The 57671-nt window shown below is 37.9% G+C and carries 56 protein-coding genes and 1 riboswitch (1 of these 57 cut by a window edge); of the genes, 25 read left to right on the top strand and 31 right to left on the bottom strand.

Going from position 1 to position 57671, the window contains the following annotated elements:
* A protein-coding gene (locus tag NSQ61_RS18610) for a YhgE/Pip domain-containing protein (RefSeq protein ID WP_340807864.1) crosses the window boundary here: on the top strand, window positions 1–2334 show its 3' portion. The gene continues 42 nt to the left of window position 1, outside the view; only the last 2334 of its 2376 coding nucleotides appear in the window; the start codon falls outside the window, past its left edge; its stop codon occupies window positions 2332–2334.
* A gap of 174 nt (window positions 2335–2508) precedes the next feature.
* On the opposite strand, the gene NSQ61_RS18605 is transcribed toward NSQ61_RS18610, so the two are convergent.
* On the bottom strand, window positions 2509–3099 hold the full coding sequence (locus NSQ61_RS18605) for a nitroreductase family protein (RefSeq protein WP_063386768.1): 591 nt from the start codon (window positions 3097–3099) through the stop codon (window positions 2509–2511).
* Between the two features lie 90 nt (window positions 3100–3189).
* Entirely contained in the window at window positions 3190–3576 is a 387-nt protein-coding gene (locus tag NSQ61_RS18600; protein ID WP_063386769.1) for an OsmC family protein, read from the bottom strand.
* A 181-nt stretch (window positions 3577–3757) separates the two neighbouring features.
* Here NSQ61_RS18600 and NSQ61_RS18595 point away from each other — a divergent pair, with 181 nt between their 5' ends.
* Window positions 3758–3907, top strand: coding sequence for a BH0509 family protein (locus NSQ61_RS18595; RefSeq protein ID WP_375338764.1), 150 nt, complete (start codon window positions 3758–3760; stop codon window positions 3905–3907).
* Between the two features lie 424 nt (window positions 3908–4331).
* On the opposite strand, the gene NSQ61_RS18590 is transcribed toward NSQ61_RS18595, so the two are convergent.
* The 3 genes from NSQ61_RS18590 to NSQ61_RS18580 are packed head-to-tail and all read right to left on the bottom strand — an operon-like array spanning window position 4332 to window position 6002.
* On the bottom strand, window positions 4332–5159 hold the full coding sequence (locus NSQ61_RS18590; RefSeq protein ID WP_063386771.1) for a YihY/virulence factor BrkB family protein: 828 nt from the start codon (window positions 5157–5159) through the stop codon (window positions 4332–4334).
* A gap of 29 nt (window positions 5160–5188) precedes the next feature.
* On the bottom strand, window positions 5189–5512 hold the full coding sequence (locus tag NSQ61_RS18585) for a YtxH domain-containing protein (protein ID WP_311066515.1): 324 nt from the start codon (window positions 5510–5512) through the stop codon (window positions 5189–5191).
* A 16-nt stretch (window positions 5513–5528) separates the two neighbouring features.
* Entirely contained in the window at window positions 5529–6002 is a 474-nt protein-coding gene (locus NSQ61_RS18580; protein ID WP_130156865.1) for a low molecular weight protein-tyrosine-phosphatase, read from the bottom strand.
* Between the two features lie 150 nt (window positions 6003–6152).
* On the opposite strand from NSQ61_RS18580, the gene NSQ61_RS18575 reads away from it, so the two are divergent.
* A complete protein-coding gene (locus NSQ61_RS18575; RefSeq protein ID WP_063386774.1) occupies window positions 6153–6383 on the top strand; it encodes a DUF1128 domain-containing protein in 231 nt (76 codons plus the stop codon).
* A gap of 509 nt (window positions 6384–6892) precedes the next feature.
* Entirely contained in the window at window positions 6893–7075 is a 183-nt protein-coding gene (locus tag NSQ61_RS18570) for a hypothetical protein (RefSeq protein WP_063386775.1), read from the top strand.
* Window positions 7076–7116: 41 nt separating this feature from the next.
* On the opposite strand, the gene NSQ61_RS18565 is transcribed toward NSQ61_RS18570, so the two are convergent.
* The 3 genes from NSQ61_RS18565 to NSQ61_RS18555 all read right to left on the bottom strand — a co-directional run bounded on the left by NSQ61_RS18565 (window position 7117) and on the right by NSQ61_RS18555 (window position 9394).
* Entirely contained in the window at window positions 7117–7488 is a 372-nt protein-coding gene (locus NSQ61_RS18565; protein ID WP_063386776.1) for a DnaJ family domain-containing protein, read from the bottom strand.
* Window positions 7489–7509: 21 nt separating this feature from the next.
* The gene (locus NSQ61_RS18560) at window positions 7510–8055 is read right to left on the bottom strand and encodes a DUF2179 domain-containing protein (protein ID WP_063386777.1); all 546 of its coding nucleotides are present in this window, start codon (window positions 8053–8055) and stop codon (window positions 7510–7512) included.
* Between the two features lie 103 nt (window positions 8056–8158).
* Window positions 8159–9394 (bottom strand): DUF418 domain-containing protein, encoded by a 1236-nt coding sequence (locus tag NSQ61_RS18555; protein ID WP_340807858.1) that lies wholly within the window; start codon window positions 9392–9394, stop codon window positions 8159–8161.
* Window positions 9395–9566: 172 nt separating this feature from the next.
* A riboswitch (TPP riboswitch) is annotated at window positions 9567–9670 on the top strand.
* A gap of 68 nt (window positions 9671–9738) precedes the next feature.
* Between NSQ61_RS18555 and thiT the strand changes: the two genes are divergently transcribed.
* On the top strand, window positions 9739–10299 hold the full coding sequence (gene thiT / locus NSQ61_RS18550; RefSeq protein WP_094244462.1) for an energy-coupled thiamine transporter ThiT: 561 nt from the start codon (window positions 9739–9741) through the stop codon (window positions 10297–10299).
* A gap of 41 nt (window positions 10300–10340) precedes the next feature.
* On the opposite strand, the gene menC is transcribed toward thiT, so the two are convergent.
* Both menC and NSQ61_RS18540 read right to left on the bottom strand, forming a co-directional pair.
* A complete protein-coding gene (menC, locus tag NSQ61_RS18545) occupies window positions 10341–11450 on the bottom strand; it encodes an o-succinylbenzoate synthase (RefSeq protein ID WP_339211647.1) in 1110 nt (369 codons plus the stop codon).
* Window positions 11451–11713: 263 nt separating this feature from the next.
* A complete protein-coding gene (locus tag NSQ61_RS18540; protein WP_340807856.1) occupies window positions 11714–12670 on the bottom strand; it encodes a carbon-nitrogen hydrolase family protein in 957 nt (318 codons plus the stop codon).
* 856 nt (window positions 12671–13526) lie between these two features.
* On the opposite strand from NSQ61_RS18540, the gene pdxR reads away from it, so the two are divergent.
* The 4 genes from pdxR to NSQ61_RS18520 all read left to right on the top strand — a co-directional run bounded on the left by pdxR (window position 13527) and on the right by NSQ61_RS18520 (window position 16555).
* Window positions 13527–14966 carry a MocR-like pyridoxine biosynthesis transcription factor PdxR gene (gene pdxR / locus NSQ61_RS18535; RefSeq protein WP_063386781.1) on the top strand — a complete coding sequence of 480 codons (1440 nt, stop codon included), beginning with the start codon at window positions 13527–13529 and terminating at the stop codon, window positions 14964–14966.
* A gap of 65 nt (window positions 14967–15031) precedes the next feature.
* Window positions 15032–15280 carry a hypothetical protein gene (locus tag NSQ61_RS18530; protein ID WP_339197505.1) on the top strand — a complete coding sequence of 83 codons (249 nt, stop codon included), beginning with the start codon at window positions 15032–15034 and terminating at the stop codon, window positions 15278–15280.
* A 249-nt stretch (window positions 15281–15529) separates the two neighbouring features.
* On the top strand, window positions 15530–16372 hold the full coding sequence (locus NSQ61_RS18525; protein ID WP_339197507.1) for an SPFH domain-containing protein: 843 nt from the start codon (window positions 15530–15532) through the stop codon (window positions 16370–16372).
* 15 nt (window positions 16373–16387) lie between these two features.
* A complete protein-coding gene (locus NSQ61_RS18520) occupies window positions 16388–16555 on the top strand; it encodes an Arc family DNA-binding protein (protein WP_065095528.1) in 168 nt (55 codons plus the stop codon).
* 169 nt (window positions 16556–16724) lie between these two features.
* On the opposite strand, the gene NSQ61_RS18515 is transcribed toward NSQ61_RS18520, so the two are convergent.
* Both NSQ61_RS18515 and NSQ61_RS18510 read right to left on the bottom strand, forming a co-directional pair.
* On the bottom strand, window positions 16725–17780 hold the full coding sequence (locus NSQ61_RS18515; RefSeq protein ID WP_311066519.1) for an acyl-CoA dehydrogenase family protein: 1056 nt from the start codon (window positions 17778–17780) through the stop codon (window positions 16725–16727).
* A 384-nt stretch (window positions 17781–18164) separates the two neighbouring features.
* Window positions 18165–18698: a DUF4242 domain-containing protein gene (locus NSQ61_RS18510; protein WP_063386785.1), complete on the bottom strand. Its 534-nt coding sequence runs from the start codon at window positions 18696–18698 to the stop codon at window positions 18165–18167.
* A 126-nt stretch (window positions 18699–18824) separates the two neighbouring features.
* Here NSQ61_RS18510 and NSQ61_RS18505 point away from each other — a divergent pair, with 126 nt between their 5' ends.
* From NSQ61_RS18505 to NSQ61_RS18455, 11 genes are all read left to right on the top strand, one after another.
* Window positions 18825–19271, top strand: coding sequence for a winged helix-turn-helix transcriptional regulator (locus tag NSQ61_RS18505; protein ID WP_066247718.1), 447 nt, complete (start codon window positions 18825–18827; stop codon window positions 19269–19271).
* Window positions 19272–19906: 635 nt separating this feature from the next.
* Entirely contained in the window at window positions 19907–20698 is a 792-nt protein-coding gene (locus NSQ61_RS18500) for an ABC transporter ATP-binding protein (protein ID WP_130156861.1), read from the top strand.
* Between the two features lie 59 nt (window positions 20699–20757).
* Window positions 20758–21738, top strand: a complete 981-nt coding sequence (locus tag NSQ61_RS18495; protein WP_340807853.1) for an ABC transporter substrate-binding protein — start codon at window positions 20758–20760, stop codon at window positions 21736–21738.
* 188 nt (window positions 21739–21926) lie between these two features.
* On the top strand, window positions 21927–22685 hold the full coding sequence (locus NSQ61_RS18490; RefSeq protein ID WP_063386789.1) for an ABC transporter permease: 759 nt from the start codon (window positions 21927–21929) through the stop codon (window positions 22683–22685).
* A 504-nt stretch (window positions 22686–23189) separates the two neighbouring features.
* A complete protein-coding gene (locus tag NSQ61_RS18485) occupies window positions 23190–23792 on the top strand; it encodes a glycerol-3-phosphate responsive antiterminator (RefSeq protein WP_232515598.1) in 603 nt (200 codons plus the stop codon).
* Window positions 23793–24261: 469 nt separating this feature from the next.
* On the top strand, window positions 24262–25575 hold the full coding sequence (locus tag NSQ61_RS18480; protein WP_066247712.1) for an ABC transporter substrate-binding protein: 1314 nt from the start codon (window positions 24262–24264) through the stop codon (window positions 25573–25575).
* 115 nt (window positions 25576–25690) lie between these two features.
* A complete protein-coding gene (locus NSQ61_RS18475) occupies window positions 25691–26590 on the top strand; it encodes a carbohydrate ABC transporter permease (RefSeq protein WP_327848576.1) in 900 nt (299 codons plus the stop codon).
* Window positions 26580–27404: a carbohydrate ABC transporter permease gene (locus NSQ61_RS18470; RefSeq protein WP_003252244.1), complete on the top strand. Its 825-nt coding sequence runs from the start codon at window positions 26580–26582 to the stop codon at window positions 27402–27404. Before NSQ61_RS18475 ends, NSQ61_RS18470 begins: the two co-directional genes overlap by 11 nt.
* Before the next feature lie 14 nt (window positions 27405–27418).
* Window positions 27419–28564, top strand: coding sequence for an ABC transporter ATP-binding protein (locus NSQ61_RS18465; protein WP_063386792.1), 1146 nt, complete (start codon window positions 27419–27421; stop codon window positions 28562–28564).
* An 11-nt stretch (window positions 28565–28575) separates the two neighbouring features.
* Window positions 28576–29376 (top strand): sugar phosphate isomerase/epimerase family protein, encoded by an 801-nt coding sequence (locus NSQ61_RS18460; RefSeq protein WP_063386793.1) that lies wholly within the window; start codon window positions 28576–28578, stop codon window positions 29374–29376.
* A gap of 15 nt (window positions 29377–29391) precedes the next feature.
* The gene (locus NSQ61_RS18455) at window positions 29392–30180 is read left to right on the top strand and encodes an HAD-IIA family hydrolase (protein WP_340807851.1); all 789 of its coding nucleotides are present in this window, start codon (window positions 29392–29394) and stop codon (window positions 30178–30180) included.
* Between the two features lie 133 nt (window positions 30181–30313).
* Here NSQ61_RS18455 and NSQ61_RS18450 read toward each other — a convergent pair whose 3' ends face one another.
* Window positions 30314–31114 carry a uroporphyrinogen-III synthase gene (locus NSQ61_RS18450; RefSeq protein WP_144598391.1) on the bottom strand — a complete coding sequence of 267 codons (801 nt, stop codon included), beginning with the start codon at window positions 31112–31114 and terminating at the stop codon, window positions 30314–30316.
* A gap of 417 nt (window positions 31115–31531) precedes the next feature.
* Between NSQ61_RS18450 and NSQ61_RS18445 the strand changes: the two genes are divergently transcribed.
* The gene (locus tag NSQ61_RS18445; protein WP_340807847.1) at window positions 31532–32173 is read left to right on the top strand and encodes a YiiX/YebB-like N1pC/P60 family cysteine hydrolase; all 642 of its coding nucleotides are present in this window, start codon (window positions 31532–31534) and stop codon (window positions 32171–32173) included.
* A 3-nt stretch (window positions 32174–32176) separates the two neighbouring features.
* A complete protein-coding gene (locus NSQ61_RS18440; protein ID WP_340807845.1) occupies window positions 32177–32530 on the top strand; it encodes a hypothetical protein in 354 nt (117 codons plus the stop codon).
* Here NSQ61_RS18440 and NSQ61_RS18435 read toward each other — a convergent pair.
* On the bottom strand, window positions 32500–33861 hold the full coding sequence (locus tag NSQ61_RS18435; RefSeq protein WP_094245809.1) for an IS4 family transposase: 1362 nt from the start codon (window positions 33859–33861) through the stop codon (window positions 32500–32502). The two genes, NSQ61_RS18440 and NSQ61_RS18435, sit on opposite strands and share 31 nt — an antisense overlap.
* Window positions 33862–34053: 192 nt before the next feature.
* Between NSQ61_RS18435 and NSQ61_RS18430 the strand changes: the two genes are divergently transcribed.
* Window positions 34054–34788, top strand: coding sequence for a hypothetical protein (locus NSQ61_RS18430; protein WP_340807843.1), 735 nt, complete (start codon window positions 34054–34056; stop codon window positions 34786–34788).
* Between the two features lie 493 nt (window positions 34789–35281).
* Here NSQ61_RS18430 and NSQ61_RS18425 read toward each other — a convergent pair whose 3' ends face one another.
* The 4 genes from NSQ61_RS18425 to NSQ61_RS18410 all read right to left on the bottom strand — a co-directional run bounded on the left by NSQ61_RS18425 (window position 35282) and on the right by NSQ61_RS18410 (window position 39049).
* The gene (locus tag NSQ61_RS18425) at window positions 35282–36238 is read right to left on the bottom strand and encodes a siderophore ABC transporter substrate-binding protein (protein ID WP_066249994.1); all 957 of its coding nucleotides are present in this window, start codon (window positions 36236–36238) and stop codon (window positions 35282–35284) included.
* A 165-nt stretch (window positions 36239–36403) separates the two neighbouring features.
* The gene (locus NSQ61_RS18420; RefSeq protein WP_063386798.1) at window positions 36404–37162 is read right to left on the bottom strand and encodes an iron ABC transporter ATP-binding protein; all 759 of its coding nucleotides are present in this window, start codon (window positions 37160–37162) and stop codon (window positions 36404–36406) included.
* Window positions 37156–38106 (bottom strand): iron chelate uptake ABC transporter family permease subunit, encoded by a 951-nt coding sequence (locus NSQ61_RS18415; RefSeq protein WP_066249998.1) that lies wholly within the window; start codon window positions 38104–38106, stop codon window positions 37156–37158. The genes NSQ61_RS18420 and NSQ61_RS18415 overlap by 7 nt, the downstream gene beginning before the upstream one ends.
* A complete protein-coding gene (locus NSQ61_RS18410) occupies window positions 38096–39049 on the bottom strand; it encodes an ABC transporter permease (RefSeq protein ID WP_063386800.1) in 954 nt (317 codons plus the stop codon). The genes NSQ61_RS18415 and NSQ61_RS18410 overlap by 11 nt, the downstream gene beginning before the upstream one ends.
* Before the next feature lie 384 nt (window positions 39050–39433).
* Here NSQ61_RS18410 and NSQ61_RS18405 point away from each other — a divergent pair, with 384 nt between their 5' ends.
* Window positions 39434–39910 (top strand): N-acetyltransferase, encoded by a 477-nt coding sequence (locus tag NSQ61_RS18405; protein ID WP_063386801.1) that lies wholly within the window; start codon window positions 39434–39436, stop codon window positions 39908–39910.
* A 220-nt stretch (window positions 39911–40130) separates the two neighbouring features.
* Here NSQ61_RS18405 and NSQ61_RS18400 read toward each other — a convergent pair whose 3' ends face one another.
* The 5 genes from NSQ61_RS18400 to NSQ61_RS18380 form a co-directional block, all read right to left on the bottom strand.
* Window positions 40131–40985, bottom strand: a complete 855-nt coding sequence (locus NSQ61_RS18400; protein ID WP_311066527.1) for a Cof-type HAD-IIB family hydrolase — start codon at window positions 40983–40985, stop codon at window positions 40131–40133.
* A gap of 39 nt (window positions 40986–41024) precedes the next feature.
* Window positions 41025–42887: an ABC transporter ATP-binding protein gene (locus NSQ61_RS18395; protein ID WP_339230049.1), complete on the bottom strand. Its 1863-nt coding sequence runs from the start codon at window positions 42885–42887 to the stop codon at window positions 41025–41027.
* A complete protein-coding gene (locus NSQ61_RS18390; protein ID WP_340807838.1) occupies window positions 42868–44601 on the bottom strand; it encodes an ABC transporter ATP-binding protein in 1734 nt (577 codons plus the stop codon). The genes NSQ61_RS18395 and NSQ61_RS18390 overlap by 20 nt, the downstream gene beginning before the upstream one ends.
* Before the next feature lie 276 nt (window positions 44602–44877).
* Window positions 44878–46341 carry a catalase KatA gene (gene katA, locus NSQ61_RS18385; protein ID WP_117017086.1) on the bottom strand — a complete coding sequence of 488 codons (1464 nt, stop codon included), beginning with the start codon at window positions 46339–46341 and terminating at the stop codon, window positions 44878–44880.
* Between the two features lie 450 nt (window positions 46342–46791).
* Window positions 46792–47994, bottom strand: coding sequence for an MFS transporter (locus tag NSQ61_RS18380; protein ID WP_066250011.1), 1203 nt, complete (start codon window positions 47992–47994; stop codon window positions 46792–46794).
* A gap of 159 nt (window positions 47995–48153) precedes the next feature.
* On the opposite strand from NSQ61_RS18380, the gene NSQ61_RS18375 reads away from it, so the two are divergent.
* Complete coding sequence (locus tag NSQ61_RS18375) at window positions 48154–49122, top strand: hypothetical protein (protein ID WP_340807836.1); 969 nt, start codon at window positions 48154–48156, stop codon at window positions 49120–49122.
* A 292-nt stretch (window positions 49123–49414) separates the two neighbouring features.
* Here the strand turns inward: NSQ61_RS18375 and NSQ61_RS18370 are convergent, their stop codons facing one another.
* The 8 genes from NSQ61_RS18370 to NSQ61_RS18335 all read right to left on the bottom strand — a co-directional run bounded on the left by NSQ61_RS18370 (window position 49415) and on the right by NSQ61_RS18335 (window position 57215).
* Window positions 49415–50470 carry an ABC transporter substrate-binding protein gene (locus NSQ61_RS18370; protein ID WP_395994391.1) on the bottom strand — a complete coding sequence of 352 codons (1056 nt, stop codon included), beginning with the start codon at window positions 50468–50470 and terminating at the stop codon, window positions 49415–49417.
* Window positions 50471–50484: 14 nt separating this feature from the next.
* Complete coding sequence (locus NSQ61_RS18365; RefSeq protein ID WP_066250016.1) at window positions 50485–51288, bottom strand: ABC transporter permease; 804 nt, start codon at window positions 51286–51288, stop codon at window positions 50485–50487.
* A gap of 10 nt (window positions 51289–51298) precedes the next feature.
* Entirely contained in the window at window positions 51299–52090 is a 792-nt protein-coding gene (locus NSQ61_RS18360; RefSeq protein WP_066250018.1) for an ABC transporter permease, read from the bottom strand.
* Window positions 52080–53159 carry an ABC transporter ATP-binding protein gene (locus tag NSQ61_RS18355; RefSeq protein WP_066250021.1) on the bottom strand — a complete coding sequence of 360 codons (1080 nt, stop codon included), beginning with the start codon at window positions 53157–53159 and terminating at the stop codon, window positions 52080–52082. Before NSQ61_RS18355 ends, NSQ61_RS18360 begins: the two co-directional genes overlap by 11 nt.
* 26 nt (window positions 53160–53185) lie before the next feature.
* Entirely contained in the window at window positions 53186–53728 is a 543-nt protein-coding gene (locus tag NSQ61_RS18350; protein WP_066250024.1) for a helix-turn-helix domain-containing protein, read from the bottom strand.
* Window positions 53729–54546: 818 nt separating this feature from the next.
* Complete coding sequence (locus tag NSQ61_RS18345) at window positions 54547–55533, bottom strand: HD domain-containing phosphohydrolase (protein WP_063386813.1); 987 nt, start codon at window positions 55531–55533, stop codon at window positions 54547–54549.
* 63 nt (window positions 55534–55596) lie between these two features.
* A complete protein-coding gene (locus tag NSQ61_RS18340; RefSeq protein ID WP_130157446.1) occupies window positions 55597–56160 on the bottom strand; it encodes a shikimate kinase in 564 nt (187 codons plus the stop codon).
* Window positions 56161–56198: 38 nt separating this feature from the next.
* The gene (locus tag NSQ61_RS18335; protein WP_066250028.1) at window positions 56199–57215 is read right to left on the bottom strand and encodes a LacI family DNA-binding transcriptional regulator; all 1017 of its coding nucleotides are present in this window, start codon (window positions 57213–57215) and stop codon (window positions 56199–56201) included.
* Window positions 57216–57671 lie beyond the last annotated feature (456 nt).

Raw genomic sequence — 57671 nt, 5'->3', positions numbered from 1 at the left:
GTAGCGAATCGGAAAATTTTGATTCCTGTTATCGCTATTTTATTTATCCCCATTATGTATAGCGGAATGTTTATATGGGGATTTGGAGATCCGTATGGCCACTTAGAGAGATTGCCGGTCGCTGTAGTCAATCAAGACAAAGGGGCAACATTGAATGGGGAAAAGTTAAAGATCGGCGACGATCTAGTGGAAAATCTAAAAAAGAAAAAGCAGCTTTCTTGGGAATTTGTTGACGAGAAAGAAGCGGAAAACGGATTAAAAAACCGGAAATATTATCTAGTTATCAAAATTCCAGAAAACTTTTCAAAGCATGCAACTACGATAAAGGACGAACACCCTCAAAAAATGGAGCTCATTTATATGCCGAATGAGAGCATGAACTTTTTCGCAGCACAAATCGGGGATAAAACCATTGAAAAACTGAAAGAAGAAGTTGGTGATACATTAACGGAAACATATGCCGAAACGATGTTCCAAAATATTAAGAAGCTGGCAGAAGGGCTCGAATCGGCAAGCGAAGGAGCAAAGAAACTGCATGATGGCATTGATTCAGCAAAACAAGGAGCAATAAAGCTGAAGGACGGGGTTGATTCGGCCAAAGATGGTTCACAAGAGCTGTACAACGGCGCGCTCTCTGCGGAACAAGGAGTTCAAGAAATATATGGACATTTAAAAACGATGGCTGAAAAATCATTGATATTTAAAAATGGGCTGCAATCCGCTAGTTCCGGAGCCGAGCGTCTGAACAGCGGAATGAACCGTTTTAATTCCGGTCTTGACCAATTGATTGCAGCCCAAGAGAAATTGCTCGATGGTGCAGAAAAGGCAAGAAATGGTTCTCAGCAGCTGGCGGATGGATTAAAGCAATCACTTCATGGAATGAAACAAATAAATGAAAAAGCTCCTCAGCTCGCAAACGGAGCCGAGCAAGTACGAAGCGGAGCCAGCAATCTGTCGTCATCACTCGGACAATGGGCTAAGGGAGCAGAACAAACGAAAACGGGAGCGGCACAGGTGAGTGCCGGACTGGAACAGCTGACAGCACGGCTTGATGCTATGATCGCTCAAACATCTGATCCGCAGCAAAAAACGGCACTCAAAGAACTGCGTGCAAGTATAGGGCAGCTGGCGGATGGAAGCAAACAAGTAACAAGCGGTATCAGTCAGCTTTCCGAAAATGCTGCAGCATTGAAAGATGGAGCTGATCAGCTTTCTTCTGGATCAGCGCAATTGCATAGCGGAACAGTCGCTTTAAGCGACGGTCTCAAACGACTAGTAGCAGGGCAAGAGCAGCTCGCCGCAGGTGCCGAATCATTAGCTGGCGGACAGAAGGATCTCTCCCAAGGATTATCGACATTCGGTGAAAAAATGAATGAAGCGAAAAGCGGAATAACCCAGCTGATGGAAGGAAGCGGACAATTATCAGCCGGCTTGCATGATCTCGCTTCCGGTTCTGATCAACTGCAAGATGGCACTAATCAGCTTGCTGCTGGTTCCGGCGAATTAGCAAACGGAATGGAAAAACTCACAAATGGGTTAGGAAACTTTTCACACGGAATCGAGCAGCTCTCTAACGGGTCTGGTCAATTGACGGAAGGAATGACGACGCTGGATAAAGGTTCTAATGAATTGGCAGAAAAATTGCATGATGGAGCCAAAGATGCCAGCAACGTCAAAGCGGACAAAGAAATATACGATATGTTTGCAAAACCTATTAAAATTAAAAACGAAAAATTAAACGAAGTTCCTAACTATGGAACGGGGATTGCTCCGTACTTCTTATCGCTGGGATTGTTTGTCGGCGCATTGCTCGTAACAATTGTGTACCCTCTTCGTGAACCAGCAACTACACCTAAAACGGGAATGAGTTGGTTTTTTAGCAAGTTTGGTGTTCTCGTTATGATCAGCGTCATGCAATCGTTGATAGCCGATACAATTTTACTAGCAGGAGTAGGCATTGAAGTGCAAAGTATTGCGAGATTTATCGTATTTACGATCATCACAAGCTTAACGTTCATGACGTTAATTCAGCTGCTTGTCACAACGTTAAGTGATCCGGGAAGATTTTTAGCAATCATTATCTTAATCTTACAATTAACTACAAGCGCCGGTACCTTCCCGTTAGAGTTAATCCCAACAGCGTTGCAGCCGCTCCACAACTGGCTGCCAATGACATATTCCGTAGCCGGCTTCCGTTCAGTCATTTCGAGCGGCGATTATGCGTTTATGTGGCAAAATGCATTTATTTTGCTCACTTTTATGATCGTGTTTGTTCTCGCAACGATCACCTACTTTACAATCCAACATAAACGCCGTTTTAGCGAGGCCGTATAACTATTTGTTTTTGAATTTGCCGGACGAACTTTTACACCTTCGACTCTAGCGTAATAACTGAAAGGAAATTTTTCAGAACTAAATGTGGTAAATCGGCAATGCCACAATTCCTCTTCATAAAAATGAAATAGAAGCAGATCTCTATCATCTGCTTCTATTTTTTTGTTGAAACTTTTATTCATTCAGCGATTCGCCAAAAAGGCCTTCAAAAATGGATTCTTTTATAGGACGACGAGGGGTTGGTGCCTCTCTTTCCTGCAGGCTTTCCGGCAGAGCTTCTTTTTCCCCTTGATAGCCAATTGCAATGAGCGCATTGATTGCATACTCTTCAGGGATGTTTAAAACTTGACGTGCTTTTTCAAAGTCTATGCCTGTCATCGGATGCGTAATCAAGCCTTTTCTTGTTGCTTCTAATGATAAATAGCCCCAAGCTGCACCTGCATCAAAGGCGTGGGAGCCGATTTCCCCCCGCTCGCTAGTCTTTTTAGAAATAATCAAGGCAAAAACCGGGACGTTTTTGCACCAAATTTGATTAAACTCGCCAATGAATGACATAAATCTTTTGCGGTCTTCCTCTGTGCGAGCGATAATAAAACGCCATGGCTGGAAATTGAAAGCAGAAGGCGCCCAGCGTGCTGCTTCAAAAAGGCTTAGTAACACATCCTCCGGGACCTCTTTAGTTAAAAACGAACGCGGAGACCAGCGTTTTAAATAAATAGAATCAATTTCATATTCGGCCTGGCGGGCAAGCTTCGTTTGTGTCATCACATTACCTCCTAGAAATCAGATCGGAATTATACACATTTATTGTATTACATTTTTTTCTAAAAACAATTTTTTTGCTCATAAAAGCTTTTATTTTAGTTCAAATGTTTCCGTAATGTTGATGCTGCCTTCTACTGATTGAACCATTGGACAATTTTTGTGCGCCAGCTCCAAGCATTTTTGAATTTGCTCACGGTCCAAATCCTCGCTGGAACTTGAAATGATGAAATGAAGATGAATTTTTTCAATTCTGTTCGCTTTTTCTTCGTTCCGTTCAACTTCAGCTTGAATCGTAATATCGTCATAAACGATTCTTTTTTTATCTAAAATTTTTCTGAAAACACTTCCGCTGCAGCCAGCAATGGCGGAAACCATCAATTGAAATGGACGGAATCCGTATGTAACATCACCTGCCACATGCAGTTCTCCGTATTCAAAAGTTGTTTTATATCCAATTTCCTTCATTTGAAATTCCATGCTGTATCATCTCCTCCATTAATATCTACAATTTTATTGTAATTGATTAATTTTTTTATTTGCAATTAATACAAATTGCGGGAAAAAAATTAAAAAATAAGTTGAACATCTACTCCATCTGTTATATAATAGTTTCAAAATAAAAAAACTGTATCATAACATTATAGAGGAGAGGGGAAAAATGATGAAACGGCAGGAAAGAAAAAATATGATTGATTTTATTGAAAAAATAGGAAATATTGATCGGGAAACGCTTATGTACATGACGGATGCGGACATTGAACACATTTATGCTTCTATTTATGATCGATATTTAGAAATGGCTGAGTAGAAAACGCAAAAGAAGCCTTCCGCCGCCGGAGGTCCGATGCGAACATTCCCGCAAAAAAAAGAAGCTTCAACACGCAGACACTCACCTCTTGCCGAACTTTATTTAATATAAAATTAAAGCTCTGAACTCATGGCAAACATAGCTAAATTCTTGCTGAATACAAAAACCCGGGCTGTCGAAAAAGTCGACAGCCCGAGGAATGCGCTTGATAATATCTCTTTTAATGGTAGCCGTTTTGGCCGTTCGCACTTCCGCTTGTTTTATGCTTCGGCTTGGATTTTGAGTTTTGCTTGTTGTGTTGACCGCCTTTTTTTGATTGCTTTGCCACTCGTATGTCCTCCTGTTTACGTCAATTTTTTCAGCCTCATTTTTAATATGACCATGTGAAATGAAAAAAAGTCTTCGAAATAAATGGCGGCCTTTATTAATTATTGGAATTTTTTGATAAAATTGCATTGATCTCCCCGCCTAATATAATAATAACCGCGGAAAGATAAAACCAAATTAGAAGAATGATCACCCCGCCGAGGCTTCCATATGTCACGCTGAAATTCCCAAAATTTCCGACATAGTAAGAAAAAAGAAGAGAAACAACAATCCAGCCAACGGTAGCAAATAAAGCGCCTGGATATGCTTCAGAAATTTTCATCCGTTTATTTGGCGCAATAAAATACAGTCCTGTAAAAACGATGCACAAAATAACAGCACTTAATAACCATCTTATCGTATTCCATATCGTTAAAAACACTTCTGTAAATCCGAACGCCCGAAATATAAACAAGCCTATCTCTCTGCCAAACACCGGAAGCAGCAGTGCAACTAAAATGACTAAAATCATGGCAAAAGTCAACAAAATAGACATCAAGCGAGCTACAAGGAAATGACGGTTTTCTTCCACTTGATATGCTTTATTAAAAGCTCTGACAATCGCATTAATCCCATTTGAGGCAGACCAAATTGTTCCAATGACTCCGAACGACAAAAGGGTCACATTTTGAGTTTCAATAATATGCCTCACATTGTTTTCGATCAATTTCATTGTATTTCCCGGTGCATATTGTGCGACAAAATCAAGAACAACATCTGAAGAGAGGGGCAAATATGCAAGGAGATTCATTAAAAAAATAAGGAATGGAAAAAGAGACAAAAGAAAGAAGTAGGCTAACTCCGCAGCTAAACTTGATATTTCATCTTCTTTAAACCGTTTAAAAAGCTCTTTAGCGATTTGAAGAAGGTTGATGTGGTCATCCATCTTGGCACCTCATTTCAAACTAGTTTCTGTCAAAGGCGCTCCTTCCATTTCTCTTTTGCTTCTTTCATTATTTCCATTACTTTCGGTGTCGTTTCTTTTAATTCTTTCACTTTTTCAGAAACAAATTCAATATCTTCGATTGTTTGCTCGATTGTTCTTTTGACAGAGTTCATTTTTTCCTTTGTTTTATCAGCAATCTCCATCGGATTTTCTGCGCACTGCTTGATTTTGCTAAAAGCTGATCTGCTTTTGCTGATTACATTGTCCCTTGTTTTTTTATCCAATAAAGAAAGCGCTGCGCCTGCGATCGCTCCGATGAACAGCCCTTTTAACAATTTATTTTGCGATTTCATTTGACTTTCACCTCTTCTACGAAAGATGGTGTTCTTCTTTGATCTTCTGGAGCAGCCCTTTGCAGCCTTTGACAACCATGTCATAAACCTCTTCAAAGTTCCCAGTATAATACGGATCAGGGACGTCCAAAATATCAGCATCTGGTACGAAATCCATTAAACGACTGATTTCACCCGTATTGTTATATCCTGCCATCCGGCGCAAATTTCCTAAGTTTTCTCCATCCATGGCAATAATATAATCAAAATCTGATAAATCATTCTTATGAATTTGACGTGCTTTTAAACCTTCATAAGAAATTTGGTAACGGTCTAATATTTCTCGAGTCCCTCTATGCGGCGGGCTTCCTACATGCCAGCCTCCCGTTCCCGCTGAATCGACAAAAATTTTATCTTCCAGACCTTCCCGTTTAACTAAATCACGAAAAACCGCCTCAGCCATTGGCGAACGGCATATATTTCCTAAACAAACAAAAAGTACTTTTATCATTGCTGAAACCTCCTGAAACCATTGCTTCAATCGTTTTTTCATAAGCTGCAAAGAATAGTTTGGAAAGATCAATTTTTTTGATCATAATATTCAATCTTTCATAATACATGATACAATGAAACAAATAAAAAAACGAGAGGATGAAATCAATTGAATTTATGTGAAAAATCAGCAGAAAATATGGAATACATGATTAAAAAAATTACAGAAAAATTGAATATGATCAACATCAGTGCAGTTCAACCAACACATTTTAATGTAAATATGTATGAAGACCTAAAAGAAATTTATGACCATGTAATGAAAAAAAATACTTTCAGCCCCAGCGAAATGCAAGCAATTGCAGAGGAATTGGGGAACCTACGAAAGAGCACTCTTTAAGTGAATTGAGCTTTCTGCTGCTCGTTGCGAATGGGCTTGTGCAAATGACGGCAATTAGTGTTTAACTTAGCGATGTTGAAGTGTTGTGAAAACTCGCAGCTGCTGTCCTCATCAGCTTGCTTCAGTTGATTTGTTATATGTGGTTCTATACGCTTCTCAAAACGATGTTCGAGTCACATTAGGAACCGCCCAATCTGCCATCCATCAGAGGTTTAGCTTGGATTCTAAAGCAGGCGAATCGTGTACGCGCTCCATTTTCATCATTCTCTTTTTTCTTTTGCAGGAGAAAAATAAAGATAGACCTCCTTGTTGTTTAGATGCCAGATTTCAGAAGAAATCGTTTTTACTTTAAAGCAGCTTTATAAATTCAGTATAAGCTGCTTTTTGTATAATAACTTTTTGTCAAAACGGTGTCTATTTTTTGAACAAAATGTGAATTTTTTGTTTCGTTTTTGTGACAAATGATTTATAATAAAAGAAAACGTTTTCTTTGTTTGGGGGTCAAAAAAATGGTCGTGACACTTATGAAATATTTTTATTTATTCGTTGCTCTCTTCTGTTTATTGTCTGGAATTTTGGTCGGTTTTGCAAAGGAGCTTCCGCTTTCGGTGATAGTCATTTTCTTAGGCTTTTTCAATCTTGCTTTATATTATGTCTTCCATAGAGAAGCCTTGAAAAAACAGCAAATTTAAAAGAATGGCGAAAATAAAGGCACCATTCTTTTTCGAAAACGTCAAATAAGCTTTTTATAAACTTTATCTTTATAAAATTGAGATGCAGATGTGTTGAATATATTCCTTTTCTTCACGATTCGTTCCAATGCTAATTGTTTTTCCGACAGCTTTTGTTGTAATTTTTTCCTTTCTGCTTCATCTTCACAGCATTTTAGTAAATCTTGAATAGTTAATAGTTCCTTTTTCAAGTCATTTTCTTGATCGACCATACCGGCGTTTCTCAAAAGACGATAAGCCATTCGGAGTTCTTCCGGAATATCAGACAAATCGTCATGCGGGAGAGGCTTCCCCATCCCGGGAAGTTCTTTAAACTCTCCCTCTTCATATGCCTTTTTGATCCGATCCTCAGCAATTTGTGCAAATATATCCACGCTTCATCCTCCCTTCGACCGTTATGTTCGTTCTTTTTCTAAACGCTTTACCCGCTTTTTCATCGCTTTTGTTAAATATCCGCCTTTAAAAGAACGAATTTCATATGAGCTTAAAAACGCTTTTGGTTCTATTTCATTGACAAGTTTTAAAAATTCTTCCTCCCGAGACCGTTTGGCAACAACTTCCAAACGATACCTAATCGAATTCATTCCTTCTCCTTGAAAGACCGTAACCCCAAAACCAGCCTCCCTCAATTTTTTTACTAATCCGGAATTTTTATCCATTAAATTCACATTGTATGTTACATATCCAAAAGCCAGCTTTTTCTCCAGTTCACCGCCCAACAACAGCCCTGCACCAAAACCGATAATATATGCACTAATATTGTAAATATTAGATAAATCTTGAAAAACTATTCCTAAAGCGACAATATAAATCGCTGCTTCTAGCAAACCTATACCAGCAGCAGCCTTTGTTTGATTTTTCACTAACAAAATAGTTCGGATCGTCAATACTGGTACATACAATAATTGCAGCAAAAAAATAAAAATTGCTTGTAGAAACATGTTGCCTAGACACTCCTTTGTTCCATCATACTATAAATTATTTTCAAAAAGAAAGAGCTATCATAAACTCAAAATCTGAGATTTGAAACTACATTTTTACAATTCATCTTGATCTGTTATTATGCTTCGAAACTTCCTTTTTCATGCGAATAGGCTGGCGCTTGAAATACATCGCTGTTCTCCATACCCACTCCAACGGCCCTAATTGAAAATATTTAAACCAAATATGGCTGATGATAAGCTGCACGGCAAAAATTGCGAGTGCAAGCCAAAAACCGGCGAAGGGGTATACTTTACCGTACAATCCCAATCCGTAATGATAAAAAAGATATGTACAAATAACAGATTGCATGATGTAATTTGTCAATGACATGCGTCCAACAGGCGCAATCTTCTTAACAATTTGCCGACAGATTGGGTGAAAATATAAAAATATGAGAGAGATCACATAAAACAACATGAGAAATGGTGCACCGAACACCATGTAAAAACTATTTTCAGCGGTGACCGCAAAAATATTTAACGGAAGCCCAATGATAAGCCCGAAAAACCAGATGGCTGTTAATAACCTTCGATGCTTCTCCGGTTCTTGAAAAAGCTTTTGTTTCGCAAATATCATGCCAACTAAAAACATGCTGATATATGGGAGCATGTTTATTATATAGACAAGCGGTTGAAAAGGCCACATGCCAGACATAGACATGTAAAAAAGCCGATCATGAATACGCTGATGGAAAATATCAGTAAAACTTCCGTTTTGATATGAATGGATTGCGTTTCTTGCCTCCTCTTCCAGTAAGGCAGCCTGCTCTCTTTTTTGGACTAAAGCATCCTCACCATTGGATACAGCCGTCATCAAACCAATAAGGAGCAAATATAAACTAAATAAACATACAGTCCATACCAAAAGGGTTTTCCAGGAACACTTCCGGAAAAAAAGGAGAAGAAACCCCAGCACAGCATAATCCATTAAAATGTCTCCATCCCAAATGAAAAATGAATGAATTAGTCCAAATACAAAAAGCACCACCAGTCTGCGTATATATATAGAAACAAAGTTCCTGCCGTTTCCTAAAGCCCGTTCCTCCATGATGATGATTCCAAATCCGAACAATAATGAGAACATTGTAATAAACTTCATTTGTACAAATATTTCCAAAATATTTTTCGTTAGAAAATCCCATGTTCTCCATGTTTCAGTAAAAAAATTTTCGCTGCCTATTTGGTATAAATATACATCTGGATAGCTGAAATGCGCCATATTCACAAGTAAAATGCCAAATATCGCAGCCCCCCGCACCACATCCACTACTTCATAACGCTCACGTTTAAGATTCAAACCAAAACCCCCATTCTGAAAAAAGTTCTTATTGTTAACGCCCTTTTTTCATTACTTTTTGTCCAAAGGCTGCATTTCAGCTTTATCATGTTTAAATTTATTTGAATATAGCGAAAAAAGAATGACAATTTTCTTATAGTCTATTATGATAGACATAAGATTCGAATATCAACAGATCCACAAGGGGAGCTATATGCTGAGAGTGGACGGATATTTCGTCCAGACCCTTTGAACCTGTTAGTTAATGCTAGCGTAGGGATGTGGAAGTATACTGATCCATGATACAGCCTTTTCCCCCTTATGGATATTTGTTGATAGCAAATAATATACAGGGGGTTTTATTTTTGGAAAAAAATCGCTTATTACTATTAATAGAAGCAGCAATCTTTGCAGCATTGGCAGTTATACTTGATCTTCTCCCTTCCATTCAATTATCATCAGCCATTTCTATATCCATTGCCATGGTGCCTGTACTCATATTATCGTTTCGATCCGGTGCAAAGATTGGCTTCATTTCCGGCTTTTTATGGGGATTATTGCAAATTGTATTAGGTGATGCATACATCCTGATGCCTGTTCAAGGCTTCATCGACTATTTTCTAGCTTTTTCCTTTATCGGTTTAGCCGGTCTTTTCTGCAAAACTATCCAAAATAAGCTGAAAGATGGAAAGAAAAGCTCTGCTCTTGTTTTCATCATCTTTGGCGTCTTCATCGGAGCTTTTGCACGTTATTTTTGGCATTTTATCAGCGGTGTCTTTTTCTTCGGAGAATATGCACCAGAAGGAATGTCAGCGGTCGTTTATTCTTTGATCGTAAACGGCATTACGATGATAGGAGCGTTTGTATTATGCGCTGTCGTTACTGTTATTCTCATTATGGCAGCGCCAAGATTGGTTGTAAAATAAACAAAATCATCCTCTGCAAAACATGCAGAGGATAATTTTGTTTATAGGGTAAATACTTTCGTTTCAACAGTGTATTTTTTTAATTTTTCACGGCTTACATGAAAACCGATCCCCGGGTTATCAGGCAAGGCAATTTTTCCATTATAAACCGATATTTCCGGTTCAATAATATCTTCTTCCCAATACTTAGATGAACTGGATATATCTCCTGGCAGTGTGAATTGTTCAAGTGTCGCTAAGGCTATATTATGGGCCCGTCCAATCCCTGATTCAAGCATCCCTCCGCACCAAACTGGAACATTTTGCTCTTTGCAAAAATCATGGATTTTTTTTGCTTCTGTCAAACCGCCAACACGGCCGATTTTTATATTCATAATTTTGCAGCTTCGAAGTTCAACAGCCTTTCGAGCATCTTCGAAGGAACAAATACTTTCATCTAAACAGATCGGTGTGTCCAATTCTTTTTGAAGTTTGCTATGATCCACAATATCATCGTGCGCAAGAGGCTGCTCAATCATCATTAATTGAAACTCATCCAATTGTTTTAGATGATTTATATCTTTTAATGTATAGGCACTGTTCGCATCAGCCATTAAATCCAAGTTCGGAAAATGCTTCCGTATTTCCTTAACTACTTCAATATCCCAACCTGGTTTAATCTTTATTTTTACTCTCTTGTATCCTTCCTCCTGATATTGTTCAATAAGACTGATTAAATCTTTTATTGTTGGCTGAATACCGATGCTCACCCCAGCTTCAACTTCTTTTTTCATTCCCCCGAGAGCTTGTGAAAGAGGTATATTTTGCTGTTTTGCATATAGATCCCACACGGCACCTTCCAAAGCCGCTTTTGCCATATAATTTCTGCGAATAAAACGAAACGATTCAGCCAACTCACGAGGATGATGAAACGTCGTCTTTGATAAAATCGGAATGAGGAAATCTTCGATCATGTGCACAGTTGTTTTCACGGTTTCTTCTGTATACCATGGAGTGGAAAAAGCAACCCCTTCTCCAAAACCGGCTGCACCATCATCATCCTTTACTTCTACGATCAACAATTCGCGATCGTGAATGTCTCCATAGCTAGTAGAAAATGGGGCTTTCAAACGCATCTGTAATATATGCAAAACAATTTTCTTAATTTTTATCAATTAAGAGCATCTCCTTTTTTAGCCAAGCTCTCAGCTAAGTTCGACAAAATCATTCCCATTCGCCAGAGGGCTCGATATTTCCCGGAAAATATTTCTTAAAATAGCGAATCCACTCGAACGTTTGTTTTACACTAATTATAAAATAAACGCTTTCTTAATGTAAAGGAGCAAGGGATTTCTTTATTTCCCTTATTGTTTATTGAACTGCGAAGCCTCAAATAAATAATGAGATCATCGTAGAAACGAGTCTCATCATGAGATTAATTTTTCCACTCAATAGTTGTCTTCTTCTCTTTGTTGACTAGCAATTTAAAAACATCAGGTCTTGCATAATGCCCAACAGGATCAAAATCAAACTGGCTATAGGCGATTTGTTTCATATCCAGTTCTGCAATGATGATGTCTTCCTTACCAAATACGGGCTTTGCCACATATTCACCCAACGGTCCAACAATCGCGCTACCTCCTCTGCTCATTACTTCAGGTGAAGAAGTAAGTTCATCATAACAAGCCAAATCTTTCGGATACATATCTTTTGTCACATATTGATTGGCAGACAAAACAAAGCATCTCCCCTCCAAAGCAATGTGACGGATTGTTGACTGCCAAGTTTCCCTTGCATCAGCCGTTGGGGCAATATAAATTTGAATTCCTAGTGCGTACATCGCAGCCCTTGCTAACGGCATATAATTTTCCCAGCAGATTAGCGCCCCTATTCTTCCATAAGGGGTGTCAAACACTGGTAATGTGCTTCCATCCCCTTCCCCCCAAACAATCCGTTCTGCTGCAGTCGGTTTTAATTTGCGGTGTTTTCCTAACAACTGTCCGTCAGAATCGAAAAATAAAACAGAACAGTAAAGAGTCCCGCCGCTAAATTCATTATCCCTTTCTGTTACACCTATCACAAGGTAGACACCTGCTTTTCGAGCCGCTTCACCAAGTTGTTCCGTCGTTTCGTCTGGAACAGCTACAGAATTGCTCCAGTATCTATACCAATCCTTCCTCCCTTCAGCCGAACGGCTCCCAATCGTTGTACCAAAAGATAAGCCTCTAGGATAAGCGGGAATAAAAGCTTCAGGAAATACAACAATCTTTGCTCCTTTTTCAGCAGCTTGATGTATGAGGCTAACCGCCTTTTTTGTCGTGGCGTCCCGGTCCATAATAACAGATGAGGCTTGTATAACAGCAACTTTAACCTTTTGTGCTCTGTTCGACATATTTTTCCCCTCCACCAAATCAAAAAATCTAAAGCAATCTTAAATGCCGAAGCTCATGAACCTTCAAAGTCATAACCTTCGGAAGTTGCACCCTATTCATCTTCCATAAAAAAATCTGCACAGGAAGGAAAACACTTTGAATAATCCTCTTTTTAAGCATAGAAGGGCCGGTCCATGAATTTGAGTTCAAAATAATTGGATTATGTTTTTCCATGAGAGCTTTTCATGTGATATCTCATCTGAAGTAATTTAATGATAATTTCTTAGCATGCTCCTTTGTACAATACAGCTGTGGTTGAGTGTCGAACTAACTATCAACACTTAATTCTATAAAGCATTAAGCGTAAAATATGAGAAACGGTTTGAATTGGAGTATATTATTCATAATAAAAATGTTCAAAAATTTTTGGACCATCCAATCAAAGACTTTGTCAATCATCCAATTTCAATACTGCAACAGCCATTTATCCAAGACGAACCATAAAGTGAAATAAATTTGCCGAAAATCGCACATCTATTTTAAGGGTTTTCAACTTCAAGTAAAGAAAAAATCGGGCAGGACAGCTTTAAACATTGCGTCCATGTTACAAAAGCTAACGATTTTTCAGCAGCGTTCAAATCATGTGCTAAAAACTCCAAGTTAAAATAAAAGTGGATGGGTAAAATGTTACTGAATTGGATGGGCATTATTCTTTCATCTAGCGTTATAATTAATGTTTGAACAGGTTCAAATTTTGATGAATATAACAACATTTTCGATTATGTTCAATAGGAACATTCTATAGATAAATAACAAAGAACCTGATTAACTTGCCATATTGCAGGAAGTGCCAAGCAGATCAAAAGGGTGAAGCATATGGACTGGAAACCGGATCGAAATGCAAAAAAGCCTATATATAAACAGCTGGCCGAATATATTGAAAATGGAATTGCGGATGGCACATTTCCCCCTGATAAACCGCTGCCTTCTGAACGGTTTTTGGCCAATAAGCTGCAAATAAACAGAAGCACAGTTGTGGCTGCATATGACGAATTAGAATCAAACGGACTTATCGAGAGAAAGAGAGGAAGCGGAACAACAATCAGCAAAGATATATGGGGCATGACAAAGAAGCGTGTACCAAGCTGGAATCGGTATATTGAGGCAGGATCGTTCTTGCCGAATTTACCTGTGACCCAGAGAATACGCAAAGAGATGGAAGAGCATAAACTAATCAATTTAGCTAGCGGTGAATTGTCGGAAGATCTTTTTCCAATCGACTCCTTGCGAGAAATCATTTCGACAAGGTCATTTATCGGAAGCCTAGGATATGATCATCCTCAAGGGAATGAGATATTAAGAAAAACTATCACAAAGCATGTGAAACGATATCGGAGAATTGAGACAAATCCGTCTTCCATTCTCATCACATCAGGAGCGCAGCAAGCTTTATATTTAATCGTCCAATGCTTATTAAAGCCGGGTGATGCGATAGCATTAGAAGAGCCTTCGTATTATTACAGTCTCCCGGTCTTTAAATCAACCGGAATTAGACCTTTCTATTTACCAGTTGACAAAGACGGTATAAACCCGGATGATTTGCTTCTATTGCATAAAAAACATCGAATCAGGATGATCTTTTTAAATCCTGCTTTCCAAAATCCATCAGGCGCTTTCCTTCATAAAAACCGGCGGGAAAAAATATTGGAAATATCGTCTGAGTATGGAATACCGATTGTTGAAGACGATCCTTACAGTTTAACGTCCTTTAATGGGGAAGAGACCTACCCGCTAAAATCAATGGATGAGCATGGAAATGTCTTATATATCAGCTCATTGTCGAAAATTGTTGCTTCTGGTTTGCGAATTGGTTGGGTTATTGGACCAAAGCCTGTGATTGAAAGATTGTCTGATGCCAAACAGCAAGTGGATTTCGGTCATGCCAGCTTTACTCAATGGATTGCCAATGATTTTCTGGAATCTGACGACTTCGATGCCCATATCAACTGCTTAGTCAAACGGCTCGAAAACAGAAGGGATCAAATTGTCAAAAGCCTTCGATTCTACTTAAAAGACGATGTTGATTTTTATATCCCGCAAGGAGGCATTCATTTATGGTGCAAAATAAAGAAAGACTTTAATGAGATCCAGCTGCTAGAAGAGTCGATCAAGCGCGGGGTTATTTATGTTCCGGGCTCAACGCTTGGATCAAGTACAAAATATGTCCGTTTTACCTTCGCAAGAGAAAATGAAGAAAATATAAATGAAGGAATAAAAAGATTTGCTGATGCATTTTATAATATTCAGCATAAATAAATTCCTATTTTCAGGTGATTATCAAAATTCTCTACCACAATGTAAAGAGACAGGGAGATGGTTTTATGTATAGTATGTTATTGACCGTAGGCATTATTATTTGTGTACTTGCACTCATTTTAACTGCGTTTATCGGAAAAGAAGTAGGAAAAAAAATAGAAACATATAAAGCGATCGGGAACAGTCCCCATGATGAACTTACAAGGTCAAGGGAATATGAAACAAGCTCCTTTCGCAATGTTCGCTCGTTGACATGGATTTATACCTTATTGTTCATTGTCATCCTCATTGTATGTCTTATTTTTCTGTTTTAATGCTAAAGAAACGAACCTATGCAAACAATAATGAACTAAATATATTTAAACCTAAATCCTCGACTAACCCTTGCTAACGAAATGACGTTTAGCATGGTTGTTAGTTGAGGTTTTTTATTTTGGTTTTCATTGAATTTTCATAGCTCCAAAAACGTTTTTCGCCAAAATTTTTTGACAATATATATTTACATTTATTTCAAAAAGTGATATCATTTTAATATAAAAATAATATGAGAGGGGCAATGAAAGTTGAAAGAAAAAAAGGCATGGTTTATTGACGGGTTTATTGGAATTGTATTAATCGTTGCACTTTTGCTCGGAGCAGCTTTTACATTTATCCAGGAGTTTATTGTTCTTGCAATTGTATTGGTTGTTCTTGCCGTACTTCTTGGAAGCGGTCTTACCATTGTACAGCCGAATCAAGCAAACGTTGTCATTTTCTTCGGACGTTATTTAGGAAGCATTCGGAAAAGTGGCCTTGCTTTAACGGTTCCATTAACTATTAGACAAAAGGTGTCCCTTCGCGTTCGAAATTTTAACAGCAAAAAGCTAAAAGTAAACGATGTGGAAGGGAATCCGATTGAAATTGCTTCGGTCATCGTCTTTAAAGTAATCGATTCCGCAAAAGCAACTTTTGATGTGGATGATTATGAAGAATTCGTGGAAATCCAAAGCGAGGCTGCCATTCGTCATGTAGCAACGAAATATCCTTACGATACGTTTGATGACCACAATATTACATTAAGAGGCAACGCCGATGTTGTTTCAAAAGAGCTGGCAGATGAATTGCAAGAACGGTTGAACGTCGCTGGAGTTGAAGTAATAGAAGCTAGACTGACTCATTTAGCTTACTCGACTGAAATTGCCAGCGCCATGCTTCAGCGCCAGCAGGCAGCCGCCGTTTTATCTGCGAGAAAAAAGATTGTCGAAGGAGCCGTCAGTATGGCCCAAATGGCTGTCGAGCAGCTGGCTAGCGACGGAACGATTGAGCTTGATGAAGAAAGAAAGGTTAACATGGTGAATAATTTAATGGTTGCGATCATCTCCGATCGCGGCACCCAGCCGGTCATAAATACCGGAAGTCTATATTAATGGTTGTGTCGCACCATGGCAAAAAAGAAAAATTTCCCTTTAAGAATCGATCCTGAATTGTATGCCGTTATTGAACGTTGGGCGCAAGAGGAATTCCGCAGCGTCAATTCCCATATTGAATTTTTATTGCGGGACGCTGCTCGACGCGAAGGAAGGTTAAAGAAAAAAAAGGAGAAAGAATAAAACATCGATCATCTTTTCCGCAAGTCGAAAATTGGCTGCTGACTTCCTTCAGATCTTGGCGCCCTAGACACCCTTGTCTTAAACAAAATACTGCTGCTTTAAAGCTTGGCGAATGTACAGATGCCCAGCACATACAAAAAATCCCTTATGGAGAACCATGAGGGATTTTTTATGAGTGAAGAACTTTTTCTAAATGTTTCACTGTTGGTGTTAAATTAGCAAAGAAATACGCTTCGCGGAGTCTGCGGGAAGGTGCACTATGCATGAGATATCCGGCACTTCCGTGATGAAGCATGTTTGCCTGTACAGCTTCAAGGGTTAAATAAGCAGCTTCCAAACGTATCTTTGCAATTTCTTTCCAGTCGAGTCTTTGATCGCTGAACAATGCATGAATGTCATCTTGAATTTTGCGCTCTTGTGTTTTCAATTGACCCGGCTGTATTTTCAAAAAGCTGTTGCAGCCATTTTGTTTATTAATAACCTTTTCAATGGAGGCGATGGAAGATCGTATAACACCTAAACCAAGAGGTATTTGATATAAAATGAAAACCGGGCGGATTTTCTCCACAAAAAGATCCGCATCGTCAGATAAAACCCACTGATTCGGGACAAAAACATCTTGAAAAGTACAAGAATATGTTGCGCTTCCATTTAAACCTAGAAAATCATTTTTTTCCTTTAATATTAATCCTTCTGCATTGCTCGGAATGAAGCACATGATTCGTTTGTGTTCATCCACCTCAGCAATCACACCGAACCAATGATTGTCACCTAGATTGGATACATTCGGCAAAACACCTGAAAGTATATAACCATCTTCTTTAGGTTTTGCCTTTAAGTGCAATTTTTCAAGTCCTGCATAATATTTCATCGGATTCGATAAGCCTGTTGCACCTAAAATTTTTCCACTCTCCAACAAAGGGAGCAATTTATTTTTTAATGAAAGATTATTGGAATTTCGCACATAAGTTAAAGCGGCCAGATGGCACCATAGGCAAAATGCAGTCGTCATACACCATTTTGCTGTTTCTTCTACTACTTTCATTTCTTGTAAAATATATTCCTTTTGCGACTTATGATTCGTAGAGAAAAATCCAGCTTTCCCTAGCTCCCGCAAATATTGCTCCTGATAAAAACCTTCCGCATCAATTTTTTTTACATATGGTTTCAATTCTTTTTCAATTAACTGCTCCAACGTTTCAACTTTTTCGTCCAAACTATTCATTTCAATCATCACCCGCGTTCATAATGTCCGAAATCAGGCATTCCAATTATTATTAAATAAATAATTCCTACGTGTTTAGTCGGTTTAAAGTTATTTTATTATATTAGGTTCAAAAAATCAATCTTTATTTTGCCGTCTCTCCTATTTTTTTGATAAAGATGAACCTGTATATGTATTTCAAAAGAGCTTAAAAAAAAAGACAATAAACCAATGCTTGGCTTATTACAACTTCCTGAAAGTAGCCGGCATCCGCAAGCTACTTTCAGATAAAAATCGAAAAAATATAAAAGCAAGTGGAAAGAAACGCATTGTTTTTCTCCACTTGCTTCATTTTAGGGACTTATCGGACAGCCCCGCCTCTTTAAAAAAGGTGATTAAAATTGATTATTTATCTGCCAATATTTCCGTAATGGAGTCAATTGGTGTTTTTACTGCGTTGCGGGCACGCTTAACAGCCTCTTCATCTGGTGCATCGTAGAAGCAAAGGCATTTTGTCATATCTTCACAAACATAAGTTCTCGAAAATGTTACTTCAGGAACTTCTTGATAATGTACAGAGTTTTTCTTCTTTCTCTCCAAATATTGTTCCATTGTCAAATCTTCTGGTAAATTCCATTCAACCAAATAATTGACAACTTCATTATTTTTCTTTACATCTTCGAGTTCTTTTCCAACAAGACGAACTTGTTTTACTAGATGAATAGGTATCTGAATGTCTTTTAACGTTTCAGTGGCAGCTTTTTGATTTTCTGCTTCAACAATAAAGAATGCGCGTGAGAAATCCTTTGATACTTGAAGTTCAATTAATGATGCCTGATTTTCGTTTAATTTTCCTTGAAGCTCTGAAACTTTTTGATCTAATTCCTCTTTTGCTGATACAATACCATTTAAGGATGATTCAATTAAGTATAGCGCCATATTTTTATCCCCCACTTTTTTATTATCATAAAGTCATTTTAATATACTTAGTTCAAAAAATCAACTTAATCACTTTTAAATTATTTTATGTTAAAATGGATTGTAACAAATGGAGGAGATTAGTTTATGAAAATAAGATATGATATCCCTTGCAACATCGCGCAATCACTTAATATCATTGGAGATCGTTGGACACTGTTAATTATTCATGAAATTTTAAACGGAAATGCACTTTTTAATGAAATTAAAAAAGCTTTACCGGGAATTTCTTCTAATTTGCTTTCGGAACGTCTCAGATATTTAGAAGAAGAAGGCCTCGTTCAATCAGAGCTTTATTCACAGCATCCACCTCGATACCGCTATGTATTAACACAAAGCGGAAAAGATTTAGAGCATGTTTTCAATGCACTTATTATTTGGGGAAGCAAACATTTAAAAAAATGTTATAAAAAACTAATTGACCCGGCTACAGGTGATGAGGTGGACATTGCCTATTATTCCAAAAAAACAGGCGAACTTGTCCAAAATGTTGAAGTTATTTCTATTGAAAGTGAGCTTCAAAATATTAAATAAAAATGCTGTCAGGTCTTCTAAGACTAGTTTAAGGATAGGCGTGCTGGAAGCTCCGGCAATTGCCTTTCAGGAGGAGTTTTTCCACGCGTCTAGCCTCTTAGATACCAATTTTTACATAAATTCATTTCCCTTTGTCAATAACGAATACGAAATCCATATTATAAATCCCCTATTCCAGGTTATCATCATTCCCTTGTTCTCCTTTTTCAACACCTTCCGTAAAATCCAGTATGCTTGAATCACCTACCTATTCTTAAAGCATCACTTTAAAAATCCCGCTTACAGCTTTAAATGTTTTCCTGCCTCCGGCTTCAAAAATGCCATCCGCAAACGTCCATCATAATAAAAATAAAAACGCAATTACTAAGCTTATCCTCATTGAACTCCCATCACTTCTTCTGCAAAACGTCCAGATACATCGGTGCAAACCGCTCACAATCAAAATAACACGATTCATTCTCAAAAATTAAAATCATTGACACTAAAAAATATTTTCTATATATAGTTGAAAAAACTAACAAAGTATAATAAAATGATCTACAAATATTAAAACTCACTATTCTTATAAGAATTATTTTGTTAATGAATTAACCGAAGATTAATGAAAATCCGACGACTAAGAGGCGGTGTAATGAATGGATTCTCAGCAGTCTACAATTATTAAAGTTGAAAATTTGAGCAAGAGCTACACAAATAAAAATAAAGAAATACACGTTCTAGACAATATTTCACTAGAAATAAAGCAAGGTGAAATCATCTCCATATTAGGAGAAAGCGGCTGCGGGAAAAGCACTTTTTTAAATATTATCGGCGGCTTTGAAAAGGCGGATAGCGGTCAAGTTTTGCTTGATGGGAATGTGGTGAATCAGCCGAATCGCAAATGCATAATGCTGTTTCAAGACTATGGACTGCTCCCATGGCGAACAGTGCTTAAAAATGTAGAATTGGGGCTGGAAGGTCTCAAGCTTCATCCTGCAGAACGGAAGGAAAGAGCGTTACATTACTTGGCATTGGTTGGTCTAAAAGGAAAAGAAGATTTGTTTCCTCATGAACTTTCTGGAGGAATGCAGCAAAGAGCAGGAATTGCCAGAGCACTTGCACTGAAGCCAGAATTAATTTTAATGGATGAACCGTTTGCAGCATTGGACACGTTTAATCGTTATTATTTGCAGGATGAACTGCTTCGCATCCAGCAAAAGGAAAAAACAACTATTATTTTAGTTACCCACGATATTGATGAAGCAATCTATTTATCAGACCGGATTCTCATAATGCATCCAAATCCCGGTCATATTCACAGGGAGATCAAGATCGCTCTCTCGAAGCCTCGAGACCGAAGCCATTCTGATTTTCAGTATTATCGAAAAATCATTTTTGAAGAATTCCACTTTAACCATCCTAATGTAACAACGGAGTATTATATCTAATTTTTCAAAGCAAGCTCACATTGTATATAAAAAATAAAAATAGGAAAAGGGGAAATTAGATGAAAAGGATTATTCAATCTGGACTGTTTCTATTAGTTATATCAGTATTGTTATTGACAATGGCTGCTTGTGGAGCAAACGGAAGCGATAATACTTCCGAAAGTGGTAAAGATGGAAAAAGAACAATCAAGATCGGGTATTTGCCGATTACTCATGCAGTACCTCTGTTTATCGAGAAGGAATTAGAAAAATATGAAAAATTCAATCTTGAACTCGTGAAATTTGGTTCGTGGCCTGAGCTTGTAGACGCCTTAAACACAGGCAATATTGACGGAGCTTCCATGCTAGTTACTTTGGCTATGAAGGCAAAAGAGCAAGGCATAGATTTAAAAGCTGTCGCATTAGGACATCGAGATGGGAACGTACTTGTCGTAGCAAATAATATTAATAGTGTTAAAGACTTAAAGGGGAAAAATTTTGCTATTCCACACAAATTCTCCACTCACAATATTTTGCTTTATCAAATGTTAAAACAAAACGGATTAAAGTACGATGATGTAAAGGCTGTCGAGATGCCTCCAGCAGAAATGCCGGCAGCTTTATCTGAGGGCAGAATTGCTGGATATGTCGTTGCAGAACCTTTTGGTGCAGCTTCCGTATCGATCGGAAAGGGCAAGGTACTATTTCAAGATAATGAAATTTGGCAGAATTCCATTGACTGTGCACTAGTACTGCGCGGTGAATTTATCGAAAAGGAAAAAGAGATTGCTCAGGATTTTGTTAATTATTACTTAAAAGCTGGTGAGGTAGCAGAGCACAAGGATGAGCAAACAATTGAAATGTCCTCCAAATATATGAAAGCGGACAAAGAAGTAATGGATTTATCTTTTAAATGGATTGCCTATGACGATTTAATCATTCATGAAAAAGACTATAAAGAATTAACGAAAAACTTGATTGAGATGGGCTTACAAAAAAATCCGCCATCTTATGAAGAATTTGTAGATAATTCGCTAATAGACAATGCAAAGCTTCCATAAGGGGAATTCCTATTTCTCGAGCAAACCGAAAGATGGACGCGAATTTAAAGATGTTCTATGGTTAAGCAGGCACTAGGCATGTTGAACAACAGAAGCCCTAATGATGGAAGTATACTAAAATGACAGTTCCGCATGGTTGATGATGCATAAATTCACCAATTAATTTGAGAAAAAAGAGAAGTGATAGGATGATTAAATATAAGAATTTCATAAACGTCATCATTGGTTTTGCTATCTTGATTACCTTGTGGCAATTAATTATTTTCATTGGAAAATATGATTCAGCACTTTTCCCTTCACCCATTCAAGTATGGGATGGAATACTTTCTTTGATTAAAGATGGCACACTGTTCGAACATTTTCAAGTGAGTATCATGCGATTTTTGGCTGGATATCTTTCTGCCGTTGTATTAGCGATCATTTTAGGACTTATTTTTGGCAGAATACCACTATTATGGGGAGTGATTGACCCAATTATCCAGGTATTGCGGCCTGTTTCGCCAATCGCATGGTCGCCGTTTATTGTACTTTGGTTTGGGATTGGCAATATGCCGGCAATAGTAATTATTTTTATTGCTGCCTTCTTTCCTGTTTTGCTATCGACAGTATCTGCTGTAAAGAACGTTGATAAAACTTATTTGAAAGTGGCACAAAATTTCGAGATTAAAAAATTCGAGCTATTGCGCAAAATCATTTTTCCTGCCACATTCCCTTATATTGCGAACGGGCTTCATATAGCTGTAGGTACAGCTTGGATTTTTCTTGTAGCAGGAGAGATGGTTGGAACGCAGTCAGGACTTGGTTATTTAGTTGTCGACGCCAGAAATTCCATGAGGCTAGATTTAGTCATGGCTGCCATACTATTTATCGGCGTATCCGGGCTGCTTCTCGATAAAGCGGTCGGACTTATTGAAAACTGGATTAATCGTATTTGGGGAAGAGCATAATCGCTGTGCACGGCAAACTTTCCTGTTTCAAGGGATATCTCAGCCCTACAAGTTGAAAGTGCTTTTCCAACTAATCATCTAATTACCTATATTAATTTTTCAGAGGATAGTATGTTCATGATTAGAGCATACATCCTCTTTTTTTATACACATCTTTCTTATTTGGAACTAGTCTCTCCAGCGATTTTAGAAAACGGCAAAAATAATTCGGCTATTAAAAATAATCTTTCGGGCAAAATCATGCTAGATGTAAATCTTTTGTAAAGCAAAATTTACAATGAATTAGCTTGGGCACAATATTTGCTTAATATTTGTTTTTTATATTTCTTTTAAAAGCTTTTGATCCTCTGCCCCCATCCAAAGAGCAAGCATATTCTGCCCAACAAGATGTTTCGCGCAATCCAAAGTATAACAAACGTTTGCCAATCGAATTGCTTTTATAACAAAATACTTTGTTAAATCTTAAGAGCAGATTCGGAATTTTAAAAGAAAGGAAATTTAGCTGTGGCAAAAAGCAATGCAGGAACAATTTTGTTGGAAAGATTAAAAAAACATAGAATGGTAGCAGCTATTAAAGAACCGAAATATATTGAGAAAGCGATCAAGAATAAAGAACATTTAAGTGCTGTCTTACTAATGACAGGAACCATTTTAACGGTAAAAAGATATGTTGATTTCATCCAGTCTGAAGGGCTCCCCGTCATATTGCATGTTGAAAAAATAGGCGGTCTGGAAATGGATGGCGATGGAATTGACTTTGTAAAAAAGAATGTCCAGCCAACGGCGATCGTTACAACGAGGAACGGCATTATAAAAAAGGCAAAATCAAGCGGTTTATTTGTTATTCAGCGAATCTTTTTAATTGACACGGAAGTTTATCATAATTTAGTGAAGGATGCGGACCAAATCCGCTCAGATATAATAGAAATTATGCCGTGCCGTGCTCCGGATTTTTTAAAGAAATTCACAAAGGTTTCGCAAGTTCCCGTTATAACAGGAGGGCTGTTGACTTTGCCTGAACATGCGAAGGAAGCGATAAATAATGGCGCACTCGCTGTAACGACGTCCAACTCAAAATTGTGGGAAATGGATTTAAATAAATTTTAAAAGAGAATTTACATATGATTTATACTAGATTAACAATTATCATCTATATTAAAAGTAACAAGTGAATAATTACTGGTGCAAATAGAGAGACCTCAAATTTAATGTATATGAAATAGATATATACATTATATTTGGAGTCTCTTTTTTGTTATGCAAGCAATTGGAGGTGATTTCGACATCATTTAATAGTTTTGTCAGGCCGGGAGATGAAAAGCATTTACACCTAAAATATTAATGGCAAACGATCTGCCAACCTGTCATTGGCATAACGATGAAAAATAGCTTTATCTGTAATTGAAGACAGCTTGTAGAAGCCGCTTGCTCGAACACGGACGGTGATAGCCAGTCAAAGGCAACACGATTTGTTAACTGATTCATGTAAAGAATTTTCTAAATAGGCGAAATGTCACGACAGTTTGAAGATCCCTTTCATTAATTACGCTCAAACAATTTGGTGAGGAGGAATATAATGAAATCATTTGTAAAATTGATTTGCGCATTTACATTAGTATTTATGTTAGCAGCTTGTAACAACACGAGCAAGCAGGCAGCCAATGACTCTCCTTCTAAATCAGAGGACGGCAACAAAAAAACTGTTATCGAATACTGGCACGTAAATGCTGAAACTCAAGGCGGAAAAACAGTAGAAGAGTTAGTGAAGGAATTTAATGCACAAAGTGATACTGTAGAAGTCGTAGCCAAATACAACCCGGACATGTATAAAGGGTTGATGCAAAATTTACAGGCTGAAGTAGCTGCGGGCAATTCACCAGCAGTTGTACAAGTAGGATGGGCATTTTTAGACTACTTCTCAAATAATTTTCATTATGTGCCGCCGCAAGAAATAATAGATAAATATTTTCCAGAAGATAAAACATTTTTAAAAGATCATTTCTTAAAAAATGTTTTGGATTTAGCGAAAAATTCGGATGGTGAACAAGTCGGGATTCCATATTCGTTAAGCAATCCAGTCCTCTATATTAATCGAGACCTTTTACGAAAAGCTGGTTTAGATGAAAATGGGCCAAAAACGTGGGAAGAGGTAAGAGAATTTTCCAAAATAATAAAAGAGAAAACAGGAAAATATGGGTTTTATTTGCAGGAGCCGGCAGATAACTGGGCTACACAAGCTTTATTAGAAAGCAACGGAGCCAAAATGATTACGGACGGAAAAGCAACATTTGCTTCAAAAGAAGGAATTGAAGCGTATCAACTATGGGCTGATATGGTGTTAAAAGATAAAACAGCCTTGCATTTGCCTTGGGATCAAGGTGTACAAAGCTTTATCGATGGCAATGTCGCCATGGTCTATACAACGATTGCCCAACGTTCGCATATCCAAGCGAATGCCAAATTTGACGTAGCGGCAATCAAATCGCCAGCATGGGAAGGAAAAGAAGTAAGACTGCCGGCAGGTGGCGCAATGCTGGCTATTACAGCAAAAGATGAAGATCAGCAAAAAGCAGCATGGGAATTCATGAAATTTCTTTATAGCGTTGAATCAATGGCTAAATGGACAGAAGGAACAGGTTATGTGCCTCCACGTAAAGATGTTGCAGAAGCAGAAAATGGACTTAAATCATTTTTAGAAGAAAATGAAATGATGAAGCCTGCCATAGAACAAATGGACAAGATTGTTCCTTGGGCATCATTCCCTGGAGACGCCGGTTTACAAGCAGAGCAATTATTAATAGATGTACGCGACGAAATTCTTACAGGAAAAGTGTCAGTAGAAGAAGGTTTAAAATCAACGGAAAAATCCATCAACGAATTGTTAAAGTAAAAGGAAATGTCTACAAAGGGTGACTAACATTTATAACAATTTTTCAAAAAAACTTCCTTTAGTCACCCTCCTTTTAACTTTTATTTTCGGTATCAGTGCGGAGGGTAATAAAAATATGAGTGATGGGACGGTTTTTAAAAATAAAGAGAGTTGGAAAGCGTATTGCTTATTGATTCCAACGTTAATTATATTTTCGATATTCATGTTCTGGCCATTTTTATACACGATTTATTTAAGCTTTTTTGACTGGAACATGATTACTCCGACAAAAGAATTTGTCGGATTGAAAAACTACATTGATGTTTTATCAGATCGAAATACATATAAAATATTGGGAAATACATTTATATATATTGCTTTCTTATTAGTTATAAACTGTATCATACCGTATCTTTTTGCTTTCGTTTTAGATTTAATTTTAAAACGATTTAATGGTTTTTATAAAAGCGCCTTGTTTCTGCCGGCATTCATCTCATTGGTCGTCGGTTCGATATTGTTTACGTGGATTTTAAATCCAGTTTCCGGACCTGTTGCCATTATTTTAGGATGGTTCGGCATTGAAATGCCGATTTGGAGTAAATTAGACGGTTGGGTCATATTGGTTTTAAGTTTGATTACATCTTGGAAAGTATTTGGCTATAACTTTATCGTCCTTTATGCTTCTATCAACGGTATTTCACGCGAAATAATAGAAGCAGCCCGTTTGGATAATGTTCCTTTATGGAAAATATTCTTTCATATCGTCTTGCCTATGAGCAGCGCTACTGGCATTTATGTGTTTATTATTACAATCGTCCAAGGACTGCAGTATGTATTCACGCCTATAAAAGTGATAACACAAGGCGGTCCAAATTACGCCAGCTCCAATGCGATCTATCACGCCTATCACGAAGCCTTCGTACTTTACAGAACAGGACATTCTGCAGCTTTATCAATTATGACGATGTTAATCTTTTTCATATTATTAGTTCTTGAATTTAAGTTTGTTGAAAGAGGTATCTATTATGAAAATTAAACGATCTGTTGCGATACCTTGGCACATTATTTTTATCATTACAATCATTATTCTTTTATATCCTATCGTTTTTGCATTAGGTTCATCGTTTAAAACGTTGGAAGATGCCTACAACAATGTTTTGAACATAGTTCCGTTAAATCCGACATTCGAAAACTATATCACATTCTTTAATAGTTTACCTGCTTTCAAAATTACGATGAATACGTTCATTATTGCCTCTGTTGCGACAATTTTCAAACTGATTACATCATTTTTAGCAGCGTATGCTTTCGTATTTTTGCAGTTTAAAGGGAAAAACATTTTATATTTTATGTTAATTAGTACAATTTTTATCCCTTTTACCGTAACAATGATTCCAAACTATTTGATCATATCGGGTATCGGTTTAGTCAACAGCGTTTGGGGTGTTATTTTGCCGCAGCTTGCCAATGCGCTTGGTATCTTTTTAATGAGGCAGTCGATGAAAACAATCCCCATCTCGTTAATTGAAGCAGCCAAATTAGATCATATTGGACACGCCCGGATTATGAAAGATATCGTTCTCCCATTAGTTAGGCCGGCTGTCACATCAACAGGTATCTGGTTTTTCATTACTACCTGGAACGAATACGTATGGCCGGTGCTCATTTTAAAAAGCAAGGAAAATTATACATTGCCTCTTGCTTTACAGATGTACATCAGCTCAGAAGGCGGCACGAATTTTACTGTCGCCATGGCCGTATCAGTCATCACAATGATAATACCTTTAACTTTATATTTAATTTTCCAGAAGTATATTATAGGAACATTTACTTCTTCTGGAATTAAATAACGGAGGATGGCACAATGAAGGAAATAAGATTTGAAAACGTTTGGAAATCCTATGGAAAAACACATGTTGTAAAAGGGCTCAATCTTACCATTCATCCTGGAGAACGTTTAGTTCTTCTAGGTCCGTCCGGATGCGGCAAATCGACAACTTTACGCATGATTGCAGGCCTTGAAGAAATTACTTCGGGCGACTTATATTTGAATGGCGTAAAGGCGAATGACATTCCAAGCGGAAAAAGAAATGTAGCGATGGTATTTCAAAATTATGCATTATATCCTCATATGAATGTCGTTGAAAATATTACGTACGGTTTAAAAGTTCAGAAGGTTCATAAAGACGAAATTCAAAAAAGATTAAATGCTGTGTTAGAAATGCTCCAGTTGAAAGGATATGAAAACAGATTGCCGAAAGATTTATCCGGCGGGCAAAGGCAGCGTGTCGCTTTAGCAAGAGCCGTTGTAAAAAAATCTGATTTCTTTCTGCTTGATGAACCATTATCAAATTTAGATGCGCAGCTAAGAGTATCTGCGCGCAAGGAACTAGTGAAAATCCATGAAATGTATAAGCAAACAATCGTTTATGTTACACATGATCAAATTGAAGCAATGACTATAGGGGATCGTATTGCGTTAATGAATCAAGGGCAATTGCAAATGGTAGATACGCCGGAAAATGTATATAACCGCCCTGCAAACATCTTTACGGCAAAATTTATCGGCTCGCCTCCAACGAATATTGTCGATATGGATTATTATGATGGCAAGGTTATGATCGGGAAACAATCATTTTTATTGCATCCGATGTGGATCCGACAAATAAATGAATGCAATGCCAAAACGTTTGTTTTTGGAATTCGTCCTGAACATCTAGAAATTTATAAAACTCCCCAAGAAAACACATTAAAAGGCACAGTGAAATACGTGGAAAACCAAGGAAGCAGCTACAGTATTTATATAAATTTAGAAGGTCATGAAGTGATTGCGATGAGTGAAAAAAAGAATTGGCATCCGGGGGAAATGGTCTATTTAAAACCAAAAATGGATCGTATTCATATTTTTGATCAAGAATCCACACAATCAATAGGCTATCCGCAAGAGCTGGATCTGAATGAAAGCAGTCCGATGAATCACAAAATCAATGTGGAAACATATCTTTCATGAGGTGGTTGTTTATGAAAAGAAAAATCTGTTATTCTGATTTGCCGCTTGTATCAAAAGATCCTTTAAAAAATGTCCATGACTTAATTGAATATGGAGCTGATAAAGTTGAACTATTAATGGATGGCGAAAAATGGGATGACATGGAAAAATCATTCAAAAAATTGTCTTCCAAACTAAAAGAATTGCCCATCGGCTACACCATTCATCCGCCAGCATGGGATATTAACTTAACAAGTGAAAATAAAGCGATTCGGGAAGCTTCATTTTTTGAATACAAAAAAGCGATTGAGTTTGCCGGCATGATTCAGGCTTCGCATGTTGTGATCCATCCTGGGTTCTGTTTTTCTCCGGTTTTTGACAAACGTTTAGCAAAGCAGCGAGCTGAAGATTATATCCATCAATTATGTGAATTTGCTAAACCTTTGAACGTCAAGCTGGCAATCGAAAACGTCGGATACAACGGCAGTTCGATTTTTACGCAAGATGAGTTTATAAGCTTTTTAGAAAATATTCATGACACGGCAGGATATTTACTTGATATTGGCCACGCAAATTTAAACGGTTGGGATATTCCGCAAATAATGAAACAGACAAAGGATCGACTGATTGCCCTCCATGTTCATGATAATAACGGAACAGGAGACGATCACTTGCCAATCGGTGAAGGAACCGTCCCATGGCAAGAAATCTTTAAAACGATTCATGAACAATCAATCGATTGTCAGCTCATCCTAGAATATGCCCCCGGAACACCGTTAGAAAAGTTACGCGAAGGCAAAGAAATTCTTCTAAAAGAACTTTCAACAGAATAAAGGTGGAGTATTGTATTGTTACACATTGACGATTTTGATGCATATTGTTTTGATTTAGATGGAACTATATATATTGGCAATAAACTTTTGCCCGGTGTAAAAGAAACGATCGACCGATTAAGGCGCCATAACAAAAAAATTCTTTTTATCACAAATACATCGACACAAACAAGAGAAGAATGCAGAGAGCGGCTTCATCATTTAGGAATTCAAGCGAAACTGGACGAAATCATGACAGCTTCTTATTTGTCAGCTGTATATTTTTTAGAGAAATCTCCGGACTCTTTAGTCTATATTGTAGGTGAAAAAGCGATTTCGGAAGAATTCCACAAATTTTCCCTAAAAATGACCGACAATCCTATGGACGCGACCCACGTACTTGTCGGGCTTGATCGCTGCTTCACTTACGAAAAACTCAATTTGGCAATGAACGCGGTTCGTAATGGAGCCAAATTAATTGCAGCCAATCCGGATTCGCTTTGTCCAGTTCCTGAAGGGTATATTTCAGATACACTGGCAATAGCGAAAGCAATAGAAGCTGCATCAGGACGGCCGATCGATCAGGTGATCGGGAAGCCTTCCTCTTTTTACGGCAAAAAAATTCTTGAAAAATTAAACATAAACAGCAACAGGTGCTTAATCATTGGCGATCGCTTAGAAACCGATATTTTGCTTGGAAAAACAAATAATTGCCGCACATGCCTTGTATTAACAGGAGCCTCTAGAAAAGAAGATATTGAAAAAAACAAAATTTACCCGAATTATATTGCACAAAATTTACAGTATTTGTTTTTCATGAAATAAATCGATGCTTTCATACATACTGATTTTTAGGTAAAAAGTTCAAACCCAGGTGGACGTGATTCATCCTCAAAGCTGTCACGCTCCACCTGTTTTTTATACACACAATCAGCCATTAAATTTTTTGACAACAACATCATTGAAAATACTCATCCAAAGCGACAATCATCGCCCCCATCCGCTCCAGTTCTGGAGCCACGATGCGCTGCACCCCATATTCCTTCAATTCTCCAGCAGTTACTTTGCCGACGGCTGCTGCCAAAACATTTTGTTGAAATGCCTCTATAAGGTCGGATGTTGCTCCTTTTTTTTCAGCCAATTTAAAAAGCACTCTTACTTGCGGGGCAGCTGTAAACGCAACAGCATTCAGCTTATTCTCGATTATTTCATCCAGCAGCTGCTCGACGGTCTCAGGATTAGGTACAATGGAGCGGTATGGCAAAATTTCATGCAAAATCGCTCCGTGCTTTTCAAACCATTCTGAAAGCTTTGGCACCGGTTCTCCATGCAATTGTAAAAAAACATGCTTGTCTTTAAAAGAAAATCCTTCAATAGCCCGAAGCAGCCCGCCATTCGTTCCGTCATCATCGGCAGCATCCGGCTGAATGCCGATTTGTTTAAGAGCCGCTTTCGTTTTATAGCCGCGGGCAGCTATTTTTGCTTCTTTTAAAACGTTTATAAATGAATCCAAAATGCCGATCTTTTCTGCCGCTTCCAACAGAGCATTCGTCCCTATTCCTGTCGTAAACACAGCCCAGTCAGTCCCTTTTTCAACAATGCTTCGAAGATCAGCCTCCAATTCCGAAGGAGAGCATTTTATTGTTTCTTGAATGGCTCGAATAACAGGCTCCCCTCCTTTTTTACGAATTAACGTGGAAATTTCCTCGCTCTTTCGAGAACCTGTGATGGCGATCCGCTTCCCATGTAAATTTCCCATGCCTTTCTTCCCCCTTTTTCTCTATCATACTATAAATACTCCGTTCATCCCTTATTTTCAAATGAAAAAGTTTGAGTCAAGTATTTGTGGGCAACTTTTTTATGGAAGTAGAGTTAGAGCCGTTATGGAATTTCAATGTTTTTGTATGTTAGCGGTAGACGGGATTATAGGAAAAGCACACCTGGCTTTCTGCATTAATAAGTGCCGTTGTTGTTTTTGGCTAACTTTATCTGCAAAAAGGATCTCCATTTTCTATGTTCATCTATTATTCTATTTACCAGAAATATTTTACTAATTTACCAAATTTAAGTTGAAAAAAGTGGAATTTAAAATATAATGAAAATGAAAAGGAATTTTTTCCTAATACTTTATTAACAGAGGAGGAGAATTCTTAATAAAGGGAAAATTGGAAAAGTATTGAGTACAGTCTTGTCTTTATGCATGTTATCGGTAATTTTGCCATCTGTATCTCATGCAAATTCTACTTCTTCTGAGGACATAGTCCAACAACAGTTAGAAACTTTTGAAAGAGTGGAGAAAGAGATCGAATCTGACCCAGAACTAGTTCAACCTGATAAAAATTCATCATCTTATAATTTTAAAGCTAATAATTTTCAAGCGTTAGCAGCAGCATCATATCCAAAAAGAAAAGGAGTTATATTAGTAACTAAAGATGGAAAATTTGGTTCTCTAGTAGGGCATGCAGGAATCATATACTCAGAAACATCAACAGTTGAATCTTTCCCAAAAGAAGGAGTGAAAACATTCAAAAATAATTGGAATACAAAATATAAAACTGTTTATGCGGTAACGACAAAGGGAACAACTGTCGCTCAAGATGCAAAAGCTGCAGACAGAGCGTATTCACACAAAGGAAAACCTTATAATTGGGAATTTACGAATATCAACACTACAAAAAAATTTTATTGTTCGCAATTAGTATATGAAGCATATAAGTATACTACAGGTTTAAACTTAAATCATGGCGGAGGAATCGTATTTCCAATTGATTTAGTTAACTCTTCTCACACGTATATCATTTATACTAAAGGAGTTTAACAAATGAACCTTTTTAAAACGATAACAAACAGATACAAAATGATCTTTATCTGTTTGTTATCCTCCATGATCTTTTTACAAGGATGCTTCTCAACGGAAACAAAAAACATCGAAGATTACAAATATGCAGTGATTTATACAGATATGTTTGAGAAAGCAGTTATACACCTGTACAATGAAAAAGGAAAGTTTCTTTCAAAACATAAAACGAAATACAGAGGAATGCCTCTTGGAGCTTTTATGGAAAGACCTATTCATATGAATAATAAAGTATATTACGCTAATCCACAATCTAAATACAACACAAATGAATTTATATTAGAGTCTCAACTTTCGCAGCTCAATTTTGGTAAATAAGCCTTGATATAATTAGGCAAAACTACAATCCATTTACGTAATTGACTTTCGATGAATTTTTTAATCTTTTGATTTACATTTTGAAGTGCATCTTCAAGAATTTCAATGAGTAGTTGAAGTGCAAAGGCCCAATCTAGTTCATCGATTTCATCACAAAGTTCATAAAAAATGCCGCCTAATGTTCGATAATCTGTACTTACTCGGTTTTGCCAAGACAAAACAATGTACCTTGTAAACACAATAGTGGTATGGCTGATCATGGAATCATAAGATCTTCCTTGGAACTCTTTTTGGAGTTTCAATAAGGATTTGACTGTTTTGAAGAATACTTCAATATCCCAACGTATCCCATAAATACGAATGATTTCTTGATCCGATAAAGTACAGTCTGTACTCAAAATAGCTAGCCACTGTCTCTTTTTATTACGATTACGGACAAATACCACTTTAACAGGTACGCCATTTGCCATCGTTGTGTGAATAGAGCGCAAAATACCCTTTTGATGTTGTGATGGTTTAGCTGTTTGGTATAGTTTTTTTAGGCTCACCCATTCACCGTTCACTTGATATCTTTGTTTTGTATCCTTCACCATTCCAATAACATCCAACCCTTGATCCACAATGGACTTGATCAAAGGCTGTTGGGTAAACCATGTATCCATTAAAACGTATGAGGCATCGATTCCTTGAGAAAGTGCCCGTTTAATCATATTGGGAATAACTTCCGGCGCTTTTTGTAAAGCTTCGACACGCCGCTTATAACCGGATGTACGCTTATCGATTCGGTTATCAATCCCATTGATTTGGGAATTCGTAGAGCTTAATAAAGCAAAATCAATAGGCAAAAATGTAGCACCATCTGACCAGCCGAGTGTAAGCATACGAAATCCTTTGTAATAACGCATTTTTTGAGAAGAATGATCGAAACAGCGAGCAAGCAGTTCAACCTTTTTACTGCGATTTCGTTCATAAGATGAGTCGTCCACGATCAGCACTTTCGGACGGTCGTGTCTCGTTAAACTACTTACCTTCATAATGGTGAAAGTACTCAAAACAAGTAAAAACCTGCGCCAATTGTATTGAGGGTTATTTAAGAAGCGATAAATAGCGTTTTTTTCCGGCAAATCTTTAGCTTTTTTACTTTGAAGAAGTCGAAACAAATTTTTGCCTTCAAAAACTAAACTAAAAACTAGCTGGAATAAATAGGCGCAGGAATAACCGAAACCCTTGTTAATTCCCACTTTCCTTAAATATTTTAAGATTTCAAGTTCATCAAATATAGCTTTTACTTCTTTTGGTAGTTGATTGTTCAGTCTGTTATTCGTTATCATAATAAGAGACACCTCACCTGCTTTTGGTAATGTTTTTTCTGGACAATTAAACTATACCAAAAGTTGAGGTGTTTTTTTTTTGCAAATTTTTATGTCAAGAAGTATTCGAAACAACCAACAAACCCATTAACCGTAAGGCTTAGAAATCCAATTTACTGTGAGAAAGTTGAGTTAGAGTTAAATAAAAGTAATTTGCAGATTAAAGAAATTCCTAACGAAGAAAAAATTGCTCCCACAGTTTGGACTGTTGATAAGGAGTTTGCTTACATGTCTGGGGGAGATCTCACTTCCTCTGATCTTGCCAAAACAAATATAGCAACAGGAAAACAGGTCGCATCCACTGAGCTCAAGGGGCAAGCCATTCATATGATTGAACATTCAGACAAATTATATGTATTAACCTTTATACACTCCAATCCAGATGATATTTACGGTATTATCAATGTAATCAATAAAAAAGATCTATCTTTAATTGAAACAATAAAAATAGACGATATGATGTATTCATCAGATATGGAGCTCGTTGACAACGATCTTTTCCTAGTAAAAACATCAGATGGAAAAGACAATCAGTCAAATGAATTAATAAAAATAAACTTGATGAACAAGAAAATTGAAAAGATTACCCTTCCGTTCAAATCCTTGAGTGATATGCATGTACACAAAGATCATATCTTTATCACACAAGGAGATATACAACGAGAACCCACGGAAAAGAAAATTGCGAAACTTCATTTAAATTCTTCTAAAATTGATGTATTTACTACAGAAATTGAAAACTATGTATCATATATTCATGAAGATCAATTTATTACATCAGACGGCACAAAGATACAAATTTATAATCTTGATAACTTCAAAAAAGAAAAAGAATTTAAGTTAGAAGGAGATGAGAGTCTATTCACTTCATTTTTCATCAATGATTAAAAGCCAATACTATGTAGCAAGGTATTGGCTTTTTGTAATGCCTTCTCACGGTGTCTAACTTGCGAGTCTCATAATCAAATGTTGACCTTGTCTATGACTTTCGGCATATGTATGTGTTTCTTGCGTCTGTTTCTTTTATCGAAAAGGTTGAGACGTTCAAGCACATACTAATCAATTCGACATGTCGGTCATACCTCCCTGGGTAAGGGTACAGTCTTTCCTTCCACCTGTCTGCTTCATTTACTCTGTACCATCTTCGACAGAAAGGACTTTGTTTCATCCAATGGCAACTAGCCTCATATGAAGTTCGTGTTTCGAGAGACACCCTAAGTTTGCTGCCCGCTTCCTTCAGATTCCACATCACCACGGACACCCTTGCGTTAAGCTAACTGCTACTTTTGCTTTCGCAGCTCTGGACTTTCTCCCTAGAGATTACACCCATGCCCGGGTGCATATGAAAAAAGAGAGCTGTTTTCAGCTCCCTTTTGAAAAATTATTGGATCGCATTATCCACTTCTTTCACCATTTCAGCAACCGAAATCAATCCGCCGCCGGATAAATACCAGTAGTTAGGATCTAAGTACACAATATTGCCGTTTTTGTAGGCATTTGTCTTTTTCACTAATTCATTTTCTACTGTTTGTTTTGCAGATGATTGGCCGCCTACAACAGCACCGCGGTCTACCACAAATAAGTAATCAGGATTTTTTTCAACGATATATTCAAATGAAATGCTTTGTCCGTGTGTAGAAACTTCAATGTTTTCATCTACAGCTTTAATTCCAAATTCATCATGGATGAGTCCAAATCTAGATTTCGGTCCATATGCGCTGACTTTCCCTTCATTGGCTAAAATAACTAATGCATTTTTTCCAGACGCTTCTGCTTTTTCTTTTAGCTTTTTAATCGATTCATCGATTGCTGCCAGTTCTTTTTCAGCTTCCTCTTCTTTACCGAAAATTTTTCCAAGTGTTTTCACATTTTCATGGAATGACTCTAAATATTTCGTTGTATCAACACCCATAAAGATGGTTGGTGCAATTTTCTCAAACTCTTCATAAACCTCTGATTGTCTTCCGGAAATAATGATCAAATCAGGCTCAATCGAACTGATTTTTTCAAAATCCGGTTCTTTTAAACCGCCGACATTTTCATATTTATCGTCACTGTATTTGTCTTTTAAATAGGATGGAAGGTTATCCTTCGGTACACCTGCCACTTCAACGCCAAGCTTATCCAATGTGTCAAGAGCACCAAAATCAAAAACGACGACTTTTTCTGGATTTTTCTTCACTTTTGTTTCGCCAAGCTGATGCTTAATCGTCAGTTCTTCTGACTCCTGTTTCGTGTCATTTTTTTCACCTTCGCCGCTAGTTGACCCGTTCGAGCCGCAAGCTGCAACAACAAAAACCATCAAAGAAGCAATGAGAAAAACTAAAAACTTTTTCATAAAAATTACCCCCTGTATATTTTTTAAATGATGTCGGCAATTCTTTAAACATCTCGCAATTGAATAAGAAAATCATTATCATTTCGAATTCTTTGTAAGGAAGAGCTGACAGCTCTTCCTTCTGCTGAGATGTTTATCAAAATGCCTCCATCCATACTACCCTTCTTAAGAAAAGTACACACATATTTTGCAATTGTTTATTTGCTGGATGTTTATATCCATATCATATACGTCTTTTAAGACAGAACGATCTATGACTTGATCAGTTGGCCCGACGTGTACGAGTTCTCCATCTTTCATTGCAACTACATAATCGGCATACACCGATGCAAAATTGATATCGTGCAGTACAATGACAATTGTTTTTCCAAGCTCATCGACAAGTTTTCTTAGCATTTTCATAATTTGCACAGAGTGCTTCATATCTAAATTGTTCAATGGCTCATCAAGCAAAATATATTCGGTATCCTGCGCGATCACCATAGCGATAAAAGCCCGCTGCTTTTGGCCTCCGCTCAACTGATCAAGAAATTTATGTTCAATCTCTTCAAGCCCCATGTAACGGATCGCTTCATCCACATGCCTTTGATCTTCTTTTGTTAATCTTCCGCTTGAATACGGAAATCTGCCGAAAGAGACAAGTTCCCTGACTGTTAAGCGAAGATTAATGTGGTTTGATTGCTTTAAGATCGAAATTTTTTTCGCCAAATCGTTGCTTTTGCATGCGCCAATTTCTTTTCCGTCAATCAATATTTCTCCTTCATCTTTTTTTATTAATCGGCTGATCATTGATAGCAGTGTGCTTTTTCCAGCTCCGTTTGGGCCGATGAAGGCTGTGATTTTTTGTTTCGGAATTTTCAGCGAGACGCCTTTTACTACAAATTTGTTTCCGTACTGTTTTGAAACATTTTTTACTTCTACCATGATCGATTCTCCTTTAATAGAAGATAAATAAAATAAACCCCTCCAACAAAATTAATGACAACACTTAACGTAGTTGAAAATGTAAACACTCTTTCGACCAATAGCTGACCGCCAACCAACGCAATGATGGAAAAAAGAACGGTCCCGATCGTTAAAACACTATGTTTATATGTGTTTAAAAATTCCCTTGCCACGTTAATCACGAGAAGGCCCAAAAACGTCATCGGACCGGTTAAAGCTGTCGAAATCGAAACGAAAACAGCCACAATGATCAAAAGCCTTTTGACAACATGATCGTAATCAATGCCGAGATTAATCGCATGCTCCCTTCCAAGTGCCAGCACATCTAAATATTTGGCATATTTCAGTGAATAAAGACCCGCCAGCAGCATAACGGCAATCGACAAGTACAGCAAATCCGTATTCACGTTATTGATGCTGGCAAACATTCTGTCCTGCACAATTAGAAATTCGTTAGGATCTATCAGCACTTGCATAAAAGAAGTCAAGCTGTTAAATAATGTTCCGAATATCAGTCCAATTAGAAGAAGAAAATAAATGTCTTGACCCTCGCCTCGAAGAAGGAATTTGTAAAAGATCAGTGCAAACAGCATCATAAAGAACAAGGAAAGCGCAAAGTTAATATTTTTATCGATCATCGCAACATGTGTTGAACCAAATAAAAAGACAAGCATGGTTTGCAAAAGCATATATAAAGAATCTAAACCTAAAATGCTCGGAGTTAAAATTCTGTTGTTTGTAATCGTTTGAAATACTAACGTTGAAAAACCAATTGCTACACTTGTAATAATAACCGCCAGCATCTTCACCGAACGGCGCGGCAATGCATAATCCCAATTTTTGCCGAGGTCGATGAACAAAAAGGTGATAATTAAAAGGACTGCGACCACTAGAAGAGATGTTATTTTCGCTCTATAACCCATATGCTTTTCTCCTCATAAGTAAGTAAACAAAAATGGCACTGCCGATAACACCGACGGTTAAGCTGATCGAGATTTCGTACGGATATATAATGATTCGCCCTAAAATATCGCAAAACATAACGAAAACAGCACCGAGCAAAGCGGTATGAATCAAATTCTTTTTCAAATGGTCTCCATTGTATATGGCGACAATATTCGGAACGACAAGACCTAGAAACGGAATGGTTCCAACCGTCAATACAACAGATGAAGTGATCAAAGCTACGATAACAAGTCCGATATTGACAACTTGTTTATAATTCAAGCCTAAATTTTTCGAAAATTCCTCTCCCATTCCAGCGACAGTGAATTGATTCGCATACAAGTATGCAATTAATACAAAAGGAATACTGACGTACAATAATTCATATTGACCTTTTAAAATTAACGAAAAATCTCCTTCCAGCCATGAGGAAACATTTTGAATCAAATTATTTTTGTATGCAAAAAAAGTAGTGATAGATCCAATGATATTGCCGAACATCAGCCCGACTAGAGGAACAAAAATAGTATCTTTATATTTAATTTTTTCTAATATTTTCATAAAGATAAATGTTCCTAAAAGTGCAAAAGCAAAAGCGACAATCATTTTTTGAATCGGACTAGCGTCTGCAAAAACCATGATCGCAACTAAAATCCCCAATCTGGCGGAATCCATTGTTCCTGCCGTAGTTGGGGAAACGAACTTGTTTCTGCTCAGCTGCTGCATAATAAGACCGGCAATGCTTATACTCGTTCCTGCAATAATAATGCTAATGACGCGCGGAATTCTGCTGATGATCAAAATTTGTATTTGTTCATCTGTCAAATTGAATATATCAGTTGGTTTAATATCGTTTACTCCGATAAAAATCGATGCAATTGAAAGGATAATGAGAGCAATGATCAAATATCGTTTTTTCATTTTTTAACTCTTTCCGTAATAAATTAATAATGAGATTCGTTATCAATTATAATAAGAATAAGACTCATTTTCAATAAATTAAGAAAAAATGTCTGAATTTGTCCACAATTTGATGGATGAAGAAGATTAAACCTCTCTTGTAAACATCTATTTTTTACCATAAATTTCATTGAATACTAGCTTCCATGTAGTAAAATCCTCTTATCAAATATTTTCTCCCGCCAAAATTTTACTTACAGAAAATGTTTAAACATTTGATGAACTTGCATAATTATAAATTGTTTGATTTTTTTATTGACAAAATAATGTTCATACCGATAATATATATGAATAAATATTTTGTTTTACTTATAATTATTCATTCGATTAAATGAGGGAGTATACATGCACATTCGAAGAGCGACTATGAGCGATACAGATGCCATCTATCAATTAATTAAACACTATGCATTGGAAGGAAAGCTGCTCAGCAGAACGTACGCATCTATTTATGAGAATTTACAAAATTTTTATGTTGCAGATGAAGGCGGAGCAGTGGCTGGCGTTGCCAGCTTGCATATTTTAGACAAAGATTTGGCTGAAATCCGCTCGCTGGCCGTTGACCCTGACCATACCGGAAAAGGCATCGGAAAAGAGCTCGTAAAACAAATCATTTATGAAACAAACAGGTTGGAAATTGAAAATTTGATTGCCTTAACGTATCAAATCGAGTTTTTTACCAAATTAGGATTCGATATCGTTGACAAGCAATCTCTCCCGCAAAAAATGTGGAAGGATTGCATCAATTGTCCGAAACTTCCATCGTGTGACGAAACAGCTATGTTAAAAAAAGTATGGCAGACAGAACTAGCGAAACAATAAAAATAATTTCATCACACTTTTTTATTGCCCGCCTCAAAGAAGCCGCACCGCCGCAGTTTTCAATAGTAAATAAAATGAAAGGAGCTATCCAGAAAGTCAAATCCCTATCGTAAACAAAAAATTATAAACGTCGATATATCAACGTTTATAAAACATTAAAGGGGGCGTCAATAAGCCGTAAAAACGACTTATTAGACACCCCTTTGCATCCATAAACCATTTACAGCACAAATTGTCGAATAGCATGGGCGACACCGTGTTCATCGTTTGTCCTCGTCACGATATCGCACATTTCTTTCACCTCAGGCTCGGCATTCCCCATTGCAACGGAAAGCCCTGCAGCTTCCAGCATTGGAACGTCATTGAAATTATCACCAATCGCAATCGTTTGTTCCAATGGGATATTGTAGTGCTTGGCAACAGCTTTTAATCCGTATCCTTTATTTCCCTTTTCATCCATTATTTCAATGTTGTAGTCACCTGATGTCGTAACCGCAATCCCAGCAATGTTTTCTAATTGTTCCATAATTTCTTTTCTAGTATGTTGATTAAATTGCAAAATAAAAAACTTCTGGACCGATAAATCACCGCGGTTTATAACATCTTGTATATGACGAAAGTATCGATTATTGTCGGTCCTTTTTGGCTGCTCGATAAACTGTTTGTACTCAGATTCAAGCAAACATTTTGCCAGCTCCGGATTCGACTGCAGAGCAGAGCGAACTTTGGCGCTCCAGTCTTCCGGCATCCAAATACCATCATTTGTATAAAGTTTATACGGCACACCATAACTCTCCAAAATTTCGGCTACTTCCAACATGTTTTGTTTGTTCATTGAAATGTATTTCGGCTTTTCTCCTTCGATTACGACAACTGTTCCATTGCTTGCTGCAAATGGACATGCAAAATCATATTCGTCCAGCAGTTCACGAATACTCTCAGGCGCCCTGCCGGAGCAAATCATGATGATGTTTCCCTCATTTTGTGCTTCCCGAATAGCTGTAAGATTTTCTTCTGATATGGATAAATTGGAAGATAGCAATGTCCCGTCTAAATCAATAGCTACTAATTTCATACTGTTTCCCCTTTTAACAAAGTAAAGTGATTATATTCATTATATATGATCCTTTATTTCTGACAACATGTCTTTCGTTTTTAATTGCGGCTTTAGCTGGTTTGTGACTAAATCAAAATAAAATCCCTCTTTTTCCAGCAATTCATCATGAGATCCTTTTTCCACAATGCGACCATCCTGGATAACAAATATTTGATCTGCTTTTTTAATCGTATTCAGCCGATGAGCGATCACAAAGCTTGTTCTCCCCTTCATCAGCCTCTCCAGCGCTTCTTGAATCTTTAATTCTGTTACAGTGTCAATGCTGCTTGTCGCTTCATCCAGCAATAAAATGGACGGATTTTTTAAAATCGCCCTCGCAATTGAAAGAAGTTGTTTTTGACCTTGACTGATGCTCGTTCCACCTTCGTTAATGATTGTATCATATTGATCAGGTAGGTTTTTAATAAATGAATGAGCATTTGCTAGCTTTGCCGCTTCCTCCACTTCCTCATCTGTTGCATCTAATCTTCCGTATCGGATATTTTCACGAATTGTCGTGTGAAACAAAAAAGGATCCTGCAATACAAACCCCATTGCCTGACGAAGTTCACTCCGTCTTAATTTGGAAATATCCTTTCCATCTATCAAAATTCTCCCTTCATTTACTTCATAAAAGCGTGCCAGTAAATTGATGATCGTTGTTTTTCCGGCGCCGGTGGCACCGACAAGGGCAACTGTTTCTCCCGGAGAAACATGAAAGCTAATATTTTTTATCGTTTGGCTCTCTTCCCCGTATGAAAAAGATACTCGATCAAACACAATGTCTCCTTTTATATTTGCGGATTGTACATATTCTCCAAAATCAGCTTCCTCTGCCTGCTCATCGAGCAAATCAAATACCCGCTCTGCACCGGCAACCGCAGATAATAATGTATTAAATTGATTGGCAAGATCATTTAAAGGCCGTGTAAACTGCCTGGCGTACTCCGCAAAAACAACAATCGTTCCGATGGTTATCCACCCTTTTAGAGCAAAGATTCCACCGAACCCTGCAATCAATGTAAAACTTAAATTGTTTAATACGTGCATAAGCTTTGGGATAAAACCGGAAATCGTCTGAGCCCAAAATGAAGATCTCCGCAGCCTTTCATTTTTTTCTAAAAACTCATGCATAACCCGGTTCTCTTGTGAAAAAGTTTTGACAATTCGCTGACCAGTGATGGTTTCTTCAATGTATCCATTCAGTTCTCCTAAACTTCGCTGCTGCTCTTTAAACAATTGTCCAGTCCGCCGGGTAATCCATTTCATACCTACAACCAATAAAGGAACAACTATTAAGGTGATGATTGTTAAAAAAGGGCTCATCCATAACATAACAGAAACAACACCAATTAATGTAAGAACACTGGATGAGATTTGAATCACTGAGCTGTTTAATGTCGAGCTGACGTTTTCAACATCATTGGTCATTCGGCTCATCAGCTCTCCCGTTTTTTTCTGATCAAAAAAAGAAATGGGAAGAAGATGAAACTGGCGAAATAGATCGGATCTTATTTTATACACAGTATTTTGCGCCACTTTGATCATCCATATGTTTTGCAGCCAAATGGAAAGGGAATGCAATGCATAGATTAAAACAAGAACGACGAAAAAAAAGAAAAAGTGATTTCCGCTTTTTTCTACAATATAAATGTCGATCCCTTTCCCTACTAAAAAAGGCCCAAGGATTGTTAAAACTGTGCTAATAAAAACCATGAGCAAAACGAAAAAAAACAAAACCTTTTGATCTGACATATATCCCCAAATTCTTTTTAATGTTCCTTTCCAGTCTTTAACTTTTGAAGAGCTTTTCTTCACTTTTGACTCATTTGTCAGCTTTAGTTTTTCATATCGGAAAGGTTCAATAAGACTTTTGAGCATGACGGATGCCATCCTTTCCATATTGTGATTCATAGATTTTTTGGTAAAGTGGAACGCTGCGTATTAATTCATCATGCCTTCCTTTCGCAAGCACCTTTCCGTTTTCTAGTAGCAAAATTTTATCAGCCGCCATCGCTGTTGCAATTTTTTGCGTAATGATCAAGGTCGTACATGGATATTTCATCAATGCTTGAAGCAGTTTTCTTTCCGTCTTTAAGTCTAAAGCACTCGTGCTGTCATCAAGCAGCAATATTTTTGGCTTTCGGACAAGCGCTCTGGCAATCGAAATTCGCTGCTTTTGCCCTCCGGAAAGATTCACGCCTTTTTGGCTGATAAGGGTATCATATCCATGAGGGAGCTTTAAAATCGTATCATGTATTTGGGCATCCTTTGCAGCAGCAATGATTTCTTCCATAGTAGCATCTTCTTTTCCCCATAAAATATTATCTTTTACCGTTCCAGTGAATAACAGCGATTCTTGCGGAACCATTCCAATTGACCTTCTTAAATGCTCAAGCTTGATCGTACGTATATCGAAACCGTCAATATAAACGACTCCTTTTTCTAAGTCATATAATCGCGGAATTAAATTGAAAAGAGTCGATTTGCCGGAGCCGGTAGCCCCCATCACCGCCATAGTTTCTCCAGCATTTACCGTAAACGATACATCATCAAGCACCTTAACGGCTGAATCCGGGTATGCAAAGGACACCGATCGAAATTCAATTTTTCCCTCTGTTATTTGATGACTTGATTCGGCAAGCTCATCAGTCAATTTTACTTCTGTTTGAAGCACCTCCGAAATCCTTAAGCTGGAGGCTTTTGCCCTTGAAAAACCAGAGACAATAAAAGACAGCATAGATAAAACAGAAATGATCCTCGTTGAATAATTGACGATCGCAACGACTTCACCTACTTTTGCCTCACTTGGTCCAGCATGAGCCGCCCATAAAATAATTAAAATGCTTACATTCATTACAAAAAGCAAGACAGGCTGCATGATTTCCATAAAGCGGAGCACGAAAATTGTTTGGTCTTTTAAATCTTTGTTCGCCTTCTGAAAGCGATTAACTTCATAGTCATTTCGCAAAAAAGCTTTGATTAAGCGCATATTCGTCAAGTTTTCCTGTATGACTTTATTCACCGTATCCAGCTTTTCTTGCACGATTCGAAACATCGATCCTGCTCTTTTCATCACCCATAAAAGAAAAAAGATCAGGCACGGAAGAATGACGATGAGAATGAAGGATAATGTAAAATTTACTGCTAGAGCCATAACCGCGCCGCCGATCACCAACAATGGAGCACGCAGCATAATCCGAAGTCCCATAAAAATTGTGTTTTGCACTTGGGAGACATCATTTGTCATCCTTGTAATGAAAGATGAATTGGAAAATTGATTATAGTTCGCAAATGAAAAGGATTGAATTTTCCCAAAAAGAACTTTTCTAATATCAAATCCAAAGCTCTGGCTGACATGCGCCGCAAAAAATGAATTAATGATGCCTGCTGCAAAGGCAAGAGCCGATACACCAACCATCACCAGCCCCCAATGGACGACAGCTGATAAATCCCTTTTCAAAATTCCATCATCTACAATTTTTGCCATAAACAAAGGCTGGACAAGCTCCACTGTCAGCTCTGTTAACATGAGAGCAAGTGCAATAACAACCGCCAGGCGGTACGGTTTTAAGAAAGACACCACTTCTTTCATAAGCATAGCCTCCAAAAAGTATGAACGAAACTATTTATATTTTCCATCATACAACTTTATAAAAAATTTTTTAACTATTTTTACTTTTCCCTATTAAAGAAGGGCAATTATATGTTTTTATGGGACGTGTGGTAATTCCAACTATTGTTTGAAAGCTGACGCATTCACAAGCAAGCAGGTTGTAATTCCAAATATTTTTTCGAAAGTGACAAAAATTAAGACGACCCCGAAAAGTTCGTTTGAACCTTCCGAGATCGTCCAGCTATGAAATATTTATTAACCTTTTTTTACTTCTTCAGGCACTTGCAAACCAAGACCTTCTGCAACGCGGGTTCCATATTCAGGATCTGCTTTGTAGAAGTGGCCGATTTGGCGGAGTTTTATTTCTTCCAGCTTAACTGGCTTCATTGAATTTACAATATTTTCAATAAGGCGTGCTCTTTCATCTTCACTCATGAGACGGTATAAGTCGCCCGCTTGAGTATAATGGTCATCATGGTCATAAGGAACGTTTTCCGCAACACCTGATACTGGGTATGATGCTTGTTTTGCTTCAGGTGTTTCTTTTGGACCGCCGAAGCTGTTTGGTTCATAATATACAGAGCCTCCGCCATTTGAGTCAAAGCGCATAAATCCATCGCGTTGATAGTTGTTCACTTCAACCCGCGGACGGTTGATTGGAAGTGAGTTATAGTTTGCCCCGATGCGGTAGCGATGTGCATCATGATATGCAAAGAGACGACCTTGCAGCATTTTGTCCGGCGATACATCGACCCCTGGAACTAGGTTTCCCGGTGAGAATGCAGCTTGCTCAACTTCTGCAAAATAGTTTTCAGGGTTTTTATTTAATACTAATTTTCCTACTTCAATTAATGGATAATCTTTGTGAGACCATACTTTTGTCACGTCAAATGGATCCCATCTGTATGTGTTGGCATCTTCAAGCGGCATGATTTGCACATAAAGCGTCCAAGAAGGATAGTCTCCGTTTTCAATCGCATTGAATAAATCCTCTGTATGATAATCCGGATTTTCTCCGGCAATTTTTACAGCTGTTTTCGTATCAAGGTTTTTTATACCTTGGTCAGTTTTGAAATGATATTTGATCCAGACGCTTTCCCCGTCTTCGTTTGTCCATTTAAATGTATGGCTTCCATAACCATTCATATGACGGTATGTTGCCGGAATTCCGCGATCTCCCATCAAATAAGTTACTTGGTGCAATGATTCAGGCGATAGAGACCAAAAATCCCATACGGCAGTAGGATTTTTCAAATGTGTTTTTGGATCGCGTTTTTGTGTGTGGATAAAATCAGGGAATTTAATCGCATCGCGAATGAAGAAAATCGGCGTGTTGTTTCCTACGATGTCATAGTTTCCTTCTTCTGTGTAAAACTTAACGGCAAAACCGCGCGGATCGCGGACCGTATCAGCGGAGCCAAGCTCACCTGCAACAGTTGAGAATCTGACAAATACTGGTGTTCGCTTACCTACTCCGTTGAAGACTTTCGCTTTCGTATATTTTGACATATCATTTGTCACTTCAAAGTATCCGTGAGCACCGGCACCTTTTGCGTGAACAACTCGTTCAGGAACTCTTTCTCTATTAAAATGGGCTAGTTTTTCCAGAAGATGTACGTCTTGAATTAATGTCGGACCTCGATGGCCTGCTGTCATCGAATTTTGATTGTCCCCTACAGGAGCACCCCAGCTCGTCGTAAGCTTTTTATTCTCTCCCATTTACCGATCACCTCATAATTTAAAATAATATTTCTCTAATTATTACAACTATATGATAACATATTTTAATTAAAAATCAATAGTAAATTATAATAATTTTAATAAAAGAGTTTGAAACCGTTGATCTATCAATCAATGAACCTCGTTTATTATCAATTAGCCACTATTTTTTTCATGTTGTTCTGTTTATTTTCTTTGACAAGTTGTTAAAAAAATTGGCAGAAAAAAACGGCTGAGCAAATATAGCTCAGCCGCTACAAATTGAAAGGTTCTTATGGAAGCTATCGAATGGAAACTGAAAAAACAACATACATAGATGAAAAAGACCGTTGATCTCTCCGTACAAAAACAGCAAGCCATTTTCATTTATGATAAGAAGTCATTCATATTCCCAAGCAATATATGATTCAACGCTAATATGAAAAAATGTTCGTATTTCACTTCATCTCTTTACGAAGAGATTCGCTCCGCTTTCCTTTCCATGCGAGAGCTTGGAATGAATAAAGACAGAAAAGCAGCTGCAAAGGCAAGCAGGCCGGTTGCAAGAAACACTTCATAAAAACCGATGTGATCTGCAATAAAGCCCGCTAACATCGGACCAGTGAAAATGCCGATTGCATAAAATGATTGATAAAAACCCATTGCGGTCGTCCGATATGCTTCTTGACAGCTTTGAATAACCATCGCAAGCAGCAGCGGAAAAATAAAACCAAGCCAAAACCCTATGAAAATATGCATGAAGCAAATCCATAGAATCGAATTTGACAACGGCAACAGAAGATGGAATAATCCGCTTAAAATAAATGAAAGCAAAAGCAGTTGTTTTTGCTTTCGAACAGGAAAATAGGCAAGCAGCAATGATGCAACTGCATGCGGAATAAAAAAGGAAGTGACGACCCAAAAAAACACGGACTCACTAAATCCGATTTTCGAGACATAAACCGGTGTAAATCCAAAAATCGTCATAAACAAAATTCCGTGTCCGGCAAGCGATAAAGCTGAGATGCCCCAAAGCGGCTTGATGCCGAGAACATATTTTAATTGACTCATATATTTAAAATCAATAAGATTCACCTTATCGCCGATTTCTTTAATGCGAAATGAAAGAATAAGACCAATCAAAGCCATGACGGTCCCAATGAGAAACGGCATTTCCCAGCCGAACCACTCTACAATTTTCCCGCTGATAGCCATGCTAATAAATTGGGAAACGACCGTCATAAACTGGAGAATTCCCATCGCTTTGGAAGATTGACTTTCCGTAAAATATTGAGCGTATAATGTAGTAGCCATTACCCACATCGACGCGGTAATTCCTGAAAGAAGTCTTGCAATAAAAATCGGGATAAATGATTGAAAGAAAAGAAACAGGATTCCGCTGGCAAACGCCATAAAAAAACCAGCTATAAGCATTCCTTTTCTCATTTGCCCTAAATAATCTGATAAAACTCCAAGAGGCAAACGAATCAAAATCTGGGTGATGCCGTAACTGCCAAAAATAATGCCAACAAGTGAATAGTCAAACTGCAAATGTTCTAAATAAACCCCAAAGATTGGAACATAAATATAAATGGAAAACCAAAAGCAAAAGATAACTGTTAAAAAAATAATATGATCTTTTTTCCCTGCTATATTTATTTTTTGAACGTTCATCGCCAAAACCTTTCTATATGATTAAATAGGAATTTTTTGCTCTTTCCATTTTACGATATTTTTGAAATTTTACAACATTCAAGTTTCACGAAAATCGTTTCTATAAATTTCCTATTCCAGTAGTATAATAAGATATATATAGTGTTGTGGAGGGATATTATGACTGAGCTTTTAGTAGGATTGATCATTGGTATTTTCATCATGTTCATCGTTGTCAATATCAATAAAACGAAGAAAAAAAGATCATTAAAGCTTGTTCAAGAGGCTGTCCCGACAGAATTAGCCTGCCGCATTCCAGAAGGGCTGCCAATTATCTCTCGTTTGGAAGACTCTCTAAACTCAGAATATATGGAAAAAGTAAAGAAAAGAGTGTTAGCAAATCATCCTAATTGGACCGAAACGGACTTTAACTGGCGCCTATTTGAATTAAAAAGATATTTTTTGTTGGCAGGAATTTTAAAATCAGTTCCAATGTTCAGCGATGAAGTGGATGAAATATGGCATGAAATGATTATGTTTACGAAAGAATACGAGAATTTTTCAAAAAAATTTTTTGGATCGTTTCTGCATCACAGCCCTAATGTGGAACGGACACCGATTCCTCACGAAAGAGCCCTTTTTGATTGGATGTATTTGCACTTATTTGAAATCTATCCAAACAGCACGAAGCTGTGGGGAGGCTTTTTAAAAAATCCGCTAAGCAAAACACTTTTGGAAGAAGTTCGCTCAGCTAGTGACGAAAAACTGTTTGATAAATATTTTCGTTCGTTTGACCCGATCAAACCATTACAAACAAAGCTGCTTGAACAGCTGAAAAACGATATTGAAAAAGCAGAAGAAATGAAACGGCAAAACAAATCGCTCCGCAAGGAAATAAAAACAGACGATACGTACTCGATGCTGCTGCCGGCTATGGTATTTTTATCGCTGTACGAGCAGGACAGTTATACAGAAAAAATGTCGCAGCTTTTGAATAAGGATGCAGGGACAAGCGGAGGTTCTATTTATGCATGCGGGGCTGCACTCAGCGATTCCAATGATCATTCAGGAGGTTCCGGATGCTCTTCTTCAGGATGCTCCAGTTCAAATTGCGGAAGCAGCTGCGGCGGAGGATGCGGCAGCAGCTAAGGAAATGTTCATAACCAAACTCTTTTAAAGGTGAGCGCGATGAGCAGAAACCGGCAAAGTGCCGATTCTTGTTTTCGATTTTAAAAGCCCATATGCGCATTTTTTCTATGCTGCAAACAGCTGCCCCTTCAAAATACCATTAGATCTACTATGCATCCATTTTTACAGTACATAAGGGTAGCTTATGCCGTATATGTTCCAACAACAGCTCGTTCTTGCTTCAAAGATCAGATTTCGCAAAAATCATTAAAAAACCATCGCCTCCCAAATTGAGGATGGCGATGGTTTCCTTTTATTTCGAGTGCATTTTAAATTCTAAAAATAAATCATTATAATAGGAAAGCATTCGTTTCCCTAGGTTTTCATACACTTCCAATTTATCCGTTAATTCAGGGGACGGGTAAAACCGCTCATCTTCAGAAATCTCTTTCGGCAAGTATTCAAGCGCCTTTTCATTTGGAGTAGAGTAGCCGACATATTCAGCATTTTGCGCAGCCACTTTCGGGTCTAGCATAAAGTTGATAAATTTATGAGCGCCTTCTATGTTTTTGGCCGTTTTCGGAATAACCATATTATCAAACCAAAGATTAGAGCCTTCTTTCGGCACCACGTAATCTAGCTTCTCATTTTCCCACATGATATCTGCAGCATCTCCCGACCAGACGAGAGCGGCACCTGCTTCTTCGTTTGCCATCAGCATTTTGATTTCATCTCCAACGATCGCCTTCACGTTTGGAGTCAGTTTATCCAGTTTCTTTTTCGCTTCTAGCAAATGGTCTTTGTTCGTATCATTCAACGAGTAACCAAGACTGTTCAATCCCATTCCGATTACCTCTCGGGCGCCGTCGACAAGAAGTATTTGATTTTTCATATCTTTATCCCATAAATCATTCCAGCTGTCGATCTTTTTTCCCCCGAGAGCTTCCGGATTATACAAAATGCCGACCGTTCCCCAAAAATATGGAATGGAATATTTATTCCCCGGATCAAACGATAAATTTAGAAAACGGGGGTTGATATATTTTAAATTAGGAATTTTCGAATGATCAATCGGAATAAGAAGACCTTCTTCCTTCATTTTGCTAATGGCATACTCAGAAGGGACGGCAATATCAAATGTTGTTCCTCCTTGGGAAATTTTTGTCATCATCGCTTCATTTGAATCAAATGTTTGGTAAATCACTTTTATACCTGTTTCTTTTTCAAAACGGTCGATCAATTCCGGATCAATATATTCTCCCCAGTTGTAAATCGTAAGGGTATTATCACCGGAGTAGCCTTCAGATGCATTCAGTCTCGCAATAAAAAACAGGATGGCAAACGAAGCGATAAATACTATCGCAAACATCTGCACAATTTTTTTCATTTCCGTCCCCCCAATCTTCCCGGACGATTATAGCGCAGCGTGATGAAATAATAGCCGATCACAAGCAAAATCGTTAAAAGGAAAATGAGTGTTGACAAAGCATTAATGGTAAGGGAAATGCCTTGTCGAGCCATTGAATATATTTCAACAGATAAAGTGGAAAAACCATTTCCAGTAACAAAGAATGTAACGGCGAAATCGTCCAAAGAATAGGTTAAAGCCATAAAAAATCCAGCAAAAATCCCAGGGGTAATATAGGGAATTACTACTTTTGTTATGACATTCCACTGGCTCGCCCCTAAATCTCTTGCCGCATCGATTAATGTCGGGCTCATTTCCTGAAGCTTTGGCAATACCATCAATACGACAATCGGCACACTAAAGGCGATATGAGACAGCAAAACAGAAATAAAACCAAGCTGAATGCCGACAATGGTAAACAAAATTAAAAAGGAAGCTCCGATGATGACATCAGGACTGACTAATAGAACATTATTTAACGAAAGCAATGTATTTTTCACCCGTCTTGTTTTGACGGAGTAAATGGCGAGCGCACCGAAAACGCCGATGATCGTTGAAATCGCCGCAGAAAGCAAAGCAATTACAATCGTATTCAGTACAATAATCAACAGACGCACATTTTGCAGGACTTCTTTATACCAGTCCAACGTAAAATTTTCAAAATGATGCATTTTTCCGCCGCTGTTAAACGAGTAATAAATAAGGTAGAAAATCGGAGCGTATAAGATGAAAAATACGATGATTAAATATATATTTGAAACCTTCCATTTTCTGTTCATTTTTCATCCCTCACTTCCGATTTCCTGTTAAAAACATGATGATCACCATTGCAAGAATTAAAAAGACCGCAATGGTTGCTCCCATTCCCCAGTTTTGAGTAACTAGGAAATGCTGCTCTATTGCTGTGCCAAGCGTAATTACCCGGTTTCCTGCAATCAAGCGGGTAATCATAAATAACGATAATGCAGGAATAAACACTGCTTGGCATCCGGATTTAACACCGTCCAGCGTCAGCGGAAAAATGACCCGGCGGAACGTAATCCAAGGGGATGCTCCGAGATCCTTAGCTGCATCTACAAGCGTTGGATTTAATTTTTCTAAAGCATTAAAAATCGGCAAAATCATAAATGGAACGAAAATATAGACAGAAACAAACACAAAGCTGAAATCTGTAAACAATATTTGTTTAGTACCGACACCAATTAATTCCAAAAAATGATTGGCTATTCCATAGGTTCCAAAAATGCCGAGAAAGGCGTATGCTTTTAACAGCAAATTGATCCACATCGGCAAAATGATTAACAAAAGCCAAAGCTGCTTATGTTTTGTTTTCGTTAATAAAAGAGCTGTCGGATAAGCGATCAATAGCGAAAAGGCTGTAATTAAAAACGCATACCAAAATGAACTTAACGCCATTTTCAAATAAACCGGCGTGAAAAATTTCTCGTAGTTTTCAAAAGAAAATGTTCCTTCAATGTTAAAAAACGAATAATAAATGATAAGCAGAATCGGAACGACAACAAATAGTAAGATCCATAACACATATGGTAAGAAGTATAAAGCGCGAATATTACTTTTCATCGGCAACACCAATACGAGAATTTTCTTCTAAACGCATAACGTGTATTGCTTCCGGTTCAAAATAAAGACCAATTTCCTCGCCGACTTCTGCCTTTTTTGTAGAATGAACAAGCCACTCGTTGCCATCCTTATCATAGCAGCAAATTTCATAATGAACTCCTCTAAACAGCTGGGAATCCACATAAACCTTCAGCTTTCCTTTTTCAGGAGTTGTTATTTCCAAGTCCTCCGGTCGAATTACCACTTCTACGTCCTCGTTCGGAGCAAAGCCTTTATCAACACATTCAAACTGCTTTCCGACAAATTCAACAAGATAATCTTGAATCATTTTTCCTGCGACAATATTCGATTCTCCGATAAAGTCTGCCACAAAGCGGTTAACAGGTTCATCATAAATATCTTTCGGCGTTCCACTTTGCTGAATTTTCCCCTTATTTAAAACAAAGATTTCATCAGACATTGCAAGAGCTTCCTCTTGGTCATGTGTGACAAAAATAAATGTAATGCCGAGCCGGCGCTGAAGCTCCCGCAGCTCGTACTGCATTTCCGTGCGCAGCTTTAAATCAAGAGCTGACAACGGTTCGTCTAACAGAAGCACTTCCGGTTCATTGACTATCGCTCTCGCAATGGCGACCCGCTGCCGCTGTCCTCCTGACATCTCCTGAATGTTCCGTTGTTCATAGCCAGATAAGTTTACAAAACGAAGGGCATCTTTTACTTTTTGTTCGATGATATCCTTTTTCATTTTTTTAATTCTAAGACCAAAGGCAACATTTTCAAACACATTCAGATGCGGAAAAAGGGCATAATCTTGAAACACTGTATTGACTTGACGTTTGTTCGGCGTTACATGGTTAATATTTTTTCCGTTAAAATAAATCGTGCCGCTGGTCGGTTCCGTAAATCCCGCAATTAGACGGAGAATGGTTGTTTTTCCGCATCCTGAAGGTCCAAGCAACGTGTAAAATTTTCCGCGTTCGATTTCAAAACTTACATTATCCAATACTGGCAAATCATCATCATATTTTTTTGTCACTTGTTCAAAACGAATAATTGTTTTATTGTTCATGACGTTTCCTCCAACCGCATCAAGAATTATAAATAAGATTCAGTTGCCACTAAAATTACTTGCGACATGCTTTCTGCCTCATTGACAATTTGATGCTCATCGGATGCATGATAATAAATGGATTCTCCTTCCTTTGCCACATACTTTTTTGTTCCGATCCGAACTTTTATTGTTCCTTTCAGAACATAGGCAAACGTTTCAGATAAGGATGGTTCAAAAACTTTAAACTCTCCTTTTTCAAACAACGTTAAAAGAATCGGCTCCATTTCTTTTTCATTTGATTCAGGAACAATCCATTCAACCTTATATCCTCTCTCTTGGTCAATAAATACTTTTCGTTCTTCTTTGCCGTAAACTACTTTTTGCTCGGCATCCTCATCATCGAAAAAATCTTTTGGATTGCATCCCAGCACATCCAATATATTCAGAAACGTTTCCAATGAGGGAGAGCTTAAATCTCTTTCCAATTGGGAAATGTATCCTTTAGACAAATCGGTTCGTTCGCTTAGCTCTTCTTGCGTCAGACCTTTTTTTATCCGCAAATTTCGAATTTTCCTCCCAATTTTCATCATAACAACCTCATTTGTTTAATACTAGTAAACTTTTTGTCAAAAAAAATTAATATATTTATCGAAAATTGTTTATTTCACGACGATTTATTATACACAATTACACAAAAAACACAATAAAAAATTTTCAAAAAATCGAGTAGGAGGGAGCGATTAACTCCCGTCCTCTCACACCACCGTACGTACGGTTCCGTATACGGCGGTTCAATTAAGATAATTGACGCAAGTCTTTATAACTTCCGTGAATAGCTGTTCTCTTTATGCCAGTGGTCACTCCACCCTCCAAGAGATCTCCCACGGGATTCACCGCTTCCTCCCTCAAGTGAGGTACTACGTTTTCTGTGTTCATCATGACTCACTGAATGCCAAGGGCTATTCTCTCTTAATTGTTCGGTCCTTCTTAGTTGTTCTAGACCAACTAATACTATGACCTCTGCTGACTTCTGACTGTTCAGCTATCTATCACTAGATAGGTTACCAAGGTTACTTGGCGTGCCAGCCAGACCTCCCCGGGTAAGAGTGTAATCTTTCCTTCCATCCATCTGCTTCATTTACTCTGTATCACCTTCGGCAGAAAGGGCTTTGTTTTGTCTTGCAAACTCACCCAGTGATACCTAGCCTCATATGAAGTTCGTGTTCCTCAGACCGGAAGTTTGCCGCTCGCTTCCTTCAGATTCCGCGTCACCACGGACACCCTTGCGTTAAGCTAACTGCTACTTCTGCCTTCGCAGCTCGGGACTTTCACCCTATAGATTACACCCATGCCGGGCGCACAAGAAGGAAATTTTAGTTGATCTTCAACTAAAATTTCCTTCTTTTTAAAAATCCTTAATTGTCAGAAATGAGGCCACTACATCTGGATCAAAATGCGTATTTTGATGCTCCACTAAAAAATTCAACGCTTTTTCAATCGGCCATGCAACTTTATATGGACGGCTGCTCGTTAAAGCTTCAAACACATCGACAACCGCAACAATTCTAGCTTCTAAAGGAATTTCTGCTCCTTTCAAGTTTTTCGGATATCCCGTTCCATTCCATTTTTCATGGTGAAAGAGAATAATATTTTCGGCCACTTTATAGCTTTGCCTTAAAAAGTTATCTTTCAGTTTGCTTGTTATTTTTTTCAAAATGTCAAAGCCTATTAACGGATGCGTCTCCATAATTAAGCGTTCATATTTTGTTAGTGGTCCTGGTTTATACAAAATTCCTTCAGGTATGCCAGCTTTTCCTATATCATGCAAAATGCTGGAATAAGCAACATTTCTCATATATTCTTCTGATAAATTAAGATTATGATAGCTGTTGTGAGCATAAATGAGCTTTTCAGTTAGTTTTCGAACGTTGATCAAATGATCCTCAATGCTTGGATCTTGAATTTCACAAGAAATCGCCAGCACTTCCAATATTGATTTTTTTGTTTCTTCTATTTGCTCCTGCGGAACGTATGCTCCGCTGTCCAGCTGCTCCAATTCCCGAAAAATTCCTACAAAAAACAGTTCATCTTCTATTAGAATAGGAGTTATCGTTATAGATGAGTGCCATAATTCTCCGGATTTCTTACGATTCACAAAAACACCGGACCAAGGCTTTTTTTCCGATAATGCTTTTTTCATCGAAGCATAAGTTTGCTCCGGGGTCAAATGAGATTTAATGACACCTGCTCTTCTGCCGACAATGAAATCCTTTTTATATCCCGTTATTTGTTCATACGCATCGTTAACAGCGACGACAACATGATCTTTATCTGTCACAATGACAGCATCAGCCAGTTGAAGATAAGGAGACAATAAGTTTTCTACATTCATGTTTTTAAATCCCTTTCCCAAATCTCATCTTGCAAACTATTCATTTAAAGGGATAATCTCATATTATTGGTTCGGTTCATAGATGCTCCACGTTAATTTCACCGAATTTACAATTTCATCTGCTACTGTTTCAGGATCAAGATTATTGGTCGATACTTTTGAGTTATGGAGAGAGTATGCATTTTGCCGTTTTATAAACAATTCTTCAATTTCCTCCATTGATTTTTCCTTTAAAAGAGGGCGGTTCTCGACTAAAAGCGGCATTCGATCCTTCCAGCTGTCCCAAGATAAATCCAGCAAAAAGACGATGCAGTTTGATAAACAAGCATTGCGGACCTCTTCTTGTAAATAGGCTCCCCCTCCTAAAGATACAACCTTCAAGCGTGTGTTCGTGCAAATATCAACAATATACTCCTTTTCGATTTTTCGGAAATAATCTTCGCCAAATTTTTGAAATATTAACGAGATGGGCATATTTTGCTTTTTTTCAATCTCCTGATCCACATCAATGAAATCTCGGTACAGCTTTTTCGCGACCAACTGGCCAATAGTCGTTTTGCCGACTCCCATAAATCCAATTAAAACAATATTTTTTTCCCGAAGAGGGATTTCTACATGTTCCTTCATAACGCATCCACTTCCCTAGATTTCTTCATCATGGTGTGTCAGCTTGACTCCCGCACTACAAGCTCAGGCTGTAAAATCAGTTTTTTTGCCTCTTCTTCATCACCTTTCATTCTCCGATGCAAGAGATCAGCAGCTTTTGCACCGAGCCGATCAGGAAAAGCTGCAATGGTTGTTAAAGAAGGGCTGAATACCGCTGACTCCGGAATATTATCAAAACCAACCACAGCCACATCTTTGCCTGGAACTATTCCTTGTTCTTTTAATCCGAGCATAACACCAGATGCAACAACATCATTATAGCAAAAAACCCCGGTTGGAGGCTGAGGATGCTGCATAACTCGCTTAATCGCCTCTATTCCCCCTTGCCTAGTTGCGGGAGATTGGACAAACAGCGATTCATCCATTTCCAGCCCGGCTTGTTCAATCGCTTCACAAAATCCTTTTTTCCTGTCTGTCCATACTGATGAATTAGAAAAACCGCCCAAAAAAGCGATGCGGCGGTGGCCTTGTTCGATTAAATGTTCAGCCGCTATCCGTCCGCCTGCAACATTATCGATTCCGACATAATCAAACGGCTCTTCTGACAGCATTTTTCTCGCTACTAAAATAACAGGAATCCCCCATTGCTTTAACCGTTCTACCATATCTGGTGAACTGCCTGGGACAGGGCTCATAATTACCCCGCCGACACGATATTCAAGCATTGTCGCAAGCAGCGCATCTTGTTTATCAGGGGAATCAAACGTCGTTCCTAATATTACGGTATATCCTTCTTTATCTAAAGCTTCGTGAACGCCCACCAATAATTCCGAGAAAAAGGGGTTGCCGATCTCTGTTATAATCAAACCAACTGTTGAAGATTGGTGGGATCGTAAATTCGCTGCAACACGATCATATATATATCCCAACTCTTTTATCGATTTTAACACTTTTTCTCTTGTTTCTTTTGAAATATTTGGGCTGCCCCGAACAACAAGGGAAGCTGTAGCCCTCGACACACCCGCGTGTTTTGCAACCTCCTGCAGCGTCACGCGGGACTGTTTTTTTCGTCCCATCTGTCTAATCACCTGCTAACGCAATTAATCAACGAATTCAGTTGAGAAAAGTATACCTTTACATTTAAAACGTTGTCAATTTGTTTATTTCCATGCTTTACGGCTTTGAAAATGTTATAAATAATCACCTCCCTTCAGGCTGCAGGAGCACCACAAATCACCTGAAAAAATGGGCTGAAGTCGGTTTATATAGACAAGATCATAGATCAAATATGTACTTCTGGCGGGAGGGAGCCGCCATATAACCGTTTCATAAATGGCTCCAAGTGATTCACCTTTGCCTGTTATATGGATACCAAATGAAAAAAGCCCCGTTCGAAAAAGAAATCGCGCGATTGGAGGCAGTGGAATATCACCAAGAGAGTGAAGCTCGATGTGCGAAAGACAGCTTTTTTGAATAGGGAAAAATTCATTCAAGTACGAGTATCTGAAGAAAATCGCAAAATAAAAGATTTA

The sequence above is a fragment of the Aeribacillus sp. FSL K6-1121 genome (assembly GCF_038003725.1).
Lineage (GTDB): Bacteria > Bacillota > Bacilli > Bacillales > Aeribacillaceae > Aeribacillus > Aeribacillus composti.
Note: the sequence above shows the minus strand (reverse complement) of the source record. Positions and strands in the feature narration are given on the sequence as shown.

Excerpts from the sequence above, each read along its gene's own strand:
- NSQ61_RS18570 (WP_063386775.1), top strand. The coding sequence starts at position 6,893 with ATGGTCGTGACACTTATGAAATATTTTTATTTATTCGTTGCTCTCTTC.
- NSQ61_RS18370 (WP_395994391.1), bottom strand. The coding sequence starts at position 50,470 with ATGTTTGCGATAGTATTTATCGCTTCGTTTGCCATCCTGTTTTTTATT.
- NSQ61_RS18500 (WP_130156861.1), top strand. The coding sequence starts at position 19,907 with ATGGATTCTCAGCAGTCTACAATTATTAAAGTTGAAAATTTGAGCAAG.
- NSQ61_RS18380 (WP_066250011.1), bottom strand. The coding sequence starts at position 47,994 with ATGAACGTTCAAAAAATAAATATAGCAGGGAAAAAAGATCATATTATT.
- NSQ61_RS18590 (WP_063386771.1), bottom strand. The coding sequence starts at position 5,159 with ATGGATGACCACATCAACCTTCTTCAAATCGCTAAAGAGCTTTTTAAA.
- NSQ61_RS18340 (WP_130157446.1), bottom strand. The coding sequence starts at position 56,160 with ATGAAGGAACATGTAGAAATCCCTCTTCGGGAAAAAAATATTGTTTTA.
- NSQ61_RS18505 (WP_066247718.1), top strand. The coding sequence starts at position 18,825 with ATGAAAATAAGATATGATATCCCTTGCAACATCGCGCAATCACTTAAT.
- NSQ61_RS18530 (WP_339197505.1), top strand. The coding sequence starts at position 15,032 with ATGTATAGTATGTTATTGACCGTAGGCATTATTATTTGTGTACTTGCA.
- NSQ61_RS18605 (WP_063386768.1), bottom strand. The coding sequence starts at position 3,099 with ATGACACAAACGAAGCTTGCCCGCCAGGCCGAATATGAAATTGATTCT.
- NSQ61_RS18375 (WP_340807836.1), top strand. The coding sequence starts at position 48,154 with ATGACTGAGCTTTTAGTAGGATTGATCATTGGTATTTTCATCATGTTC.
- NSQ61_RS18450 (WP_144598391.1), bottom strand. The coding sequence starts at position 31,114 with ATGGGAAATTTACATGGGAAGCGGATCGCCATCACAGGTTCTCGAAAG.
- NSQ61_RS18490 (WP_063386789.1), top strand. The coding sequence starts at position 21,927 with ATGATTAAATATAAGAATTTCATAAACGTCATCATTGGTTTTGCTATC.
- NSQ61_RS18365 (WP_066250016.1), bottom strand. The coding sequence starts at position 51,288 with ATGAACAGAAAATGGAAGGTTTCAAATATATATTTAATCATCGTATTT.
- NSQ61_RS18355 (WP_066250021.1), bottom strand. The coding sequence starts at position 53,159 with ATGAACAATAAAACAATTATTCGTTTTGAACAAGTGACAAAAAAATAT.
- NSQ61_RS18405 (WP_063386801.1), top strand. The coding sequence starts at position 39,434 with ATGCACATTCGAAGAGCGACTATGAGCGATACAGATGCCATCTATCAA.
- NSQ61_RS18515 (WP_311066519.1), bottom strand. The coding sequence starts at position 17,780 with ATGAATAGTTTGGACGAAAAAGTTGAAACGTTGGAGCAGTTAATTGAA.
- NSQ61_RS18390 (WP_340807838.1), bottom strand. The coding sequence starts at position 44,601 with ATGAAAGAAGTGGTGTCTTTCTTAAAACCGTACCGCCTGGCGGTTGTT.
- NSQ61_RS18440 (WP_340807845.1), top strand. The coding sequence starts at position 32,177 with ATGAACCTTTTTAAAACGATAACAAACAGATACAAAATGATCTTTATC.
- NSQ61_RS18580 (WP_130156865.1), bottom strand. The coding sequence starts at position 6,002 with ATGATAAAAGTACTTTTTGTTTGTTTAGGAAATATATGCCGTTCGCCA.
- NSQ61_RS18350 (WP_066250024.1), bottom strand. The coding sequence starts at position 53,728 with ATGAAAATTGGGAGGAAAATTCGAAATTTGCGGATAAAAAAAGGTCTG.
- NSQ61_RS18420 (WP_063386798.1), bottom strand. The coding sequence starts at position 37,162 with ATGGTAGAAGTAAAAAATGTTTCAAAACAGTACGGAAACAAATTTGTA.
- NSQ61_RS18410 (WP_063386800.1), bottom strand. The coding sequence starts at position 39,049 with ATGAAAAAACGATATTTGATCATTGCTCTCATTATCCTTTCAATTGCA.
- NSQ61_RS18435 (WP_094245809.1), bottom strand. The coding sequence starts at position 33,861 with ATGATAACGAATAACAGACTGAACAATCAACTACCAAAAGAAGTAAAA.
- NSQ61_RS18520 (WP_065095528.1), top strand. The coding sequence starts at position 16,388 with ATGGCAAAAAAGAAAAATTTCCCTTTAAGAATCGATCCTGAATTGTAT.
- NSQ61_RS18475 (WP_327848576.1), top strand. The coding sequence starts at position 25,691 with ATGAGTGATGGGACGGTTTTTAAAAATAAAGAGAGTTGGAAAGCGTAT.
- NSQ61_RS18595 (WP_375338764.1), top strand. The coding sequence starts at position 3,758 with ATGATGAAACGGCAGGAAAGAAAAAATATGATTGATTTTATTGAAAAA.
- NSQ61_RS18465 (WP_063386792.1), top strand. The coding sequence starts at position 27,419 with ATGAAGGAAATAAGATTTGAAAACGTTTGGAAATCCTATGGAAAAACA.
- NSQ61_RS18460 (WP_063386793.1), top strand. The coding sequence starts at position 28,576 with ATGAAAAGAAAAATCTGTTATTCTGATTTGCCGCTTGTATCAAAAGAT.
- NSQ61_RS18360 (WP_066250018.1), bottom strand. The coding sequence starts at position 52,090 with ATGAAAAGTAATATTCGCGCTTTATACTTCTTACCATATGTGTTATGG.
- NSQ61_RS18510 (WP_063386785.1), bottom strand. The coding sequence starts at position 18,698 with ATGGCGCTATACTTAATTGAATCATCCTTAAATGGTATTGTATCAGCA.
- NSQ61_RS18415 (WP_066249998.1), bottom strand. The coding sequence starts at position 38,106 with ATGGGTTATAGAGCGAAAATAACATCTCTTCTAGTGGTCGCAGTCCTT.
- NSQ61_RS18400 (WP_311066527.1), bottom strand. The coding sequence starts at position 40,985 with ATGAAATTAGTAGCTATTGATTTAGACGGGACATTGCTATCTTCCAAT.
- NSQ61_RS18395 (WP_339230049.1), bottom strand. The coding sequence starts at position 42,887 with ATGCTCAAAAGTCTTATTGAACCTTTCCGATATGAAAAACTAAAGCTG.
- NSQ61_RS18470 (WP_003252244.1), top strand. The coding sequence starts at position 26,580 with ATGAAAATTAAACGATCTGTTGCGATACCTTGGCACATTATTTTTATC.
- katA (WP_117017086.1), bottom strand. The coding sequence starts at position 46,341 with ATGGGAGAGAATAAAAAGCTTACGACGAGCTGGGGTGCTCCTGTAGGG.
- NSQ61_RS18600 (WP_063386769.1), bottom strand. The coding sequence starts at position 3,576 with ATGGAATTTCAAATGAAGGAAATTGGATATAAAACAACTTTTGAATAC.
- NSQ61_RS18335 (WP_066250028.1), bottom strand. The coding sequence starts at position 57,215 with ATGGGACGAAAAAAACAGTCCCGCGTGACGCTGCAGGAGGTTGCAAAA.
- NSQ61_RS18495 (WP_340807853.1), top strand. The coding sequence starts at position 20,758 with ATGAAAAGGATTATTCAATCTGGACTGTTTCTATTAGTTATATCAGTA.
- NSQ61_RS18540 (WP_340807856.1), bottom strand. The coding sequence starts at position 12,670 with ATGTCGAACAGAGCACAAAAGGTTAAAGTTGCTGTTATACAAGCCTCA.
- NSQ61_RS18560 (WP_063386777.1), bottom strand. The coding sequence starts at position 8,055 with ATGTTTCTACAAGCAATTTTTATTTTTTTGCTGCAATTATTGTATGTA.
- NSQ61_RS18425 (WP_066249994.1), bottom strand. The coding sequence starts at position 36,238 with ATGAAAAAGTTTTTAGTTTTTCTCATTGCTTCTTTGATGGTTTTTGTT.
- NSQ61_RS18480 (WP_066247712.1), top strand. The coding sequence starts at position 24,262 with ATGAAATCATTTGTAAAATTGATTTGCGCATTTACATTAGTATTTATG.
- NSQ61_RS18345 (WP_063386813.1), bottom strand. The coding sequence starts at position 55,533 with ATGAATGTAGAAAACTTATTGTCTCCTTATCTTCAACTGGCTGATGCT.
- pdxR (WP_063386781.1), top strand. The coding sequence starts at position 13,527 with ATGGACTGGAAACCGGATCGAAATGCAAAAAAGCCTATATATAAACAG.
- NSQ61_RS18585 (WP_311066515.1), bottom strand. The coding sequence starts at position 5,512 with ATGAAATCGCAAAATAAATTGTTAAAAGGGCTGTTCATCGGAGCGATC.